Raw genomic sequence first — 43,122 nt, forward strand, 5'->3', positions numbered from 1 at the left:
ACCTGCGGGTGCCGCGCGCCCTGGCCCCGGCCTCTACCCGCATACCCGCGCACCCTGTGCGCCCCGTGCACCTGTGCACCCGCGCCCGTATCCCGCGCACCCGCGCCCACATCCCGCGCACCCATCCCCATCCGCATCCCGCGTGGGGCGCCGGCAGTCCCGAAGCGGGACCCGGCCGTCGAAGCGCTGCCCTCTACCGGGGCTACCGCCCGCACTGCGGGCGCCGCTTCCTTTCGAGCTCGGTGGAGGGCGGCCGGCGGCCGCCGGGGGCCGCCCTCCACTGCTCATCGCCTTACAGCGTCAACGCTTGACCGGACCTCCCGCCGCGCGCTGGGACTTGGTGATCGTCTTCCACTTCTTCAGCCGGGCCGAGGCCAGCCGGGCGTCCGAGCGCGAGGCGATCCACTCGTTCTCGCGCTGGAGCTTGAGGTAGCTGTCCATCCGGCGCTGCGGCAGGGTGCCGTCCGCCAGCGCCGCCTGGACGGCGCAGCCGGGCTCGGTGTGGTGGCCGCAGTCGTGGAAGCGGCATTCCTCGGCCAGCTCGGCGATGTCGGCGAACGCCAGGTCGACGCCCTCGCCACCGTAGAGGCCGACCTCGCGCAGCCCGGGGGTGTCGATCAGCACGCCCCCGCCGGGCAGCGGTATCAGCTCCCGGGTGGTCGTGGTGTGGCGCCCCTTCTGGTCGACGGCGCGGGCCTCCTGGACGGCCATCGCCGCGGTGCCGGCCAGCGCGTTGGTCAGCGTGGACTTGCCGACACCGGATTGGCCGATGAGGGCCGTGGTGCCCGGCAGGCAGGCCTGCAGGACGTCGATGCCCTCGCCGGTCTCGGCGCTGACCACGAGCACGGTGACCCCGGGGGCGACCGCTTCGACGTCGGCGCGGATGAAGTCGGCGTCGTCGACCAGGTCGGCCTTGGTGAGGACGACCAGCGGTTCGGCGCCGGACTCCCAGGCCAGGGCGAGGAAGCGCTCGATCCGGCCGAGGTCGGGGTCGGCCGCGAGGGAGGAGGCGATCAGGACGGTGTCGACGTTGGCCGCCAGCACCTGGCCGTCCGAGCGCTTGCCGGCCACCTTGCGGATGATCGCGGTGGAGCGCGGCAGCAGCGCGGAGACGGCGGCCATCGGCTGGGCGTACAGGTCGACGGCTGCCCAGTCGCCCGTGCACGGGCAGTTGATCATGTCGGCGTCGCCCACCGGCCGGGTGTCGAGCCGGACGGTGCGCACCTCGCCGGTCTCCGGGTCGGCGATCACGGCGTCGCACTGGCCGCGGTCGACCCGGACGATCCGGCCCGGGACCAGACCGGCCTCGGCGAGCGGCTCGAACGCCTCGGCGAGCTCGGACGTCCAGCCGTAGCCGGACAGCGGGGAGTCACCGGAGAGGTCGCCGGAGACGAAGGAGAAGGAGGAAGCGGAAGGAGAGGAGAACGACGGAACGGAGGCAGCGTTGAACAACGCAGTGTGCCCTTCGGGAGGAGTGACCCCGGCGGGCTACGGCTGGCGCGAACGCGAAGCGGTCAGCCGGCGGCCGGGAAAAGGAGGTGAACGCGAGTGCTGCCCTGGGCAGCTATCGGGGCGACGACGGCCATGGGGCCCACCTCCTGCTCTCTACTCCTCGGGCTGCCCAACGGCGCCCGAAACTCCTTGCGGGGCCGGCTGGCCCCGAAGCGAACGCGTCACACGCTAGCGGACGGCCCGCGCGCGGCCAACCTATTTTTGACCTGCGGAAACGCGCCGGTGAAGGCCGGGAGCGGCCGGCGGAGAGCCCGCAGGGGAGCACAATTGGCCCTGCTCCGCGCCGCCCGCCCGCCCCGCCCGCACCGCCCGCACCGCCCGCCCCGCACCCGGGGCAGAAGTGCCGCTACCCGCCGTACCGGTGCTTGAGGTTCGGGTCGTCCAGCCACCAGGGCCGCATCCCGGCCTCCTCCTCCACCGGCCGCCCCTCCTCCCGGGCCTGCGCCGCCGCCTCCTCGAAGCGGGCGTCCAGCTCGGCGTCCACCGCCTTGATCTCCTCCCGCCCCTGCACCACCATCCGCCGCACCAGCGCGGCCAGGAACGGCAGCCCGACCAGGTCCCCCAGCACCCAGAAGGCGTTGCCGCCCCAGGTCTGGTCCTGCGCCAGGCTCGGCCCCCAGGGCCGCCCGAGCGCCAGGTAGTAGTGCTCGGCGACGAGGTGCCCGCCGTAGATCAGCACGATCCCCAGCCCCGCGTCGAAGATCACCTCGGCGAAGGTGATGAACAGCCCGACGAGGTGCGGGTACTCGTGCCCGACCGGGTCGAGCTGCAGCCGCGGCCAGAAGTAGGCGAGGCCCAGCAGCACCAGCGCCAGGTGCAGCACCACGTTCCCCGGCCCGCTGGAGACCGACCACTCGTACCAGGGCGTGAAGTAGAGCAGCCACGGCGGCGCCATCAGCAGCGCCGTCGAGACGGCCGGGAACATCAGCACCTTCGAGGGCCGGCTGCGCAGCGCCCGCAGGATGCGCTCGCGCCGCCGCTGCGGCGAGGCGGCGACCAGCAGCGAGACGGGCGCGCCGAGCGCGAGCAGCAGCGGGACGACCATGAGCAGCAGCACGACCTGCACGGCCCGGTCGGTGAAGAGGATCCGCTCGTAGACGCCGAGGCCGGAGCAGGTGCACCAGATCCACAGCAGCAGTCCGCCGAGGAAGGCGGCGGTGCGGGTGGGCTGCCAGCGCTCGCCGCCGGCGCGCCGGACGGTGCGCACGGCGGCCAGGTACCAGGCGCCGGCCAGCACCGAGAGGGCGAGGACGAGCGGTTCGAAGGTCCAGGAGGTGGCCAGGTCGGACCACTGCCAGGCGGGCGGTCCACTGTAGGCGAGCATCCGGGCCGGGCCGTCCACCGCGCCGTTCATCCGTCCGCTCACCTCATCCGCGCCCGCGGCCCGCCGGGGCGAGGCGGGTCCGGCGCCGGGCGGGGCCGCGGCGCCCGGCCATCATCGCCCCCGGCAGCTGGCCGGCGGCGCGCGGGGCCCGCCTCTATACCGCGAGCTGACCAAGGCTTTACCCAACCCCAACAAAGCTTTACCAAGGCAAAGTTCGGCCCTCTCCGACCCCCGGGCCGCAACCGGCGGGCGGCCCGCTTCGTCTGGCAGGATGCACCGGTCGGCGATATCGGCCACGTGGGTGATGACAAGGGGACGACAAGAGGTGCGAAGCACTGAGCGCGGCGAGGGCCGCCGGCTGGCCGCGCGCCACCGCAACATCGAGCTGGGCCTGCTGGCGCTCGCGGTGGCCGTCTGCCTGGCGGGGAACATCACCGCCCACCTGGCACTGACCGACAAGATGCCGTCCGGGCTGCTGGTGAACGCTCTGGCGCTCGGGGGCCTGGCCGGGGTGGCGCACCTGACGGTGCGGCGGTTCGCGCCGTACGCGGACCCGCTGATCCTGCCGCTCGGCGTGTTCCTGACCGGCTTCGGCCTGATGCTGCTGGACCGGCTGGACGTCAGCTACGCGGCCGCCTTCCGGGACTACCAGAAGGTCCCGGCCGCGCCCTCGCAGCTGATGTGGACGTTCATCTCGGTGCTGGTGGCGCTCGCCCTGATCGTCTTCGTCAAGCACCACCGCTTCTTCCAGCGGTACGTCTACCTGCTGATGGCGGGCGCGCTGATCCTGCTGGCGGCCCCGGTGTTCTCCCCGAGCGACAGCTTCGGCGCGAAGCGCTGGATCCGGCTGGCCGGCCTGTCCTTCGAGCCGGACGAGTTCGTGAAGGTCGCGATCACGATCTTCTTCGCCGGCTACCTGATGGCCTCCCGGGACGCCCTGGCGCTGGCCGGCCGGAAGGTCTGGGGGATGACCCTGCCGCGCGGCCGGCACGCCGGGCCGGTGCTGGCGATCTGGGTGGTCAGCCTGCTGGTGCTGGTCTTCGAACGCGACCTGGGCACCTCGCTGATCTTCTTCGGCATCTTCGTCGTCATGCTGTACGTGGCGACCGAGCGCACCAGCTGGGTGGTCCTGGGCCTGCTGATGGCGGTCGGCGGCGCGGGCGTGGTCGGCACGGTGGAGCCGCACGTGCACGGGCGCGTCGAGGCCTGGCTGCACCCGCTCGACATCTACAACGAGCACCACGACAAGGCGATCATCTCCGACCAGCCCGCCGAGGCGCTGTTCAGCCTGGGCACCGGGCACCTGACCGGGACGGGCCTGGGCTCGGGCCGCCCGTGGTTGATCGGCTTCGCCGGGCGCAGCGACTTCGTGTTCACCACGATCGGCGAGGAGCTCGGCCTGGCCGGGGTGACGGCGGTGCTGCTGGTCTACGTGCTGCTGATCCAGCGCGGGCTGCGCACCGCGGTCGGCCTGACCGATCCGTTCGGCAAGCTGCTGGCGACGGGGCTGTCGGCGGCGCTGGCCCTGCAGGTGTTCGTGGTCGTGGGCGGGGTCAGCGGGCTGGTCCCGCTGACGGGCAAGGCGCTGCCGTTCCTGGCGGCGGGTGGTTCGTCGCTGTTGGCGAACTGGCTGATGATCGCCCTGCTGGTGAAGCTGAGCGACTCCTCCGGGCGCACCGCGCTGGATCCGGCCGAGGTGAGCCCGGAGCCGCTTCCGGCGCAGCCCCGCCCGGCGGCGGCGGCCGTGTCGCCGTCCGCGGGCTCGGCGCAGCCCGCCCCCACGGCCGGCGCGGCACCGGCGGACCCGGCAGGTGCGGGCCCGGCGCCGGCGGGCCCGGCACCGGCGGGCCCCGGGGCCGACCCGGGGGCGCCGACCGAGCTGCGCCCCGCGTACGGCGCCGCCGGCGGCGGCCACACCCCCACCGGCCAGCCCTCGTACGGCTACCCGCCCGCCCCCGAGCCCGGCGCCCAGCCGGCCGGCGGGCAGGAGTACGGCGCCCCGGGCCACGGCGCCCCCGGCGACGGCGGCCAGAGCTACGGCGGCCAAAGCCTCGGCGGCCAGAGCTACGGTGGCCAGAACCTCGGCGGCCAGAGCTACGGTGGCCAAAGCCTCGGCGGCCAGGGCTTCGGCGGCCCCGGCTACGGCAACGCCCACGACTCCGCGGGCCACCCCGCCCGGGGCTACGGCAACCCGGGCCACAACGGCCGGACCCCGCCCGGCCCGGCGACCGCCTGACGGGCGGACAGCCCGCCCGGCGGCCACCCGACGAACGCACCAGGGCCTCCCCCGCACCCGCGGGGGAGGCCCTGTCCGTACGGCTGTCCGCACCCTTCCAACGCCCCCGGCAGCGCCGCTACCGCTGCTCCCACGGCGGCCGGGGCGGCCGCGGCGGGTAGCCCGGCACCTGTTGCCCCGGCGGCGGCCCCGGTGGCGGCCCGGTGGGCCGGTCGCTGTCGGGCGGCGGCGGGGCGGGCCGGTGGTGCGGTCCGCCGCGGGCGGTGAGGCGGCCGCGGAGGTTGTCGGCGGCGAGGACGTCGGCCCAGCGCTCGGGGTATTCGGAGGGCGCGTCGACGTCGTCGTTCTCGTCCTCGCCCCACTCCTCCTCGTGGCCTTCGGCGAGGCCGAGTTCGCGGGCGCGGCGGGCGCGTTCGACGGCCCGGCGGGCGGCGACCTCGCGGACGACGGCGGCCGCGGCCTCCTCGTGGGCGCGTTCGTTCTCGGCGCGGGCGTCGGCGGTTTCGAGGGTCGGCCAGCGGCGGTCTATGGCGGCGTTCATGGCGGCGCCGATGAGGACGGCGAGGGCGACCACGAAGATCCACAGCAGGACGGCGACGGGCGCGGCGAGCGAGCCGTACGCCGAGGGGACCTCGACGGAGCTGACCAGGTAGAGGCGCAGGCCGACGCTGCAGAAGACGAGGACGACGAGGGCGACGAGCGCGCCGGGGATGTCCTCGCGCCAGGGCGTGGAGACGGGGACGGCCAGGTGGTAGAGGGTGGTGAGGGAGACGATCAGCAGCAGGATGGCGACGGGCCAGTAGGTGGCGCCGACGAGTCCGGCGATGCCGGGGACGGCGTTCTCGATGAGGCCGGGCCCGGCCATCAGCAGGGGCAGGACGAACGCGCCGATGACCAGGGCGCCGAGGTAGAGGCCGAGGGACATCAGCCGGGTCTTGACGATGCCGCGCTTGCCGTCGAGGCCGTACATGACGGTGATGGTGTCGATGAAGATGTAGAGCGCCCGGGAGCCGGACCACAGCGACAGCAGGAAGCCGATCGAGATGAGGTCGGGCCGGGTGTGGCCGAAGACCTGGTCGAGCAGCGGTTCGACGACGTCCTTGACGGAGGACTGCGACAGGACCGTCCCGGAGGCGGTGATGATGTCGTGCTTGAGCCGGTCGATGGTGCCCGCGCCGAGGAAGGAGTCGAGGTAGCCGAGGGTGGCGGCGACGCCGAGCAGCAGCGGTGGGATGGACAGCAGGGTGAAGAAGGCGGCCTCGGCGGCGAGGCCGGTGACCCGGTACTCGACGCAGGTGTTGGTGGTGTCCTTGACCAGGTCCCACGTGGTGCGGCGCCAGGTGACCGGCTTGGCCGCGCGCCGGGAGCCCTTGCCGCGGCGCCGGGTGGGGCGCTCGGGGGTCGGTCTGCTCGTTTCGCCTGCTGCTTGCACAGGGGTAACGGTATCGGGCCGGGGCGCCGCGGTTGATCTCCCCGGGGTCCCGGGGCGTGGCCGGGCGGCGGGGCGGGGAGCGGCGGGAACCGTCGAGCGTCCCGCATTTCGGAACCATGGAGTCCAGCATTCGGATGTTAGTGGACCGCGAGTCCCGCGCCGTGCGAATCTCTTGCCATGCCTAGCGCCGGAACCACCCTGGTCGGTCGACTCCACGTCGACCTGCTTCGCGTGTCCAGCGCCATCTGTCCGGTGACCTGAGCCCACCCCCGCCGCACCACCGCACCCGGCGCCACCCACCATCGCCATCCCCGCAGCAGCGGATGCGCAGGCGCCCGCCCGGCCCCGGTCACTGCTCTCCCTTTCCAGGGAACGTTCCTGAGGAATCCGCAGGTCACAGCAGCACCGTACGGCCGTGCACGCCCCGCGACCCATCCGGCACCAGCGCCACCTGCCCCCGAAGGACTTCATCATGGCCACGTCCCCCGAGACCGCCGAGCCCACGGCCGAAAGCCCGGCCCCGCGCCGCCCCGCCGCGGCTCGCAAGGTGACCCGTCACCGCGGCGAGGGCCAGTGGGGCATGGGGCACTTCACCCCGCTGAACGCCAACGAGCAGTTCAAGAAGGACGACGACGGTCTCAATGTGCGGACACGTATTGAGACGATCTACGCGCAGCGGGGCTTCGACTCGATCGACCCGGCCGACCTGCGCGGCCGGATGCGCTGGTGGGGGCTCTACACCCAGCGCAAGGAGGGCATCGACGGCGGCAAGACCGCGATCCTGGACCCGCACGAGCTGGACGCCGAGTACTTCATGCTCCGGGTGCGGATCGACGGCGGCCGGCTGACGGTCGCCCAGCTGAAGGCGATCGCCGAGGTCTCCGAGGAGTACGCGCGCGGCACCGCCGACCTGACCGACCGCCAGAACATCCAGTACCACTGGATCCGGATCGAGGACGTCCCGGCGATCTGGCGCAAGCTGGAGGCGGTGGGCCTGTCCACCACCGAGGCCTGCGGCGACACCCCGCGCGTCGTCCTCGGCTCCCCGGTGGCCGGCGTCGCCGAGGACGAGATCATCGACGGCACCCCGGCGATCGACGAGATCCAGCGCCGCTTCATCGGCAACAAGGACTTCTCCAACCTGCCGCGCAAGTTCAAGGCCGCGGTCTCCGGCTCCCCGCGGCTGGACGTCGCGCACGAGATCAACGACGTCGCCTTCGTCGGCGTCGTCCACCCGGAGCACGGGCCCGGCTTCGACCTGTGGGTCGGCGGCGGCCTGTCCACCAACCCCAAGCTGGGCGTGCGCCTGGGCGCCTGGGTGCCGCTGGAGCAGGTGCCGGACGTCTTCGGCGGGGTGATCGGCATCTTCCGCGACTACGGCTACCGCCGGCTGCGCAACCGCGCCCGGCTGAAGTTCCTGGTCGCCGACTGGGGCGCGGAGAAGTTCCGTCAGGTGCTGGAGGACGAGTACCTGAAGGACAAGCTCCTCGACGGGCCGGCACCGGTCGAGCCCGCCGCCCGCTGGCGCGACCACGTCGGCGTCCACCGGCAGAAGGACGGCCGGTACTTCATCGGCTTCGCGCCGCGGGTCGGCCGGGTCGACGGCAAGCTGCTCGGCGAGGTCGCCGACCTGGCCGCCGCGCACGGCAGCGACCGGGTCCGCACCACCACCGAGCAGAAGATGCTCATCCTCGACGTCGCCGAGGAGCACGTCGACGCGGTGGTGGCCGGACTGGAGGCGCTCGACCTGCGGGTCACCCCGTCGCCGTTCCGCCGCGGCACCATGGCCTGCACCGGCATCGAGTACTGCAAGCTCGCCATCGTCGAGACCAAGCAGCGCGGCCGCACGCTCATCGACGAGCTGGAGAAGCGCCTGCCGGACTTCGACGAGCCGCTGACCATCAACATCAACGGCTGCCCGAACGCCTGCGCCCGCATCCAGGTCGCCGACTTCGGCCTCAAGGGCCAGCTCGTCACCGACGAGAACGGCGAGCAGGTCGAGGGCTACCAGGTGCACCTGGGCGGCGCGCTCGGCCTGGAGGCCGGCTTCGGCCGCAAGGTCCGCGGCCTCAAGGTCACCAGCGCCGCCCTGCCGGACTACATCGAGCGCGTCCTGACCCGCTACCGGGCCGACCGCGCCGAGGGCGAGCGCTTCGCCCAGTGGGCGGCCCGGGCCAGTGAGGAGCAGCTGTCGTGAGCGAAAGAGCCGCACCGTTCTTCTGCCCCTACTGCGGCGAGGAGGACCTGCGCCCGTCCGAGGCCGGGCACGGCGCCTGGGAGTGCCACGGCTGCCGCCGGGCCTTCCAGCTGAAGTTCCTCGGCCTGCTGTCACCGACCAACGGGGGTACGTCACATGAGCAGCACCGCGACTGACCACGCGGCGCTCGCGGAGCGGGCCGGCCGCGAGCTGGAGGAGGCCACGCCGCAGGAGATCCTGCGCTGGGCCGCCGACACCTTCGGCGGGCGGTTCTGCGTCACCTCGTCGATGGAGGACGCGGTGGTCGCCCACCTGGCCTCCTCGGTGTTCCCGGGCGTGGACGTGGTGTTCCTGGACACCGGCTACCACTTCCCGGAGACCATCGGGACCCGCGACGCGGTGGCCGCGACGATGCCGGTCAACGTCATCACGCTGAAGCCGCTGAGGACCGTGGCCGAGCAGGACGCCGAGCACGGGCCGAACCTGCACGACCGCGACCCGGACCTGTGCTGCGCGCTGCGCAAGGTCGAGCCGCTGAACCGGGGCCTCGGCGGCTACGACGCCTGGGCGACGGGGCTGCGCCGCGACGAGTCGCCGACCCGGGCGAACACCCCGGTGGTGGCCTGGGACGCCAGGCGCCGCAAGGTCAAGATCGCCCCGATCGCCCGGTGGACGCAGCAGGACGTGGACGCCTACGTCGCCGCCCACGGGGTCCTGCTCAACCCGCTGCTGTGGGAGGGCTACACCTCGATCGGCTGCTCACCGCTGTCCTGCACCCGCAAGCCGGGTGAGGGTGAGGACGCCCGGGCCGGGCGCTGGTCGGGCTCCGGCAAGACCGAGTGCGGCATCCACCTCTGAAGCGAGCCCCGTGATCCCCCGTCTCCACTCGTGTAAGGAAAGACGTCGTGACAGCTGACACTTTGGCCGCCGCCGGAGCCGCAGAGGCGGCCCCCCAGGCCGCCCCCTGCGAGCGCGGCGCCACCGTGTGGCTGACCGGGCTGCCGAGCGCGGGCAAGACCACGCTGGCGTTCGCGCTGGCCGAGCGGCTGCGCGCCGGCGGCCACAAGGTCGAGGTCCTGGACGGCGACGAGATCCGCGAGTTCCTGTCCAAGGGCCTCGGCTTCTCCCGCGAGGACCGGCACACCAACGTGACCCGGATCGGCTTCGTCGCCGAGAAGCTGGCCGCCAACGGCGTGAAGGTGCTCGCCCCGGTGATCGCCCCGTTCGCGGACTCGCGGGCCGCCGTGCGCGAGCGGCACGCCGCGAACGGCACCGCGTTCCTGGAGGTCCACGTCGCCACCCCGGTCGAGCTGTGCGCCGAGCGGGACGTCAAGGGCCTGTACGCGAAGCAGGCCGCCGGCGAGATCTCCGGCCTGACCGGTGTGGACGACCCGTACGAGGCGCCCGAGGCGCCGGAGCTGCGCCTGCAGACGCAGGGCAGGGCGGTCGCCGAGTCCGCCGCCGAGCTGCACGCCTTCCTGACCGAGAGGGGCCTCGCATGACCACCGCGACCGACAGCCCGGTCCGCACCGACGACACCCCGTTCGCGCTGTCCCACCTGGACGCGCTGGAGGCCGAGTCGGTGCACATCTTCCGCGAGGTCGCGGGGGAGTTCGAGCGCCCGGTGATCCTGTTCTCCGGCGGCAAGGACTCCATCGTCATGCTGCACCTGGCGCTGAAGGCCTTCGCCCCGGCGCCCGTCCCGTTCGCGCTGCTGCACGTCGACACCGGCCACAACTTCCCCGAGGTGATCGCCTACCGGGACCGCGTGGCGGCCGAGCACAACCTGCGCCTGCACGTCGCCTCCGTCCAGGACTTCATCGACCGCGGCGTGCTGCGCGAGCGCCCGGACGGCACCCGCAACCCGCTGCAGACGGTGCCGCTGCTCGACGCGATCGAGAAGGGCCGCTTCGACGCCGTGTTCGGCGGCGGCCGCCGGGACGAGGAGAAGGCCCGCGCCAAGGAGCGCGTGTTCTCCCTGCGCGACGAGTTCGGCGCCTGGGACCCGCGCCGCCAGCGCCCCGAGCTGTGGTCGCTGTACAACGGCCGGCACGCGGTCGGCGAGCACGTGCGGGTCTTCCCGCTGTCCAACTGGACCGAGCTGGACGTCTGGCAGTACATCGAGCGCGAGGGCATCGAGCTGCCGGAGATCTACTACGCGCACGAGCGGGACGTCTTCGCCCGCAACGGCATGTGGCTGACCGCCGGCGAGTGGGGCGGCCCCAAGGACACCGAGCCCGTCGAGCGGCGGCTGATCCGCTACCGCACCGTGGGCGACATGTCCTGCACCGGCGCCGTCGACTCGGACGCCACCACCATCGAGGCCGTGATCGCCGAGATCGCCGCCAGCCGCCTCACCGAGCGCGGCGCCACCCGCGCCGACGACAAGCTGTCCGAGGCCGCGATGGAAGACCGCAAGCGCGAGGGGTACTTCTAGACATGAGCACTGCAACCGCCACGTCGCTGCTGCGCTTCGCCACCGCCGGGTCCGTCGACGACGGCAAGTCCACCCTGGTCGGCCGCCTCCTGCACGACTCCAAGTCCGTGCTCGCCGACCAGCTGGAGGCCGTCGAGCACGCCTCCCGCAGCCGCGGCCAGGACGCGCCCGACCTCGCGCTGCTCACCGACGGCCTGCGGGCCGAACGCGAGCAGGGCATCACCATCGACGTCGCCTACCGCTACTTCGCCACCCCCCGGCGCCGGTTCATCCTCGCCGACACCCCCGGGCACGTGCAGTACACCCGCAACATGGTGACCGGCGCCTCCACCGCCGAGCTCGCCGTCGTCCTGGTCGACGCCCGCAACGGCGTCGTCGAGCAGACCCGCCGGCACGCCGCCGTCGCCGCGCTGCTGCGGGTGCCGCACGTGGTGCTGGCCGTCAACAAGATGGACCTCGTCGGCTACGCCGAGCCCGTGTTCGCCGCCATCGCCGCCGAGTTCACCGCCTACGCCGCCTCGCTCGGCGTCACCGACGTGCTGGCCGTGCCGATCTCCGCCCTCGCCGGGGACAACGTCGTCGAACCGTCCGCGCACATGGACTGGTACGGCGGCCCGACCCTGCTGGAGCACCTGGAGACCGTCCCGGTCGGCAGCGACCCGAGCGCCGAGCCCGCCCGCTTCCCCGTCCAGTACGTGATCCGCCCGCAGACCGAGGAGCACCCCGACTACCGCGGCTACGCGGGCCAGTTGGCCTCCGGCGTGCTGCGGGTCGGCGACCCGGTCACCGTGCTGCCCTCCGGGCACACCACCACCGTCGCCGGGATCGACGCGCTCGGCCGCCGCACCGACATCGCCTGGGCCCCGCAGTCGGTCACCGTCCGCCTCGCCGACGACATCGACATCTCCCGCGGCGACCTCATCGCGGCCGGGGCGACTCCCGCGCCCACCAAGGACATCGAGGCCACCGTCAGCCACCTCAACGAGCGGCCGCTGCGCGCCGGGGACAAGGTGCTGCTCAAGCACACCACCCGCACCGTGCGGGCGCTGGTCAAGGAGATCTCCTACCGGATCGACATCGACAGCCTCGAACAGCGCTCCGGCGCCGAGGGGTTGAACGTCAACGACATCGGCCACGTGGTGCTGCGCACCGCCGAGCCGCTGGCCCTCGACGCCTACGCGGCCAACCGCCGCACCGGCTCGTTCCTGCTGATCGACCCGGCGGACGGCACCACCCTCACCGCCGGCATGGCGGGCGAGGCGTTCGACACCGTACGCGCCACGGACACCGCAGAGGAGGACTGGGTCTGATGCCCAGCGAGGCGTTCTCGGGCATGGACAAGGAAGGCGGCCGCATCGGCAGCGGCGTCCTCGGCAGCGGCCAGGGCGGCCTGACCCGATGTGCGGGCCGACAGGGCTGACCCGCCCTGTCACCGGGCTGTCTCCCCCACGGCCGCCCGGCCTGCCCCCGGCACACCGCTGCCGCGCGCACCACCTTCCCAACCGTCCGCCCGGGACCGCCTCCTGACGGTCCGTCCGTGAACAGGACCCACCATGGCACCGAACCAGGCACCTGCGCATACCCACGCCCGCCCGAACGCCGGCCGGATCAGACGCGGCGCCGCGGCCGCCGTCGCCGCCCTGTCCGCCGCCGCCCTGCTGTCCGCCTGCGGCTACGGCTCCAAGGCCGACGACAAGGCCGACGACAAGGCGAACACCGCCGCCACCGCGGCCGGTACGGGCTCCGCCTCCGGCGCGAAGCTGTCCGCGGACAGCGTGAAGATCGGCTACTTCGCCAACCTCACCCACGGCACCCCGCTGGTCGGCCTCCAGGAAGGCATATTCCAGAAGGAGTTGGGCGCCACCCAGATCAAGACCCAGGTGTTCAACGCCGGCCCCGCCGAGATCGAGGCGCTCAACGCCGGCTCCATCGACATCGGCTGGATCGGCCCCTCCCCCGCCATCAACGGCTACACCAAGTCGGACGGCAAGTCGCTGCGGATCATCGGCGGTTCGGCCTCCGGCGGCGTCAAGCTCGTCGTCAACCCCGACAAGGTCGCCTCGCTGGACGACCTCAAGGGCAAGAAGATCGCCACCCCGCAGCTCGGCAACACCCAGGACGTGGCACTGCTCAACTACCTCGCCGGCAAGGGCTTCAAGGTCGACGCTGCCTCCGGCGCCGGCGACGTGTCGGTGGTGCGCACCGACAACAAGGTCACCCCCGACGCCTACCGCCAGGGCTCCATCGACGGCGCCTGGGTGCCCGAGCCGACCGCCTCCAAGCTGGTCACCCTCGGCGCGAAGGTCCTGCTCGACGAGAAGGACGTGTGGCCGGACAAGAAGTTCGTGATCACCAACATCATCGTCTCGCAGAAGTTCCTCAAGGAGCACCCGGACGTGGTGGAGGCCGTGCTGCGCGGCTCGGTGAACGCCAACGCCTTCATCAAGGCCAACCCGGACAAGGCCAAGGCCGACGCCAACGAGGCCATCAAGAAGGACGCCGGCAACGCCCTGGAGCCGGCCGTCCTCGACCCGGCCTGGGCCGGCATCGAGTTCCTGGACGACCCGCTGGCGGGCACCCTGCAGTCCGAGGCCGACCACGCCGTCACCGCCGGGCTCCTCAAGAAGCCCAACCTGAACGGCATCTACGACCTCACCCTGCTGAACAAGGTCCTCGCGGCCAAGAGCCTGCCCGCCGTGGCGGACGCCGGACTCGGCACCAAGTGACTCCGCGGTCCGGCCCCGCCCGCCCGGTCGATCCCCGATCGATGCCCACCGGCGCGGGCGGGGCCCGGACCCCGGCTCCGACCCGCCAGCCCTCTCCCGTGCAGGAGGCCCCCATGCCCGCAGTGACCACCGAGGCCGACACCTCCGCCGTCGACGCCCCGGCCGGCGCGCCCGCCGTCCGCATCGCGCACGTCCACAAGTCCTTCGGCCGCCCCGGCGCCCGCACCCACGTCCTCGACGACATCACCCTCGACGTCGCCCCCGGCGAGTTCGTCACCCTGCTCGGCGCCTCCGGCTGCGGCAAGTCCACCCTGCTCAACCTCGTCGCCGGCCTCGACCGGCCCTCCGCCGGCACCATCGAGGTGGCCGGCGGCCGCCCGGCGCTGATGTTCCAGGAGCACGCGCTGTTCCCCTGGCTCACCGCCGGCAGGAACATCGAACTCGCCCTCAGGCTCGCCGGCGTGCCGCGCCCCGAACGCCGCGCCGAGGCCGAGCGCCTGCTCGAACTCGTGCGCCTCGGCGGCTCGTACGGCAAGCGGGTGCACGAGCTGTCCGGCGGCATGCGCCAGCGCGTCGCGATGGCCCGGGCGCTCGCCCAGGGCAGCAAGGTGCTGCTGATGGACGAGCCGTTCGCCGCGCTCGACGCCATCACCCGCGACGTCCTGCACGACGAGATCACCCGGATCTGGGCCGAACGGCAGCTCAGCGTCCTGTTCGTCACCCACAACGTGCGCGAGGCGGTGCGCCTGGCCCAGCGCGTCGTGCTGCTCTCCTCCCGCCCCGGCCGGGTCGCCCGGCAGTGGCTGATCGACCTGCCGCAGCCGCGCCGCATCGAGTCCTCCGGCGTCGCCGACCTGTCCATCGAGATCACCGAAGAACTGCGTGGGGAGATCCGCCGCCATGTCCAGCACTGACACCGCCCCCGCCCGGACCGGAGGCGACAGCGCCGACGTCGGCGCCGGACTGGACGCCCTCGACGCGGTCTCCGCGCAGCGCAGTTCGCTCGGCGAGGTGCTGCGCACCAAGGCCCTGCCGCCGCTGATCGGCGTCGTCGTGGTCCTCGCCCTGTGGCAGGGCGCCTACAGCCTGCACCTCACCTCCTCCTACAAGCTGCCCAGCCCGCTGGACGTGTGGCACTCCCTGCAGGACCTCTGGTACCAGGGCACGCTGTTCTCCATCATCTGGACCAGCGTGTGGCGCGGCCTGTCCGGCTTCCTGCTCGCCGTCGCCATCGGCACCCCGATCGGCCTGGTCGTCGCCCGCGTCCGGCCGGTGCGCACCGCGATCGGGCCGGTCCTCCAGGGCCTGCAGTCGCTGCCCTCGGTCGCCTGGGTGCCCGCCGCGGTGATCTGGCTCGGCATCAACGACTCGATGATGTACGCGGTCATCCTGCTCGGCGCCGTCCCGTCCATCGCCAACGGCCTGGTCGCCGGCATCGACCAGGTGCCGCCGCTGTTCCTGCGTGCCGGACGCACCATCGGCGCCACCGGCCTGGCCGGCGCCCGGCACGTCCTCATCCCGGCCGCGCTGCCCGGCTACCTCGCCGGGCTCAAGCAGGGCTGGGCGTTCTCCTGGCGCTCGCTGATGGCCGCCGAGCTCGTCGCCTCCTCCCCCGACCTCGGGCGCGGCCTCGGCCGCTTCCTGGAGGACCAGCGCGAGTTCTCCGACATGTCCGGGGTGCTGCTCGGCATCATCCTCATCCTGTTCGTCGGCATCGCCATCGAGCTGCTGGTGTTCACCCCCATCGAGCGCCGGGTGCTGCGCAACCGCGGCCTGCTGGCCGCCACCAGGTGAGGCCCCGGCCGTGACGTCCACCCTGCTGCTCGTCGCCCACGGCAGCCGCGACCCGCGGCACGCCGCGACCGTGGCCGCCCTGGTCGCGCGGGTCCGGGCGGCCCGGCCCGGCCTGGAGGTCGCCACCGCCTACCTGGACCACTGCGCGCCGCGGATCCCCCAGGTGGTCGGCCGGCTGGACGACGCGGTCGCCGTGCCGCTGCTGCTGGGCCGGGCCTACCACGCCAAGCACGACATCCCCGCCGCGCTGCGCTCGGCCGGCTGTGCGCTGCCCGTCGCGGACGTCCTCGGGCCGTCCCCGCTGCTGCTCGCCGCCCTGGACCGCCGCCTCGCCGAGACCGACCCGGCCCTGCGCGGCGCCGCCGAGCGGGCCCGCACCGGCGTGGTCCTGGCGGCGGCCGGCTCCTCCGATCCGACCGCCGACGCCGCCACCCGGGCGGTCGCCGCCCAGTGGCGGCGCACCCGCGGCTGGGCGGCCGTCGAGGTCGCCTACGCCTCCGCGGCCGGGCCGCGGGTCCCCGAGGCCCTCGCCGCCCTGCGCGCCGCCGGCGCGGAGCGCACCGCCGTCTCCCCCTACCTGCTGGCCCCCGGCCGGCTGCCCGACCGCATCGCCGGGGCCGCCGCCGGAGCCGACCTGCTGGCCCCCGTCCTCGGCGCCGCCCCGGAACTCGCCGCCCTGCTCCTGCGCCGCTACGACGAGGCCCGCGCCACGGCCGGGGCGCTGGCGGCCTGAGGTTCGCTCATGCGCAGTCGAGGACGCTGTGCTCGCTGAGGTCGGGGGCGTGCCGTGCCACGGTGCGGTAGTCCGCGTCGTCGTGGAGGACCGTCAGCCCGTGGTGCGCGGCGGTCGCCGCGATCACGAGGTCGACCGCGGAGGCGCTGCGGTGCTGCCCGGCGAGCGCCATCCGCCGCTGCACGGTGTCGATCCAGCGCCCCGCTCCCTTCGGCACCGAGACGTCCGGGTAGAGGTCGGCGAACATCTCGGCGATCTCGTCGTACTCCCGGCCGTCGCGCGCGCTGTAGAGGAACTCGGCGCGCTGCGGATAGCACGACGCGATCGACCCCGCGTCGATCGCGTCGTACCAGGCCTCCTGGAGCTTCGGGTCGCGCAGCAGCCGGAAGAGCGCGGAGGTGTCGAGGAGGTAGATCACCGACCGTCCTTCTCCGCCCGGTGCAGCCGCTCGGCCTGCTCGACCGCTCCCCAGTGCGCGGCCCGCTCGAAGTGCCTGCTGATGCGGGCCGCGCGTTCCTGCCGCTCCGCGTAGTAGCGCAGTGCGAGGTTGACGGCTTCCTTCTTCGTCCGCACGCCGGCGAGCGCCATCGCGCGCTCCAGCGCGTCCTCATCGATGTCGATCTGTGTCACGGACATCCGGCACCTCCTCGATCGATGGTGGTGATGTACATAAAACTGTACCTCGCCAACATCGCCGGGGGGCGGCGCGTGTCGAACCGTGGGGCGCGAAACGCCGCGGCCGCGCCGGGGCTGGGCCCCGGCGCGGCCGGTGGGGGTGCGGGTGCGGGTTCCGCTAGTCGAGGGTGCGGCGCTGGCGGCCGGTGCCGTAGTTGGAGCCGGACTTGGAGCCGCTGCCGGGCTTGGCGCGGCCGGCGGAGCGGCCGATGAAGCCGGCGGCCTGCGGGCGTCCGGTGCCGCCGCCCTGGGCGGTCTTGGGGCGGGGGCGGCGCGGGTTGCCGTTCATGTCGACGTCGGCGGGCAGCGCGGAGCGCTTGCCGGGCCGGCGGCGCGGGGTGGCGGGCTTGTCGGACTTGGCCGCGGCGGCGGGCTCGACGACGGGCACGGGCACCACGATGCTGACCGGGACGCCGCTGGGGGTGCGGGCGCCGGTGATCCGGGTGAGGTCGGCGTCGCCGGGGCGGACCTTGGTGACGGTGGGGCGGATGCCGGCGACGGTCATCAGCCGGTTGACCTCGCGGCGCTGCTCGGGCAGCACCAGGGTGACGACGGTGCCGGACTCGCCGGCCCGGGCGGTGCGGCCGCCGCGGTGCAGGTAGTCCTTGTGGTCGATGGGCGGGTCGACGTTGACGACGAGGTCGAGGCCGTCGATGTGGATGCCGCGGGCGGCGACGTTGGTGGCGATCAGCGCGGTGACGAGGCCGTCGCGGAACTGGTCGAGGACGCGGTTGCGCTGCGGCTGGGACTTGCCGCCGTGCAGGGCCGCGGCCTTGACGCCGTTGGCGAGCAGCTGCTTGGCGAGCCGGTCGGCGCCGTGCTTGGTGTGCACGAACATGATCACCCGGCCGTCGCGGGAGGCGATGTGCGCGGTGGTGGAGGCCTTGTCGGCCGGGTCGAGCTGCAGGACGTGGTGGTCCATGGTGGTGACGGCGCCGGCCGAGGGGTCGACCGAGTGGGTCACCGGGTCGGTGAGGAAGCGCTTGACCAGGCGGTCGACGTTGCGGTCCAGGGTGGCGGAGAACAGCATCCGCTGCCCGCCCTCGGCGACCTGCTCCAGCAGCTTGCTGACCTGCGGCAGGAAGCCCATGTCGGCCATCTGGTCGGCCTCGTCGAGGACGGTGATCGCGACGTCGGAGAGGATGACGTCGCCGCGCCCGATCAGGTCGTCGAGGCGGCCCGGGGTGGCGACCAGCACCTCGGTGCCGCGGCGCACCGCGTTGGACTGCCGGTTGATCGACATGCCGCCGACGACGGTGGTGATCCGCAGGTTGACGGCGGTGGCGTAGGGGGTGAGCGCCTCGGTGACCTGCTGGGCGAGCTCGCGGGTGGGCACCAGGACGAGGGCCAGCGGGTAGCGGCCGGTGGCGCGGCGCCCGGCGGTGCGGGCGAGCAGCGGCAGGCCGAAGGCGAGGGTCTTGCCGGAGCCGGTGCGGCCGCGGCCGAGCACGTCGCGGCCGGCGATGGAGTCCGGCAGGGTGGCGCCCTGGATCGGGAACGGCTCGGTGACGCCCTCGCGGGTGAGCGCGCTGAGGATCGCCTTGGGCAGGTCGAGCTCGGCGAAGGTGGCCGCCGGCGGGCGGGCCGGGGTGCCCTCGACGACGGTGAAGTCGGCGGCCTCGGGCGCGGCGGCGCGGCGGGCGCCCTTGGGGGCGCCGGTCTGCTGGGGGGCGCCGGTGCGGCCGCGCGGCTTGCGCGGGCGCTCGGCGGCGCGGTCCGTACGGGCGGTGCGCTCGGTGTTCGCGCCGCGGCGGCCCTGGTCGCCGCGGGCCTCGCCGCGGGCGTTGGTACGGGCGGTGGCGGCGCGGTCGCGCGGCGGGCGGGCAGGGGTGGTCACGGGGTCTCCGTTCGTCGGTCGTCAGCCCGTGTGCGGGGCTGGTTCGGCCGTCGTCAGGGAGTGCGCCGCCCCGGCCGTTCGGCGGCATGAACGGGGGCCCGCACCGGTGTCCGGTGCGGGCCCCCGCTTCACGGGATCACGAGATCGCGCGTCAGCGTGGAGGCTGACGTCAGCCGATGACGGTGATCTTCTCGGCCTGCGGGCCCTTCTGGCCCTGGGTCACGTCGAACTCGACGCGCTGGCCCTCGAGCAGCTCGCGGAAGCCCTGGGCGGCGATGTTCGAGTAGTGGGCGAAGACGTCCGGGCCGCCGCCGTCCTGCTCGATGAAGCCGAAGCCCTTTTCGCTGTTGAACCACTTCACGGTGCCGGTAGCCATAACCGTCTCCTCATACTGGGGCATCAGGGATTCACACCTCGTGAATCCCGAAGTAGCCGCGATCCCCATCCGGAGACTGAAACACCGGACAAAACAAATGCGCCTGTTGGTTGGGACCAGCAGGCGCACACAAGCGTTCATGGGAACCAAAACTGCAACTGCTTCGACTGTAGCACGGTGGCACCCCGATTGACCGGGGATTTCGGGGCCCGGGAGATCACGTTTGCGGGCCCGGGAAACGGGGCAGGCGGCGCCCCGCCGGAGCGGGGCGCCGCCTGTCGCGGCTGGGTCCGGTCAGCGCCGGCCGGCCGGCTCCGGCACGCCGTGGCTGCCGGCGAGCGGGGCCTGGCCCGCGCCGTGGCCGCCGGTGTCGGCGTGGCCGGGCCACCAGGCGCGCTGCCCGAGCAGGGCGGTGAGCGCCGGGGTGAAGAACATCGCCATCACGAAGGCCGCGATGAGGATGCCCATGGCGATCGAGAAGCCCATCTCGCTGGACAGGGTGTTGCCGGCCAGCAGCATCGTCGCGAAGGTGCCCGCGAGGATGAAGCCGGCGGCGGCGACGGTCGGGCCGCCGTGGCGGATGGCCATGCTGGCCGCCTCGCGCGGGTCGCGGCCCTCGCGGGCCTCCTCCCGCAGTCGGGCGATCATCAGGATGTTGTAGTCGGTGCCGAGCGCGACCACGAACAGGTAGATCAGGATCGGCAGCATGAACATCAGGCCGGGCTCGCCCTTGAAGTCCTGGAAGACCAGGGTGGTGGCGCCGAGGGTGGCGCCGAAGCCGAGGCCGACCGAGGCCATCAGGTACCAGGGCGCGACGACGCTGCGCAGCAGCAGGCCCAGGATGATCATGATCAGTACGGCGGCGATCGGGAAGACCAGGCTGTAGTCGTGCGCCATCGCCGTGTTGATGTCCTTGTACACGGAGGCGGTGCCGGCCACCAGCGCCTTGGTGCCCTCGGGCGCCTTGTCGTGCGCGGCCTTGCGGACGTCGCCGATGGTGTCGATGGCCTTGTTGCTGGCCGAGTCGTCCGCGAGGACCAGGGTGATGTCGACGGTCTGGCCGTCCGGGCTGACGCTGTGCTCGGAGTCCATGGCGGCCTGGGAGACGCCCGGGACCTTGCCCAGGTCCGAGACGTAGCCCTGGAGGGAGGCCGGGTCGAGCTTGCTGCCGTTCTGGCTGGTCAGGTAGACGTGCGCGGGGTCGCCGGCGCCGGCCGAGAAGGCCTTGGCCATGGTGTCCTGGACGACCATCGACTCCTTGCTCTTCGGCATGGAGCTGCCGGCCATGTCGAAGGTGCCCTTGTAGCCGAGCGCGGCGACCGCGAGGCCGACCATCACCAGGCCGGAGAGCACGGCGGTGGCGGCGGGGCGGCGGCCGACGGTGCGGCCGATCGCGGCGAAGCGGGCGTTGGACGGCTCGCGCTGCCAGGCCTTGGAGGGCCAGAACAGGACCTTCTCCGGAATGCGGGAGATGATCGCGGGCACCAGGGTGACCGAGGCGACCGCGGTGACCGCGACGGCGATGGCCAGCGCGGGGCCGAGCGCCTTGAACATGCCGAGGCTGGACAGGACGAGCACGGCGAAGGCGACCACGACGGCGCCGGCGGCGGAGGTGATGGCCTCGCCGACCCGGCCGACCGCGTTGGCCACGGCCGTCCTGCGGTCGTCCCCGGCCCGCAGCCGTTCGCGGTAGCGGAACATCAGGAACAGGAAGTAGTCGGTGCCGACGCCGTAGAGGACGACCGTGAGGATCATCTCCATGGAGTTGTCGGCCTTGAGCCCGAACCAGTCGGCGGCGAAGCCGATCAGGCCGGTGGCGACCATCGAGTAGACGATGACGGTGACGACGGGCAGCAGCGCGATGATCGGGCTGCGGAAGATGATGCCGAGCGTGAGCAGGATGATCACGATCGTGCCGAGGCCGATCAGCATCTGCGCGGTGGAGCCGGCGTCCTTCTGGTCGAGGTTGGACGCGGCCGCGCCGCCGACCTGGACCTTGACGCTGGTGCCGGAGGTGAGGGCGGTGCCCTCCTCGCGGAGCTTCTTGGCGGCCTCGGGGAACTTGTCGTCCGCGAACTTGGACTTGTCGATGGAGACCATCGACATCGCGAACTTCTTGTCCGCGGAGTAGCCCTGCTCGTTGACCGGCAGGACCTGGTCGACCAGCTCGATGTGCTTGTCCGCCAGGCCCTGGATGACCTTGGCCATGGTGGCCTTGTCACCCTCGTCCAGCGCGCCGCCGTCGTTGCGCTGGAAGAGCAGCAGCGCCCCGGGGGAGATGTTGGACGGGAAGGCCTTCTGCTGCAGGTCCGACGCCTGGATGGACTCGTAGTGCTTGGGCAGGAACGCCGATTCGTCGGAGTTGGACTTCAGCTGCGGTGCGCCCGCGATGATCGCGAAGGCCGCGACGACCCATGCGGCGATCACCCACCACGCACGGCGTACGACGAATTGTCCTAGTCGGTGGAACATGCTCGTGATGCCTCCTGGGCATGGTTCACCGCAGCCCCGTGGAACGGGCCGCCGGGCAGCGGCAGGACCGGCCGGAGGCGCGCGGAGGCAGCCCCTTACCGGTCGGCAGGTAAGTAGGTTCGGGCGCCATCCTACGAGTACTTGCTTGCCGCCCGGCAAGGAGCCCCCGTGTTCCAACCCCCGTAAGGGACCGACCCTCAAAGGCCCCTGACCCAGTGTCACCCGCCCGCACCCCCGTTGACCTCGTGCTCGGGGTGGAGACTTCTCCCCCTCAGGGTGGAGCCGCAGCCCACCCCGGGGGAGGAGAACTCCGGGTCCGAGGGTGGGGAAAACCCCACCCCGACCCCGATGCTGCCCCCAGGAGCCACTCACCCGCCAGCCGGTTTACCGCCCAAGTCCCCACTCCCTACTGTTGGTTGCGACGCCGGAAGCGCAGCCGGCGACCACCGCGACGGCGTCCGGGCCGACACCGGCCCGCCCGGCGACGACCGCCGCTCTACCTGGGGGAACCCCGTGAAAACCAGACTCGGCCCGGCCGCCGCGATGGGCGCCTGGAGCGCCCGCCACCGCAAGACGGCCGTCTTCGGCTGGCTGCTCTTCGTCGTCCTGGCCGCCGTGCTCGGCGGCATGCACGGCAGCACCACCGTGACCGAGGCCGAGTCCATGCCCGGACAGGTCTCCCGCGCCGCACGGATCCTCGACCGGGCCGGCCTGCAGAGCCCGGCCGGCGAGACCGTGCTGGTCCAGAGCGCCACCCGCGGCGCCGACGACCCGGCCTTCCGCGCCGCCGTCGCCCAGGTCGTCGACGCCGCGACCGGCACCGGCCGCACCACCGCGGTCCGCTCCCCCTACGACACCAAGGCCGTCTCCGCGGACGGCCACTCCGCCCTCGTCCTGCTCACCCTCCGGGGCGACCACGACGAGGCCGTCAAGAACGTCCAGGACGTGGTGGCCGCGGTGGCCGGCGTGCAGCGGGCCCACCCCGACCTCACCGTCGTCGAACTCGGCGACGCCAGCTCCGGCAAGTGGATCCAGGACCAGTTCAACCACGACTTCGCCCGCGCCGAGTGGACCGCCGTGCCGCTCGCCCTCGGCATCCTGCTGATCGCCTTCGGCGCCCTCGTCGCCGCCGTCCTGCCGGTCGTGCTCGCCCTCACCGCCTTCGTCGCCGCCAGCGGGCTGGTCACGCTCGGCAGCGGCCTGCTGCACACCAGCAACGACGCCAGCTCGGTGATGCTGCTCGTCGGCCTCGCCGTGGGCGTCGACTACTGCCTCTTCTACCTGCGCCGCGAACGCGAGGAGCGCGCCGCCGGGCGCGACGCCGCCACCGCGCTGAGCATCGCCGCCGCCACCAGCGGCCGCGCCGTCCTGGTCTCCGGCGTCACCGTCGTCGTCGCCATGGCCGGCATGTTCCTCACCGGGATCGCCGACTTCCGCGCCATGGCCTTCGCCACCATCGTGGTCGTCGTCACCGCCGTCCTCGGCTCCCTCACCGTGCTGCCCGCCCTGCTGTCCCTGCTCGGCGACCGCGTCGAGAAGGGCCGGGTCCCGCTCCTCGGCAGGCTGCGCCGCCCGGACGCCCTGCAGAACGGCGGACGGTTCTGGAACGCCGTGCTCACCCCCGTGCTGCGCCGCCCGCTCGCCGCCACCGTCCTCGCCGGCGGCCTGCTGCTCGGCCTGGCCGCGCCGCTGCTCACCATGCACACCGCCAACCTGACCTTCCAGCAGCAACTGCCCGAGGGCAACGCCCTGGTGGCCGCCTCGCAGAAGATCGAGGCCGCCTTCCCCGGCAGCCCCGCGCCGGCCACCGTGGTGATCAGGTCCACCGACATCTCCTCCCCCGCCATGACCTCCGCGATCGCCGACCTCAAGGCCCGGGCCCTGGCCAGCGGCCGGATGCACGGACCGATCGACGTCACCGTGCACGCCGAACAGAACGTCGCCACCGTCGACATCCCGCTCGACGGCACCGGCAACGACTCCGTCAGCAACGCCGCCCTGAAGGCCCTGCGCGAGGACCTGGTGCCCGCGACCGTCCTCACCGTGCCCGGCACCGAGGCCCCGGTCACCGGACGCACCGCCGGCTCGTACGACTTCAACGCCAAGATGACCGGCTCGATGCCGCTGGTCTTCGGCTTCGTCGTCGCCTTCGCCTTCCTGCTGATGCTCACCTCGTTCCGCTCGCTGACCATCGCCGCGACCGCCGTGGTGCTCAACCTGCTGTCGGTGGGCGCCGCGTACGGGGTGCTGACGCTCGTCTTCCAGCACGGCGTGGGCGCCTCGCTGCTCGGCACCGCCGGGGTCGGCGCCGTCGAGTCCTGGGTGCCGCTGTTCCTCTTCGTGATCCTCTTCGGGCTCTCGATGGACTACCACGTCTTCGTGGTCTCCCGGATCAAGGAGAGCCGCGACCGCGGGCTGGCCACCCGGGCCGCGATCGCCCACGGCATCCGCTCCACGGCCGGGGTGGTCACCAGCGCCGCGGTGATCATGGTGGCGGTGTTCGCGGTCTTCGGCACCCTGTCCATGCAGGCGATGAAGCAGATGGGCGTCGGCCTGGCCGTCGCGGTGCTGATCGACGCGACGGTGATCCGCGCGGTGCTGCTGCCCGCCGTGATGAGCCTGCTCGGCGAGCGCAACTGGTACCTGCCGCGCTGGCTCGGCTGGCTGCCCGACCTCTCGCACGGCGAGCCCGCCACCGCGGCGTCCCCCGCCCCGGCCACCGTCACCAAGCCGAGGGCCGGACGGCGCCGCCTGGTCCGCGACTAGGGACCGCCTCCCGGCGCCGGGCCCCGCGTGCTGCGGGCCCGGCGCCGCTGCGTGCCCGGCGCCGCTGCGTGCCCGCGGCCGCTTTGGGATGATGATCACCGTCCGGGATCCACCGGACGGACGCCGGCGGGAACGGAGCCCAGCCATGATCCCCTTCGACGAGGGCCGCGCCCGGCTGCTGCTCGCCCACGCCTGCGAGTCCGCCGGCCTGCCCGGGCCCGGCGACGCCCGGCTGATCGCGCTCGGCGAGAACGCCGTCTTCGACCTCGGCGACCCGGCCGTGGTCGCCAAGGTCGCCCGCGGCCCCGAACTGTACGACCGGGCGCACCGCGAGCTGACCGTCGCCCACTGGCTGGCCGGGCAGGGCGTGCCGGTGGTCCGCCCGTACGAGGCGCTCGCCGCCGAGCCGCAGCTCTCGCACGGACACCCGGTCACCTTCTGGCACCGGCTCGCCCCCGCCGTCCGCCCCGCCCGGCCGGTGGACCTCGCCCCGCTGCTGCGCGCCCTGCACCGGCTGCCGCTGCCGCCCGTCCCGCTCGGGCGGCGCGACCTGCTGGCCCCGGTCGAGCGCTGGCTCGCCTCCGCCGAGGGGCAGGTCGACCCGGCGGACGTCGCCTTCCTGCGCCACCGCCGGGACGCCTTCGCGGCCGCCCTGGAGGACCTCGTCCCGCGGCTGCACCCCGGGGTGGTCCACGGCGACGCGCTGCCGCGCAACGTCCACGTCGGGCCGGACGGGCCGGTGCTGCTCGACCTCGAGTTCGTCGCCGACGACCTGCGGGAGCACGACCTGGTGGTCCTCGCGCTCAGCCAGGACCGGTACGGGGTGCCCGCCGAGGAGTACCGCGCGTTCACCGAGGCCTACGGCTGGGACGTGCGGGAGTGGCCCGGCTTCACGGTGCTGCGCGGCGCCCGGGAGACGGCCAGCGCCTCCTGGGTGGCGCAACAGGCCGCGAGCAGCCCGGCCGCGCTCGCGGAGTTCCGGCGCCGGGTCGCCTCGCTGCGGGACGGGGACACGGGGGTGCGCTGGTACCCGTTCTGACGGGGATGTGGCGAGCCGGGCGGGTGTGAGAAGGCTCCTACGCGGGTTCGGTCCGGTCCGCAACCGGGGCACGTACGATCGGCGTCCTATCGGACAGTCATCCTGACCGAGGAATCGGCACCCGTCTCGTACCTCAGGAGCCGCCGCCATGCACCGGACCGACGACCGCCGCCCCTTCGCCCCCTCGCGCGTCTCCCGGGCCCGTCGTCGGCTGGTCGGGGGCTGCGTCGCGGTGGCGGCCGCACTGGGCCTGGCCGCGTGCGGCACCGCCAGCGGGGCACTGCAGCCGTCCGCCGCCGGCACCACGGGCGCCGGGCAGTCCCCGATCACCCTGTCGCCGACCGCCCCGACCGCCCCGAGCGCCCCGGCCGGCGGGCCCGCCACCGCCATCGCGCCGACGCCCGGCTCGGACGGCGCTCCCGCCTCCGCCGCGCCGCCCGTGGCCGCGAAGCCGCGCACGCCCACCGCCCCGGGCACGTCCACCGCCCCGGGCACGCCGTCCGGCACCCCGTCCGGCACCCCGGCTCCGCCGCCCGGGCACGCGGGCGGCGGCAAGGTGATCGGCTCCACCGCCTCCGGCGGCCGTACCGTCGCCCTCACCTTCGACGACGGCCCGGGCCCCGCGACCGGCCCGATCCTCGACCTGCTCGCCCAGTACGGCGTCAAGGCCACCTTCTGCGAGATCGGGCAGAACGCCGCCGCCAACCCGGCCCTGGTCAAGCGCGTCCTGGCCGAGGGGCACCGGCTGTGCGACCACAGCGTGCACCACCCGCAGCCGTTCGCGAAGCTGCCGCACGACAAGGCCGCGTACGAGATCACCGCCGCCCGCGACATGATCGTCCGGGCGGGCGGGCCCGGCACCGCGGTCGGCTGGTTCCGCGCCCCGGGCGGCGGCTTCAACGCCGACAACGAGCAGATCACCGCGGGCCTGGGGATGTCCTCGCTCGGCTGGTCCGTCGACCCGCGCGACTGGTCCCGTCCGGGCGTGCCCGCGATCGTCTCCGCCGTGCAGAGCCAGCTCAGGCCCGGCGGGGTGGTCCTGATGCACGACGGCGGCGGCGACCGCGGCCAGACGGTGGCCGCGCTCAAGCAGCTGCTGCCGTGGCTCGTCGCCCAGGGCTACACCTTCGACTTCCCGGCGGCGTAGCGGGCCCGTCAGGCGAGGGCGGGGAAGCCGGGCAGGTCGGTGGGGCGGGCGGGGCGGTGGCGCTACCTCGACGGCCAGCGCGGGTCGACCTCGGCCTGCGGGTCCTTGCCGCGGCGCAGCCAGGCCTGCAGGCTCTCGGCCCAGTCCCGGTACCAGCCGATCTGCTGCCGGTGCAGGTCCTCGGGGGTGGGGGTGCCGACCTCGGCGGGGTAGCGCTCGGCGAGGGCGACGGCGACGCGGACGGCGGCGAGCGCGTCGCTGCCGGCCTCGTGGGCGTCCGTCAGCTCGACGCCGTACAGCTCGCAGACCCGCTGGAGGGTGCGGGAGCCCTTGCGGTACTTGTCGACGGCGCGGTCGATGACGAGTGCGTCGAGGACGGGGCGGACGGGCCCGCCGAGGCGTTCGGCGAGGGTGGCGAGGCCGTGGCGGCGCAGTTCGGCGTCGAGCAGGGAGAGGTCGAAGGGCGCGTTGAAGGCGACGACGGGCCGTCCGGCGGCGAGCCGTTCGCAGAGGGCGGCGGCTATCTCCTCGACGGCTTCCTTGGCCGGTCTGCCCTTGCGGCGGGCGAGGTCGTCGCCGATGCCGTGGATCGCCTCGGCCTCGGCGGGGATCGGCACGCCCGGGTCGAGCAGCCAGTGCGCGGCGCCCACCCGGGCGGCTCCGACGGTGTCCACGAGGGCGGCCGTGACGATGCGGTCCACGGCCGGGTCGGTGCCCGTGGTCTCCAGGTCGAAGCCGACCAGTGGCTGCTGCCACCAGCTCATGGGGGTGTGTCCTTCCGTCCGGCTGCGCGAAACAGCCCCTATCATCACCTGCCCCACCGACAACCCGGCCCGGGGGCGGCCCGGGGGCCGGTCAGCGGGCGGCGGCGGGGCGGGTGAGGGCGAGTCGGCTGGGGAGCAGGGCCGCGGTGGTGGCGAGGGCGAGGCAGACGGCGGCGGCGACGGCCAGGGCGGGCCAGGGCAGGTGGAGCGGGACGGTGGTCTGGCCGGCGAGGATGCGGTGGTTGATCAGCGCCGTGGTGCCGTACTGGGTGAGGGCGGTGACGGCGAGGGCGAGCACGGCGGCGGTGGCGACGACGAGGACGGCTTCGAGGGCGACGGTCCCCAGCACCTGGCGGCGCACGGATCCGGCGAGGCGCAGCACGTCGAAGTCGCGGCGGCGGTCGGCGGTGCTCATGACCATGGTGTTGACGATGGCGATGAGGGCGTAGAGCAGGGCGGGGCCGAGGATGGTGGTGGTGGCGATCCAGGCGTAGTGGGCGCCGGGGTCGGGGCCGGGGTCGCGGGAGTCGGTGAGGGTGGCGCCGAGGCGGTCGGCGGGTTCGGCGTCGAGGTGGACGGCGGTGGGCCGGGCGCCGGGGAGGTGGGGGGTGGCGGCGTCGCCGCTGAGCAGGATCTCGTCGAGGCCGAGTTGGGTGCGGTAGACGAGGGCGAGGCGCAGGGTGGTGACGGTGCCGTCGGCGAGGCGCAGGTTGACGTGGTCGCCGAGGTGCACGCCGTGGCCGCGGGCCTGGTCGGTGGAGAGGGCGAGGGTGGCGCCGTGCAGGTCGGCGGGGTTGCCCTGGACGGCGGGGAGGGTCCAGGCGGTGGCGAGGTCGCCGTCGACGACGGTGGCGGCGGAGGGCACGCTGGCGGGCGAGTCCTCGCCGTGGTCGTCGAAGGCGGCGGTGTCGGCGCCGAGGCCGGTGACGACGGTGGGGGTGGTGGCGGTGGCGTGCAGGCCGGGCCGGCCGGCGGTGAGCCGGCGCAGGGTGTCGGCGGGCAGTGGCTGGGTGCCGGGGCGCAGCACGTAGCGGGCGGCGGTGGTGGCGCGGTTCTGGGCGGTCATGGCGTCGGCGAAGGCGGCGGTGGAGCCGACGACGGTGCCGGTGAGCGCGATGGCGAGGAAGGCGGGGGTGGCGGTGGAGACGGTGCGGCGGACGGCGGTGAGCGCGTTCTGCCGGGCGAGCAGCGGGGCGGCGGCGGTGGCGCGGGCGAGCGGGGCGGTGAGCAGCCGGACGAGCGGCGGGACGAGGACGGGGGCGAGGAGGGCGATGGAGGTGATGACGGCCAGGTCGGCGCCGAGGACCCACTGGGAGGCGAGTTGCGGGTCGCCGGCCTGGTCGCCGGGGGTGGGGGGCATGGTGGGGGCGGCGAGGTAGTAGCCGGCGGCGCCGAACAGGGTGAGCAGGCCGGTGAGGGCGGCGGCCCAGCGCAGCGGGGTCATGACCTTGCGGTCGACGGCGGCGTCGGCGAGGGCTTCGGCGGCGCGGACCCGGCCGGCGCGGACGGCGGCGGTGACGGCGCCGAGGAGGGCGACGGCGAGGCCGGTGGCGGCGGCGAGCAGCATGGGGCCGGCGGCGGGGTGGGCGGTGAAGCCTTCGGGGGCGGCGCCGCGGTCGACGAGCCAGGCGGCGAGGGCGGGGGCGCCGGGCAGGGCGAGGAGGCAGCCGCTGAGGGCGGCGGCGAGGGCGACGACGGCGGCTTCGCCGGTGATCAGCCAGACGATCTGGCGGGGGGTGGCGCCGACCGCGCGGAGCATGGCGATCTCCTGCCGGCGCTGGGCGACGGCGAAGGCGAAGGTGCCGGCGACGACGAAGACGGCGACGAAGGCGGCCATGGCGGCGGTGAACAGCAGCACCTTGTGCAGGGAGGGTGCGCCGAGCGGGGAGTCGTCGCCGGCGGTCTGGTGGAGCAGGCTGCCGGTGGTGGCGACGAGGGTGACGCCGAGGGTGAGGGCGAGATAGGAGCCGGCGAAGGCGGTCTTGCGGCGGCGCAGGCCGGCGGCGGCGACGGGCAGCAGGGTGGTGAGGGAGCCGCCGTGGTCGGTCCGCTCGGTTCGCGTGCTCATGCGGCGGTCTCCAGGGCGGTCATCCGCTCGGCGACCTGGCGGGCGGTGGGGCGTTCGAGGTCGTCCACGACGCGGCCGTCGGCGAGGAAGAGGACGCGGTCGGCGTAGGAGGCGGCGACGGGGTCGTGGGTGACCATGACGGTGCTCTGGCCCTCGCGGTCGACGAGGTCGCGCAGCAGGGCGAGGACGTCGCGGCTGCTGCTGCTGTCGAGGGCGCCGGTGGGTTCGTCGGCGAACAGCATGCGGGGGCGGGTGATGAGGGCGCGGGCGATGGCGACGCGCTGCTGCTGGCCGCCGGAGAGCTGGGAGGGCAGGTGGGCGGTGCGTTCGCCGAGGCCGACCTGGGCGAGGGCGCGGTGGACTTCGGCGCGGTCGGGGCGGCGGCCGGCCAGGCGCAGCGGCAGGCCGACGTTCTGTTCGGCGGTGAGCGAGCCGACCAGGTTGAAGGCCTGGAAGACGAAGCCGAGCTTCTGCCGGCGCAGGACGGTGAGCTGGGTCTCGGTGAGGCCGGCGAGGTCGGTGCCGTCGAGGGTGATGCGGCCGTGGTCGGGCCGGTCGAGGCCGGCGGCGCACTGGAGCAGGGTGCTCTTGCCGGAGCCGGAGGGGCCCATGACGGCGGTGAAGGTGCCGCGGTCGAAGGCGACGTGCACCCCCCTGAGTGCGCGGACGGCCTCCGGGCCGGTGCCGTAGGCGCGGTGTACATCGTCCAGGCGCAGAACCGCGCCGTCATCCCCCGTGATCGTCACGGGGGTCATGACTACCACGTGGACAACGGCCCTGGCCAGCCGGTTCGTGGGGATCGCCGGGTGTCAGGGGGTGGGCGCGGAGGGTGCCGGGCGGTGCATGAAGACGTCGATCGGGTCCTCGCGCTCGGCGGTGAAGCCGTGCCGTTCGTAGAGCCGGCGGGAGGCGCTGCCCTGCAGGGCCTGGAGGCGTACGGGTTCGCCGGCCGCGTCGGCTTCGGCGAGGACGTGGCGCAGGACGGCGGTGCCGAGGCCGCGGCCCTGGTGCTGCGGCCGGAGGTAGAAGTACTCGAGGTAGCGTCCGCCCCGCTCGTCGGGGCGGACGGTGACGCACCCGGCGAGCGCGTGGTCGACCAGGACGACCGTGGTGTGCCGGGGCGAGAAGTTGTCGCGCAGCCGCTGGCGGACGCGGTGGTCGTCGTAGCGGCCGAGCCGTTCGAGGTCGGCGCGCATGACCTGGGCCCGGAGCTCGGCGAGGGGTTCGACGTCGGCGGCGGTGGCGGGGCGCAGGCTCCAGCCGGGATCACTGTTCACGGCCCGCAGTCTGGCAGCGCGCGCCCGGCCGTGACCAGGGGGTTTCCCAGGATCCGGACGGCGGGTCAGGAGACGGGCCGGGAGTCGCCCCAGGCGCCTTCGAACTCCTCACGGTAGACGTCCAGCAGGCCGGGTTCGGTGCCGCCGGGCTGCTGGCCGGCGCCGCCGCGCAGGACGAGGGCGGGCGATTCCATGCCGCGGGCGCGGCGCAGGTAGGGCTGGACGACGCCGAGGTCGCGGCTGCGGCCGCGGCCGCCGGCCTGGCCGGGGGTGCGGGGGCCTTCGACGAGGTAGGCGGTGAAGCGCGGGGTCTCGTCGAAGACCCGGATCTCGAAGCCGCCCTGGTCGCGCAGCCGGGCCCGGACCCGCCGCACGTGCATGATGTTCATCTCGATGGAGCGCGCCAGTTCGCCTCGTCCGAGGCCGAGTTCGCGTTCGCGGCGGCGCACGGCGCTGCTGGCCGGGTTGAGGAAGAGCAGCCGGACGCGGCAGCCCTCGCCGGCGAGGCGGACGAGGCGCTTGCCGGTGTAGTTCTGGCAGAGCATGCCGAGGCCGATGCCGAGCGCGTCGAGCCGCCGGGCGCCGTCGAGCAGGTCCTCGACGGGCAGGTCGCGCTGCAGCCGGACCCGGTCGGCGTGGACGGCGACGACGTCGGCGTAGCGGCCGGCGACGAGGGATTCGACGACGTCGGCGGGCACCCCGCCGGCGCCGCCGTCGAGGACGGCGAGCAGCCGGGCGGCGGCGCGTTCGGTCTGGGCGAGGACGGTGCCGGTGAGGACGCGGTTGCGGGAGACGACGTGCCGGGCGACTTCGAGTTCGTCGAGGGCGAGTTCGATCTCGCGCCGGTCGGCGAGGTAGGGCTCGAAGCAGGGCCAGTGCTGGACCATGAGTTCGCGCAGCTGGGGCAGGGTGAGGAAGACCAGCGGGTCGTCGTCGGCCGGGTCGAGGAGGTAGCCCTTGCGGCGGCTGACCTCGCGGACGGCGCCGGCCCGGTGGGCCCACTCCTCGCCGGCGGGGCCGGCGGCGGCGGTGACCCAGTCCTCGCCGTGGGCGGGCGCGTAGATGGGGTGCAGCACCTCGTCGACGAGGGAGCGCAGCCGCTGCTCGACGAGGTTGAGCCAGACGTAGGCGCGGCCGGAGAGCCGGACCCGCTGGTAGGCGTCCTCCCATTCGGCGCCGGACCAGGCGAGGGCGGGGACCTCGACCGGGCCGCTCTGGGCGGGCACCAGGGTGCGGCCGGTCAGGGTGGGGCGCATGACCACGGTGGGTGCCTCGCTGCGGACACCGCCCCGGTCGGGGCCGCCCGGCCCGGAGCCGCGGCCGCCGGCGGGGAACACCATGCGCCACCTCATCTGCTTGCTGCTTCGCTCTGGCCGGCCGCTTCGCCCCGGCCCTCGGCCGCGACCGGCGGTTCGGCGGGTCGGCGGTTCGGCGGGTCGGCCGCTGACGGATCGCCACCGGCCGGGGGCGGCCGGACGATCAAGGGTACTGCCCGGCGCGAGCGGCCCGCAGCCGGATGGCGCAGGGGGCCGCGCCGGCGGGCGCGGGCGGGGCCGGTGGACTCTTCACAGGAATGGGCGGGCGGACACCCGTTCGGGCGAACCGGGGCCGCGTGTCCCGGCTGCCGGGGGAAGGCTCGGGGAGTATGCCGACTGTGCCGTACGTCACGGCGCGCGAGCGCCGCACATGCCCGGCCGCCCGGCCGGGAAGGCCCCGACCGGGTCCGGGCAGGCAGCTCGTCCGACCAAGCATCAGTTTCCGTCGCAGTCAAGGAAGTTGAGGACTCATGCAGGTCTGGCCCGGACAGCCCTACCCCCTCGGCGCCACCTACGACGGGGCCGGCACCAACTTCGCGGTGTTCTCCGAGAGCGCCGACCGGATCGAGCTGTGCCTGATCGAGGAGGACGGCTCCGAGACCGCCGTCGAACTGCGCGAGACGGACGCCTTCGTCCGGCACGCCTACCTCCCCGGCGTCCAGCCCGGCCGGCGCTACGGCTTCCGCGTGCACGGTCCGTACAACCCGGGCCTGGGCCAGCGGCACAACGCGGCCAAGCTGCTGCTGGACCCGTACGCCAAGGCGATGAGCGGGCACATCGACTGGGACGAGTCCGTCTACGGCTACCACTTCGGTGCCCCCGAACGCCGCAACGACCTCGACTCCGCCCCGCACACCATGCACTCGGTGGTCGTCAACCCGTACTTCGACTGGGGCACCGACCGGCCGCCGCGCACCGACTACCACCGCACCGTCATCTACGAGGCCCACGTCAAGGGCCTCACCCGGCTGCACCCCGGCATCCCCGAGGAGATCCGCGGCACCTACGCGGGCCTCGCCCACCCGGCGGTGATCGAGCACCTCGCCAAACTCGGCGTCACCGCCATCGAACTGATGCCGGTGCACCAGTTCGTCCGCGACCACCGGCTGCGCGACCTGGGCCTGGCCAACTACTGGGGCTACAACACCATCGGCTTCTTCGCCCCGCACTCCTCCTACTCCTCCACCGGCGACCGCGGCCAGCAGGTCCAGGAGTTCAAGTCGATGGTCAAGGCGCTGCACGCGGCCGGCATCGAGGTGATCCTCGACGTCGTCTACAACCACACCGCCGAGGGCAACCACCTCGGCCCGACCCTGTCGCTGCGCGGCCTCGACAACGTCTCCTACTACCGCCTCGCCCAGGACCAGCGCTTCTACGAGGACACCACCGGCACTGGCAACAGCCTGCTGATGCGCAGCCCGCACGTGCTCCAGCTGATCATGGACTCGCTGCGCTACTGGGTCACCGAGATGCACGTCGACGGCTTCCGCTTCGACCTCGCCGCCACCCTCGCCCGGCAGTTCCACGAGGTCGACCGGCTCTCCTCCTTCTTCGACCTCGTCCAGCAGGACCCGGTCGTCTCCCAGGCCAAGCTCATCGCCGAACCCTGGGACCTCGGCGAGGGCGGCTACCAGGTCGGCAACTTCCCGCCGCTGTGGACCGAGTGGAACGGCATGTACCGGGACACCGTGCGCGACCTGTGGCGCGGCGAGAACGCCGCCCTCGCCGAGTTCGGCTCCCGGCTCACCGGCTCCTCCGACCTCTACCAGGACGACGGCCGGCGCCCCATCGCCTCGATCAACTTCGTGACCTGCCACGACGGCTTCACCCTGCGCGACCTGGTCTCGTACAACGACAAGCACAACCACGCCAACGGCGAGGACAACCGGGACGGCGAGTCCTTCAACCGCTCCTGGAACTGCGGCGTCGAGGGCCCCAGCGACGACCCGGCCGTCGAGGAGCTGCGGGCGCGCCAGCAGCGCAACCTGATCGCCACCCTGATGCTCTCCCAGGGCGTGCCGATGCTCTCCCACGGCGACGAACTCGGCCGCACCCAGCTCGGCAACAACAACGCCTACTGCCAGGACAACGAACTCACCTGGGTGCACTGGCCGGACGGCTCGGACGCCGACGGCCCGCGGGCCCGGCTGCTGGAGTTCACCCAGGGCATGATCTGGCTGCGCCGCGACCACCCGGTGTTCCGGCGGCGGCGGTTCTTCCACGGCCGGCCGGTGTCCGCCTCCGGCGCGTACGACGACCTCACCGACATCGCCTGGTTCACCCCCACCGGGGAGGAGATGACCAAGCGCAACTGGGGCGTCGGCTACGCCAAGTCGCTCACCGTCTTCCTCAACGGCTACGCCATCTCCGAGCCGGACCGGCGCGGCGGGCGGATCGTCGACGACTCCTTCCTGCTGATGTTCAACGCCCACTTCGAACCGCTGGAGTTCACCGTGCCCGCCGACCACGGGCAGCAGTGGCGGGTCGTCGTCGACACCGCGCAGCCCCGGCTGCCCGCCCCCGGCGCCGGGGCGACCGTCAAGGCCGGGGACACGCTGTGGCTCACCGACCGCTCGCTGATGGTGCTCCAGCGGCCGGCCTGAGCGGCCCGCCCGAGCGGGCCGCGTGACGGGCGGCCGAGCGGGTGGCGCGACCGGGCCGGGCGCCGGGCCGGGCTCACCTGTTCGGGCCAGCAGCGGGTCTTGGCGGCGGGCCGGGCCGGGTACCTATGGACCTATGACCTCCGCCGCCGAGCCCCCGCAGGCCCGCCCGGCCGCCCCCGCCCCGTCCTCCTCCTACCGGCTCCAGCTGCAGCCCGGCTTCACCCTGCACCACGCCACCGCCGCCGTCCCCTACCTGGCCGCCCTCGGCGTCTCCCACCTGCACCTGTCCCCGCTGCTGGAGGCCGCCCCCGGCTCCACCCACGGCTACGACACCGTCGACCACACCCGGATCAGCGAACAACTCGGCGGCGAGAGCGCCCTGCGCGCCCTCGCCGCCGAGGCCCGCCGGCACCGGCTGCGGCTGATCGCCGACGTGGTGCCCAACCACATGGCCGTGCCCGTCCCCGAACACCTCAACCGGCCGCTGTGGCACGTGCTGCGCGACGGGCCCGACTCGCCGTACGCCCACTGGTTCGACATCGACTGGACCGCGCAGACCGGCCCCGCCGACGCCCCCGGGCGCGGACGGGTGCTGCTGCCGCTGCTCGGCGACCGGCTCGGCGCCGTCCTCGACCAGCTGGCCGTCGACGGCGACGTGCTGCGCTACCACCGGCACGAGCTGCCGCTGCGGCCCGGCACCGAGCGGCTGCCGCTCCCGGAGCTGCTGGCCCGGCAGTGGTACCGGCTCGCCTGGTGGCGCCTGGCCCGCACCGAGCTCAACTACCGGCGGTTCTTCACCGTCAACGAGCTGATCGCCCTGCGGGTCGAGGAACCGGAGGTGTTCGACGCCACCCACGCCGTGCTGCTACGGCTGTACCGCGAGGGCGTCCTGGACGGCTTCCGGATCGACCACCCGGACGGGCTCGCCGACCCGCGCGGCTACCTGCGGCGGCTGGCGGCGGCCACCGGCGGGACGGCGGGCGGCGGGGCCTACGTGGTGGTCGAGAAGATCCTCACCGGCGAGGAGCGGCTGCCCGCCGACTGGCCGGTCGCCGGCACCACCGGCTACGACGCGCTGCGCCGCATCGACGGCGTGCTCACCGACCCGGCGGGGGCCCGGCGCGCGGCCGAGGCGTACCGGGCGTTCCTGGGCGGCGGGCCGGAACCCGCGCGCGGGGAGCCGAACCCGGCGGTGGCCGCCGCCCGGCGCGGGCGCGCCGAGATGACCGGGCCGGTCGGCGAGCTGGCCGCCGAGGTCGAGCGGCTGGTGCGGATCGCGCTGCGGATCGGCGCCGCCGAGCCCGCCTACGCCGACCACGCGCCCTGGCAGCTGCGGGCCGCGCTGCGCCGGCTGCTCACCGACTACCCGGTGTACCGGCCGTACGCGCGGCCCGGCGAGGCGCCGCCGCCCGAGGAGTTCCTGCGCACCGTGCGGGAGGGCTCCGACGACCCGACCGAGCACCTGGTCGCCGCGCTCGCCCTGGGCGAGCTGGGGCGCGACCCCGACCGGGACGAGTTCTGCGTGCGCTTCGGGCAGACCGCCGCGGCCGTCGCCGCCAAGGGCGTCGAGGACACCGCCTTCTACCGGTGGAACGCGCTGCCCGGGCACAACGAGGTCGGCGGCGAGCCGGCCCGGCCCTGGGTCACCCCGGCCGAGTTCCACGACTGGTGCCGGTACCTGGAGCAGCAGTGGCCGCACAGCATGACGGCGCTGTCCACGCACGACACCAAGCGCAGCGCCGACGCGCGCGCCCGGCTCGCCGTCCTCGCCGAGCAGCCCGAGGCGTGGGCCGCCGAGGCCGCCGCCTGGTCCGCCGCGCTCGGGCCCGGCCCCGACCGGGACGCCGACTGGATGCTGTGGCACACCCTGGTCGCCGCCTGGCCGATCACCCCCGAGCGGCTGGTCGCCGCCCTGCTCAAGGCCGCCCGCGAGGCCAAGCTGCACACCTCCTGGACGGCCCCCGACACACCGTACGAGCGGGCGCTCGAACAGCGGGCCCGCGCCGTGTACGCCGACCCCGGGCTGCTCGCCCGGATCGAGGAGCGGGTGCGCGCCCTAGCCCCGCACGCCCGGGCCAACACCCTGGCCGCCGCCCTGCTGCACCTCACCGTCCCCGGCGTCCCGGACCTGTACCAGGGCAGCGAGGAGCCGCTGTACACCCTGGTCGACCCGGACAACCGGGGCGTGGTCGACCTCGACGCCCTCGCCGTGCGGCTCACCGACGCCGCCGCCCCGCGCCCCGGAGACCTCGCCCGCGAGAAGCTGCACCTGACCGCCACCGCCCTGCACCTGCGCCGCGACCGCCCGCTCGGCGCCTACCGCCCGCTGGCCGCCGTCGACCTGTCCGGCGAACACCTGCTGGCCTTCGCCCGCGGCGAGGACGTGGTCACCGCCGTCACCCGGCTCCCGTACGGGCTGGAGCGGGCCGGCGGCTGGCGCGACGCCGTGCTGGAGCTGCCCCCGGGCGGCGCCTGGACGGACCAGCTGACCGAGCACCGCTACCCGGCCGGACAGCCGGTGCCGGTCGCGGACCTGCTGGCGACGTATCCGGTGGCACTGCTGACGAGGAGGGGCTGAGCATGGCGGTCTACGAGGTGTGGGCGCCGCACGCGGCCTCCCGCGTCACGGTCGAAGTCTCCGGCGGCTCCCATGAGTTGGCGCGCCTGGCCGGCCGCGACGGCTGGTGGGGCGGCGTCGCACCGGCCGGCGACTACGCCTTCCGGCTGGACGGCGGCCCGCCGCTGCCCGACCCGCGCTCGGCCCGGCAGCCGCACGGCCCGGACGGCCCGAGCCGGCCCGTCGACCACGCCGCGTTCCCCTGGACGGCGACCGGCTGGCGCGGCCGCCCGCTGCCCGGCTCGGTGGTGTACGAGCTGCACGTCGGCACCTTCACCACCCGCGGCACCTTCGACGCCGCCGCCGAACGCCTCGACCACCTCGTCGAGTTGGGCGTCGACTTCGTCGAGCTCATGCCGGTCTGCCCGTTCCCCGGCCGGCACGGCTGGGGCTACGACGGCGTCTCGCCGTGGGCCGTCCACGAGCCCTACGGCGGGCCGGACGGGCTCAAGCGCTTCGTCGACGCCGCGCACGGCCGGGGCCTCGGGGTGATCCTCGACGTGGTGCACAACCACCTCGGCCCCTCCGGCAACCACCTCCCGCGGTACGGCCCGTACTTCACCGACCGGCACCACACCCCCTGGGGCGCCGCCGTCAACCTCGACGCCCCCGGCTCCGACGAAGTCCGCGCCTACCTGATCGGCAGCGCCCTCGCCTGGCTGCGCGACTACCGGATCGACGGGCTGCGGCTCGACGCCGTGCACGCCCTGATCGACCACCGGGCCGTCCACTTCCTGGAGGAACTCAGCGGCGAGGTCGACAAGTTGGCGGTCGCGACCAACCGGCCGCTGTTCCTCGTCGCCGAATCCGACCTCAACACCCCGCGCACCACCACCCCGCGCGAAGCCGGCGGCCAGGGGATCGACGCCCAGTGGAGCGACGACTTCCACCACGCCCTGCACTGCGCGCTCACCGGCGAATCCCACGGCTACTACGGCGACTTCGCGCGCGCACCGCTCGCCGCCCTCGCCAAGTCGCTGCGGCACGGCTACTTCCACGACGGCACCTGGTCCACCTTCCGGGGCCGCCGGCACGGCCGGCCGTTCACCCCGACCGGCGCCGGCCACCGGCTGCTCGGCTACCTGCAGACCCACGACCAGATCGGCAACCGGGCGCTCGGCGACCGGATCTCCACCACCCTGCCCACCGGCCGGCTCGCCTGCGGCGCCGCCCTCGTGCTCACCTCGCCGTTCACCCCGATGCTGTTCATGGGCGAGGAATGGGGCGCGGCCACCCCCTGGCAGTACTTCACCGACCACACCGACCCCGGCCTCGCCGAAGCCGTCCGGCAGGGCCGGCGGCGGGAGTTCACCGACCACGGCTGGGCCGCCGAAGCCGTCCCCGACCCGCAGGAACCCGCCACGCTGCTGCGCTCCGTCCTCGACTGGACCGAGCCGCACCGCGCTCCGCACGCCGAACTGCTGGACTGGTACCGGCAGTTGCTCCGGCTTCGGCGGGAGCTGCCGGAGCTCGGCGACCCGGACCTCGGGGCGGTGCGGGTCGAGTTCGACGAGGCCGCCGGGTGGCTGGTGGTCCACCGGGGGCCGTACCGGGTCGCGGTCAACCTGGGGGCCGGCGAGGCCACCGTGCCGCTGGGCGGCCCGGGGCGGGAGCTCGTCGCGGCGTTCGGGGCGGCCCTGGTGTCGGGCGACCGGGTGCGGCTCGGGGGCGACTCGGTGGCCCTCGTCGCGGTGTGACCCGCCCCGGGGCCGCTCACCAGAGGAAGGTGCCGATCCGCTCGCGCAGGCCGGCCGCGTCCAGGCCGTAGGCGGCCAGGTGCTCGGCCATCGAGCCGTAGTGCCGGTGCTCCGCGCGCGGCACGCCCAGCGCCAGCAGCCGGTGCGGGCGGTCGGCCAGCGCCTCGTGCACCGCGTGCGCGGAGGTGCCCGCGAGGTACGGCTCCACCAGCACCACGTCGCCCCGACCGCCGTGGGCGTCCAGCGCCGCGCGCAGGCCGGCCCGGTCGAAGGGGCGCACCGTCGCCGCGTACAGGACCGTCGCGTCCAGGCCCTCGGTGGCCGCCAGCACCGCGTCCAGCACCGGCCCCACCGCGACCACCACGCCGCCCCGGCCCGTACGGACGGCCGTCAGGCGGCCCGGCTCGATCGCGACCGGGGTCTCGTTCTGCTGCGCCGAGAGGCGGACGTAGACGTTGCGGTCGCCGTCCGCGTAGGCGTGGCGCAGCAGCCGCTCGGCCTCCTCGGGGTGGCCGGGGACGTGCACCGTCCAGTCCGGCAGGGTGTCCAGCAGGGCGACGTCGCCCGGGGCCATGTGGGTGCGGCCCGCCGCCGGGTTGTCGTACGAGCCGCCCGCGCTCACCAGCACCGCGCCGACGCCCTGGTGGGACAGGCTCAGCTTCACCTGCTCGAAGGGGCGTTCCACCAGGAAGCTGGCGAAGGTGTGGGCGATCGGGCGCATCCCGGTCAGGGCCAGGCCGCCGGCCGCGCCGATCAGCAGCTGCTCGCGGATGCCGACGTTGACCACCCGGTCGGGGTGGCGCTCGTGGGCGGGGTCGAAGGAGGCGGCGGTGATGTCGGCGAGCACCAGGGCAAGCCGGGGGTCCTCGTCCAGCAGACGGGTGGTGACGTCGACGAAGCGCTCGCGCATGGTGTCCATCGGGGGCTTGCCTTCCGTGGGGGGCTCGGGGGGAGTGGTTCTTCAGGAGTCCTTGGGCTCGACCGTGGCGACCACCACGTGCGGGCGCCCCGGGTGCTCGGCGGTGTAGGCGCGGTGCAGCGCCTCGTGGTCGCGGCCGTCCACCGTCGCCGTCGACCAGCCGGCGGCCGCGAAGCGCTGCGCGATCCCGCCCTGCCAGCCGTGCGTGGCGGAGGAGTTGTCGATCACCACCGCGTGCAGCCGGTCCAGGCCGTACGCGCCGGCGAAGGCCACCGCCTCGTGGTTGGAGCCCTCGTCGAACTCGGCGTCGCCGAGCAGCACCCACACCGCCGGGCCGTTCAGGCCCTGCGCCCGCAGGCCCAGCGCCGTGCCGACGCCCAGCGGCAGGCCCTGGCCGAGCGAGCCGGAGGAGATCTCCACGCCGGGGAGCAGCATCCGGTCCGGGTGGTAGCCGAGCGGCGAGTCGTAGCCGCCGAAGCTCGGCAGCACCGCCGGGTCGATGAAGCCCTTGGCCGCCAGCACGGCGTAGTAGGCCATCGGGCCGTGGCCCTTGGACAGCAGCATCCGGTCGCGGTCCTGCGCGTCGGCCGTGGCCGGGGTGACGCGCAGCACCCGGTCGTAGAGCACCCAGAGGGCGTCCAGGGTGGAGGTGGCGGCGGGGTTGTGCTTCTCGTCGCCGGTCATCAGGGACATCAGGGCCGGGAGGTCCTCGAAGCGGCCGCGGGCCCGGGCTTCCGTCGTGCTCGTCGTCGTGCTCGTCGTCATGCCCCCGATCGTGCAACTTCAAGCGAACTTGAGGTCAAGCGACTACAGTGGGTGCCCATGAACGCGACCCCGGACAGCGACCGCGCCCCCGGCCCGCGCCACAGCGACCTGCTCACCATCGGGCAGCTCGGCAAGCGCAGCGGCCTCGCCGCCTCCGCCCTGCGCTACTACGAGAGCCTCGGGCTGATCCACGCCACCCGCACCGCCGGCGGGCAGCGCCGCTACACCCGCGGCACGCTGCGCCGGATCGCCTTCGTCCGGGCCGCCCAGCGGGTCGGCCTCTCCCTCGACGAGGCGCGCGTCGCCCTCGACCGGCTGCCCTCGCGGCCGGCGCCCAGCGGCGACGAGTGGGACCAGGTCGCCGCGTCCTGGCAGACCCGGATCGACGAGCAGATCGCCGAACTCGAACGGCTCAAGGCCAAGCTCACCGGCTGCATCGGCTGCGGGTGCCTGTCGCTGACCCGCTGCGCGCTCTACAACCTCGGCGACCGCGCCGGCGAGGCCGGGCCGGGCGCCCGCTACCTGCTCACCCGCGACCCGGCCACCGGGCCGGAGCCGGCCTCGCCGGACGTCGGCAACTGCGGGGCCCGCTGACCCGGCCCGCCGGGTGGGCGAAACCCCGTTGCCGGGCGGGCGTCGCCCTGCCTACCGTGCGCCCATGCTGCCTGTGGTGGAGACGGACGAACAGTGGGACGCGGTCGTGCCGGACGAGACCGTGGTACGGCCGGGCGCCGAGGCGCTGTGCGCGCGCCTGGGCGTCGGCGGGCTGCCGCTGGAGCGCTTCGCGGAGGGCTCCGTCCCGGTGTACGCGGTGGGCGGGGCGCACGTGCTCAAGCTGTTCCCGGCGCTCAGCGCGCGGGACGGCGTCACCGAGGAGCGCGTCCTCACCCACCTGCGGGGCGCGCTGCCGATCCCGACGCCGGAGGTGCGCGCGGCCGGCGAGTACGTCAACGGCTGGCGCTACGTGCTGATGTCCCGGCTGCCGGGCGAGGGCCTGGCGCCCGCCTGGCCGGGCATCCCGCAGGGCGCGCGGGTGCGGATCGCCCGGGACTGCGGGGAGGCGCTGGCCGCCCTGCACGCGCTCGACCCGGATCCGCTCGCGGACGTGCTCGGCCCCGGCGACTGGTCCGCCTTCCTCGCCCGCCAGCGGGCCGGCGCGGTGGCGCGCCAGCGCGAACGCGGGCTGCCCGAGGCCTGGTCAGAGCAGATCCCGGACTTCCTCGCGGCCGCCCCGCTCCCCCGGGCGCCGCAACGCGCCCTGCTGCACACCGAGTTCATGCGCGAGCACCTGCTGACCGACCCGGCCGCCGGGTGGCGGCTCACCGGGCTGTTCGACTTCGAGCCCGCCATGATCGGTGATCCTGCGTACGACCTGGTCGCGGTCGGCCTGTTCACCACCCGCGCCGATCCCGTCCTGCTCGGCCATCTGCTCGCCGCCTACGGCCGCGCCGTCGACCCGCGCCTGCTGATGGCGTACACGCTGCTGCACGTGTACAGCCACCTGCCGTGGTACCTGCGCGAGTTGGAGCCCGCGTCGCGGACGCTGGACGACCTGGCCGAGGAGTGGTTCGGCACCGCCCGGGCCTCCTACTGAGCGGTTTGGCCCGCCGCATCGCCGCGCTGGACGGTCGGCTGACGGTGGACAGCCCGCCGGGCGGCCCGACCCGGGTGGTCGCGGAGCTGCCATGCGGTTGATGATCGCCGAGGACTCCGCGCTGCTGCGCGAGGGCCTGGTCCGCCTGCTGGCCGACGAGGGGCACGAGGTGGCCGCCGCGGTGGGGGACGCGGACGCCCTGCTGGCCGCGGTGGCCGCCGATCCCCCGGACGTCACCGTCGTGGACGTCCGCATGCCGCCCACCCACACCGACGAGGGGCTGCGGGCCGCCCTGCGGATCCGGTCCGAGCACCCGCGGGTGGGGGTGCTGGTGCTGTCGCAGTACGTGGAGCAGCGGTACGCCGCCGAGCTGCTGGCGGCCGACACCCGGGGCGTGGGGTACCTGCTGAAGGACCGGGTCGGCCGGGTGGAGGAGTTCCTGTCCGCGCTGGACCGGGTGCACGGCGGCGGCACGGTGTTCGACCCGGAGGTGGTGCGCCGCCTCCTCGCCCGCACCCGCCGCACCGACGATCTCGACCTGCTGACGGAACGCGAGCGGACCGTGCTGACGCTCATGGCCCAGGGCTGCACCAACGCGGCCATCGCCCAGCAGCTGTTCGTCTCCAGGAGCGCGGTGGAGAAGCACGTCAACGCGGTGTTCGACAAGCTGCGGCTGCCGCGGGACGACGGCGCCAACCGCAGGGTCCTGGCCGTCCTGCGGTTCCTCGGGGGCTGACGTCCGGGCCCGCGCCCGCCCGCGCCCGCCGCGCCCGCCCGCGCCCGCCGCGCCCGCCGCGCC

36 protein-coding genes and 1 pseudogene are annotated in these 43,122 nt (G+C 74.2%); 22 read left to right on the plus strand and 15 right to left on the minus strand.

The genetic code is table 11. The features are described from left to right. Positions 1 to 300 precede the first annotated feature (300 nt). Both rsgA and VM95_RS27700 read right to left on the minus strand, forming a co-directional pair. Positions 301 to 1,452: a ribosome small subunit-dependent GTPase A gene (gene rsgA / locus VM95_RS27695; protein ID WP_045701649.1), complete on the minus strand. Its 1,152-nt coding sequence runs from the start codon at positions 1,450 to 1,452 to the stop codon at positions 301 to 303. A gap of 406 nt (positions 1,453 to 1,858) precedes the next feature. Next, a complete protein-coding gene (locus VM95_RS27700; RefSeq protein WP_078860630.1) occupies positions 1,859 to 2,866 on the minus strand; it encodes a cytochrome c oxidase assembly protein in 1,008 nt (335 codons plus the stop codon). A gap of 295 nt (positions 2,867 to 3,161) precedes the next feature. Here VM95_RS27700 and VM95_RS27705 point away from each other — a divergent pair, with 295 nt between their 5' ends. After that, positions 3,162 to 5,072 carry an FtsW/RodA/SpoVE family cell cycle protein gene (locus tag VM95_RS27705; RefSeq protein ID WP_063773574.1) on the plus strand — a complete coding sequence of 637 codons (1,911 nt, stop codon included), beginning with the start codon at positions 3,162 to 3,164 and terminating at the stop codon, positions 5,070 to 5,072. Positions 5,073 to 5,190: 118 nt separating this feature from the next. Here VM95_RS27705 and VM95_RS27710 read toward each other — a convergent pair whose 3' ends face one another. Next, positions 5,191 to 6,504: a YihY/virulence factor BrkB family protein gene (locus VM95_RS27710; RefSeq protein ID WP_078860634.1), complete on the minus strand. Its 1,314-nt coding sequence runs from the start codon at positions 6,502 to 6,504 to the stop codon at positions 5,191 to 5,193. 177 nt (positions 6,505 to 6,681) lie between these two features. On the opposite strand from VM95_RS27710, the gene VM95_RS45540 reads away from it, so the two are divergent. The 11 genes from VM95_RS45540 to VM95_RS27765 all read left to right on the plus strand — a co-directional run bounded on the left by VM95_RS45540 (position 6,682) and on the right by VM95_RS27765 (position 16,391). After that, on the plus strand, positions 6,682 to 6,765 hold the full coding sequence (locus VM95_RS45540; protein ID WP_310593185.1) for a putative leader peptide: 84 nt from the start codon (positions 6,682 to 6,684) through the stop codon (positions 6,763 to 6,765). Between the two features lie 211 nt (positions 6,766 to 6,976). Beyond that, positions 6,977 to 8,701 carry a nitrite/sulfite reductase gene (locus VM95_RS27715; protein ID WP_045701721.1) on the plus strand — a complete coding sequence of 575 codons (1,725 nt, stop codon included), beginning with the start codon at positions 6,977 to 6,979 and terminating at the stop codon, positions 8,699 to 8,701. After that, entirely contained in the window at positions 8,698 to 8,877 is a 180-nt protein-coding gene (locus VM95_RS27720) for an eL43 family ribosomal protein (RefSeq protein ID WP_045701651.1), read from the plus strand. The genes VM95_RS27715 and VM95_RS27720 overlap by 4 nt, the downstream gene beginning before the upstream one ends. Further along, positions 8,858 to 9,559: a phosphoadenylyl-sulfate reductase gene (locus tag VM95_RS27725; protein WP_045701653.1), complete on the plus strand. Its 702-nt coding sequence runs from the start codon at positions 8,858 to 8,860 to the stop codon at positions 9,557 to 9,559. The genes VM95_RS27720 and VM95_RS27725 overlap by 20 nt, the downstream gene beginning before the upstream one ends. A 62-nt stretch (positions 9,560 to 9,621) precedes the next feature. Next, the gene (gene cysC, locus VM95_RS27730; RefSeq protein ID WP_045701655.1) at positions 9,622 to 10,203 is read left to right on the plus strand and encodes an adenylyl-sulfate kinase; all 582 of its coding nucleotides are present in this window, start codon (positions 9,622 to 9,624) and stop codon (positions 10,201 to 10,203) included. Then, positions 10,200 to 11,138 (plus strand): sulfate adenylyltransferase subunit CysD, encoded by a 939-nt coding sequence (gene cysD, locus VM95_RS27735; RefSeq protein ID WP_045701657.1) that lies wholly within the window; start codon positions 10,200 to 10,202, stop codon positions 11,136 to 11,138. Before cysC ends, cysD begins: the two co-directional genes overlap by 4 nt. A gap of 2 nt (positions 11,139 to 11,140) precedes the next feature. Then, positions 11,141 to 12,448 (plus strand): sulfate adenylyltransferase subunit 1, encoded by a 1,308-nt coding sequence (locus tag VM95_RS27740; protein ID WP_045701659.1) that lies wholly within the window; start codon positions 11,141 to 11,143, stop codon positions 12,446 to 12,448. A gap of 243 nt (positions 12,449 to 12,691) precedes the next feature. Further along, complete coding sequence (locus VM95_RS27750) at positions 12,692 to 13,864, plus strand: aliphatic sulfonate ABC transporter substrate-binding protein (RefSeq protein ID WP_045701662.1); 1,173 nt, start codon at positions 12,692 to 12,694, stop codon at positions 13,862 to 13,864. A gap of 113 nt (positions 13,865 to 13,977) precedes the next feature. Beyond that, on the plus strand, positions 13,978 to 14,778 hold the full coding sequence (locus VM95_RS27755; protein WP_045701664.1) for an ABC transporter ATP-binding protein: 801 nt from the start codon (positions 13,978 to 13,980) through the stop codon (positions 14,776 to 14,778). After that, positions 14,765 to 15,658 (plus strand): ABC transporter permease, encoded by an 894-nt coding sequence (locus tag VM95_RS27760; RefSeq protein ID WP_045701667.1) that lies wholly within the window; start codon positions 14,765 to 14,767, stop codon positions 15,656 to 15,658. Before VM95_RS27755 ends, VM95_RS27760 begins: the two co-directional genes overlap by 14 nt. Positions 15,659 to 15,668: 10 nt before the next feature. After that, positions 15,669 to 16,391, plus strand: coding sequence for a sirohydrochlorin chelatase (locus VM95_RS27765; RefSeq protein ID WP_045701669.1), 723 nt, complete (start codon positions 15,669 to 15,671; stop codon positions 16,389 to 16,391). A gap of 7 nt (positions 16,392 to 16,398) precedes the next feature. Here VM95_RS27765 and VM95_RS27770 read toward each other — a convergent pair whose 3' ends face one another. The 5 genes from VM95_RS27770 to VM95_RS27790 all read right to left on the minus strand — a co-directional run bounded on the left by VM95_RS27770 (position 16,399) and on the right by VM95_RS27790 (position 21,751). After that, positions 16,399 to 16,809, minus strand: coding sequence for a PIN domain-containing protein (locus VM95_RS27770; protein WP_045701671.1), 411 nt, complete (start codon positions 16,807 to 16,809; stop codon positions 16,399 to 16,401). After that, entirely contained in the window at positions 16,806 to 17,027 is a 222-nt protein-coding gene (locus VM95_RS27775; RefSeq protein WP_045701723.1) for a type II toxin-antitoxin system VapB family antitoxin, read from the minus strand. The genes VM95_RS27770 and VM95_RS27775 overlap by 4 nt, the downstream gene beginning before the upstream one ends. A 157-nt stretch (positions 17,028 to 17,184) precedes the next feature. Continuing rightward, positions 17,185 to 18,903 carry a DEAD/DEAH box helicase gene (locus tag VM95_RS27780; protein ID WP_052707619.1) on the minus strand — a complete coding sequence of 573 codons (1,719 nt, stop codon included), beginning with the start codon at positions 18,901 to 18,903 and terminating at the stop codon, positions 17,185 to 17,187. A 169-nt stretch (positions 18,904 to 19,072) separates the two neighbouring features. Beyond that, complete coding sequence (locus VM95_RS27785; protein ID WP_045701674.1) at positions 19,073 to 19,279, minus strand: cold-shock protein; 207 nt, start codon at positions 19,277 to 19,279, stop codon at positions 19,073 to 19,075. Between the two features lie 294 nt (positions 19,280 to 19,573). Then, entirely contained in the window at positions 19,574 to 21,751 is a 2,178-nt protein-coding gene (locus VM95_RS27790) for an MMPL family transporter (RefSeq protein ID WP_045701676.1), read from the minus strand. 543 nt (positions 21,752 to 22,294) lie between these two features. On the opposite strand from VM95_RS27790, the gene VM95_RS27795 reads away from it, so the two are divergent. The 3 genes from VM95_RS27795 to VM95_RS44700 all read left to right on the plus strand — a co-directional run bounded on the left by VM95_RS27795 (position 22,295) and on the right by VM95_RS44700 (position 26,703). Further along, positions 22,295 to 24,517: an MMPL family transporter gene (locus tag VM95_RS27795; RefSeq protein ID WP_045701680.1), complete on the plus strand. Its 2,223-nt coding sequence runs from the start codon at positions 22,295 to 22,297 to the stop codon at positions 24,515 to 24,517. A 145-nt stretch (positions 24,518 to 24,662) separates the two neighbouring features. Continuing rightward, the gene (locus VM95_RS27800) at positions 24,663 to 25,556 is read left to right on the plus strand and encodes a phosphotransferase enzyme family protein (protein WP_045701682.1); all 894 of its coding nucleotides are present in this window, start codon (positions 24,663 to 24,665) and stop codon (positions 25,554 to 25,556) included. 148 nt (positions 25,557 to 25,704) lie between these two features. After that, the gene (locus tag VM95_RS44700) at positions 25,705 to 26,703 is read left to right on the plus strand and encodes a polysaccharide deacetylase family protein (protein ID WP_244178967.1); all 999 of its coding nucleotides are present in this window, start codon (positions 25,705 to 25,707) and stop codon (positions 26,701 to 26,703) included. A 62-nt stretch (positions 26,704 to 26,765) separates the two neighbouring features. On the opposite strand, the gene VM95_RS27810 is transcribed toward VM95_RS44700, so the two are convergent. The 5 genes from VM95_RS27810 to VM95_RS27830 all read right to left on the minus strand — a co-directional run bounded on the left by VM95_RS27810 (position 26,766) and on the right by VM95_RS27830 (position 32,152). Continuing rightward, entirely contained in the window at positions 26,766 to 27,467 is a 702-nt protein-coding gene (locus tag VM95_RS27810) for an exonuclease domain-containing protein (protein WP_045701684.1), read from the minus strand. A gap of 91 nt (positions 27,468 to 27,558) precedes the next feature. Next, the gene (locus tag VM95_RS45305; RefSeq protein ID WP_045701685.1) at positions 27,559 to 29,535 is read right to left on the minus strand and encodes an FtsX-like permease family protein; all 1,977 of its coding nucleotides are present in this window, start codon (positions 29,533 to 29,535) and stop codon (positions 27,559 to 27,561) included. Then, entirely contained in the window at positions 29,532 to 30,290 is a 759-nt protein-coding gene (locus VM95_RS27820; protein ID WP_045701686.1) for an ABC transporter ATP-binding protein, read from the minus strand. Before VM95_RS27820 ends, VM95_RS45305 begins: the two co-directional genes overlap by 4 nt. A gap of 54 nt (positions 30,291 to 30,344) precedes the next feature. Then, a complete protein-coding gene (locus VM95_RS27825; RefSeq protein WP_244178968.1) occupies positions 30,345 to 30,812 on the minus strand; it encodes a GNAT family N-acetyltransferase in 468 nt (155 codons plus the stop codon). A gap of 65 nt (positions 30,813 to 30,877) precedes the next feature. Next, positions 30,878 to 32,152 carry an SAV2148 family HEPN domain-containing protein gene (locus tag VM95_RS27830; RefSeq protein WP_107073117.1) on the minus strand — a complete coding sequence of 425 codons (1,275 nt, stop codon included), beginning with the start codon at positions 32,150 to 32,152 and terminating at the stop codon, positions 30,878 to 30,880. 446 nt (positions 32,153 to 32,598) lie between these two features. Here VM95_RS27830 and glgX point away from each other — a divergent pair, with 446 nt between their 5' ends. From glgX to treZ, 3 genes are all read left to right on the plus strand, one after another. Continuing rightward, on the plus strand, positions 32,599 to 34,731 hold the full coding sequence (glgX, locus tag VM95_RS27835; RefSeq protein WP_045701690.1) for a glycogen debranching protein GlgX: 2,133 nt from the start codon (positions 32,599 to 32,601) through the stop codon (positions 34,729 to 34,731). 133 nt (positions 34,732 to 34,864) lie between these two features. Then, on the plus strand, positions 34,865 to 37,309 hold the full coding sequence (gene treY / locus VM95_RS27840; protein WP_045701692.1) for a malto-oligosyltrehalose synthase: 2,445 nt from the start codon (positions 34,865 to 34,867) through the stop codon (positions 37,307 to 37,309). A gap of 2 nt (positions 37,310 to 37,311) precedes the next feature. After that, a complete protein-coding gene (gene treZ, locus VM95_RS27845) occupies positions 37,312 to 39,045 on the plus strand; it encodes a malto-oligosyltrehalose trehalohydrolase (protein ID WP_045701694.1) in 1,734 nt (577 codons plus the stop codon). A 16-nt stretch (positions 39,046 to 39,061) separates the two neighbouring features. Here the strand turns inward: treZ and VM95_RS27850 are convergent, their stop codons facing one another. Both VM95_RS27850 and VM95_RS27855 read right to left on the minus strand, forming a co-directional pair. Then, complete coding sequence (locus VM95_RS27850; protein ID WP_045701696.1) at positions 39,062 to 39,964, minus strand: transketolase family protein; 903 nt, start codon at positions 39,962 to 39,964, stop codon at positions 39,062 to 39,064. Positions 39,965 to 40,006: 42 nt separating this feature from the next. Beyond that, complete coding sequence (locus VM95_RS27855; protein ID WP_045701699.1) at positions 40,007 to 40,729, minus strand: thiamine pyrophosphate-dependent enzyme; 723 nt, start codon at positions 40,727 to 40,729, stop codon at positions 40,007 to 40,009. Positions 40,730 to 40,786: 57 nt separating this feature from the next. Here VM95_RS27855 and soxR point away from each other — a divergent pair, with 57 nt between their 5' ends. The 4 genes and pseudogenes from soxR (at position 40,787) to VM95_RS27870 (ending at position 43,059) form a co-directional block, all read left to right on the plus strand. Continuing rightward, a complete protein-coding gene (soxR, locus tag VM95_RS27860; RefSeq protein WP_045701701.1) occupies positions 40,787 to 41,323 on the plus strand; it encodes a redox-sensitive transcriptional activator SoxR in 537 nt (178 codons plus the stop codon). A gap of 64 nt (positions 41,324 to 41,387) precedes the next feature. Next, positions 41,388 to 42,323 (plus strand): phosphotransferase family protein, encoded by a 936-nt coding sequence (locus VM95_RS27865; protein ID WP_045701703.1) that lies wholly within the window; start codon positions 41,388 to 41,390, stop codon positions 42,321 to 42,323. Next, positions 42,320 to 42,424 (plus strand): annotated as a pseudogene (locus VM95_RS44715) (sensor histidine kinase); the annotation flags it as partial. The gene VM95_RS27865 and the pseudogene VM95_RS44715, both read left to right, overlap by 4 nt. Next, positions 42,415 to 43,059, plus strand: coding sequence for a response regulator transcription factor (locus tag VM95_RS27870; protein WP_045701706.1), 645 nt, complete (start codon positions 42,415 to 42,417; stop codon positions 43,057 to 43,059). The pseudogene VM95_RS44715 and the gene VM95_RS27870, both read left to right, overlap by 10 nt. The last annotated feature ends 63 nt before the right edge of the window (positions 43,060 to 43,122 follow it).

It is taken from the genome of Streptomyces rubellomurinus (assembly GCF_000961885.1).
In the GTDB taxonomy this organism is placed as follows: domain Bacteria; phylum Actinomycetota; class Actinomycetes; order Streptomycetales; family Streptomycetaceae; genus Kitasatospora; species Kitasatospora rubellomurina.

Bases quoted from the DNA above. Each gene is read 5' to 3' on its own strand.
- VM95_RS27700 (WP_078860630.1), bottom strand. From the start codon at position 2,866: ATGAACGGCGCGGTGGACGGCCCGGCCCGGATGCTCGCCTACAGTGGA.
- VM95_RS45540 (WP_310593185.1), top strand. From the start codon at position 6,682: ATGCCTAGCGCCGGAACCACCCTGGTCGGTCGACTCCACGTCGACCTG.
- VM95_RS27715 (WP_045701721.1), top strand. From the start codon at position 6,977: ATGGCCACGTCCCCCGAGACCGCCGAGCCCACGGCCGAAAGCCCGGCC.
- VM95_RS27725 (WP_045701653.1), top strand. From the start codon at position 8,858: ATGAGCAGCACCGCGACTGACCACGCGGCGCTCGCGGAGCGGGCCGGC.
- cysD (WP_045701657.1), top strand. From the start codon at position 10,200: ATGACCACCGCGACCGACAGCCCGGTCCGCACCGACGACACCCCGTTC.
- VM95_RS27740 (WP_045701659.1), top strand. From the start codon at position 11,141: ATGAGCACTGCAACCGCCACGTCGCTGCTGCGCTTCGCCACCGCCGGG.
- VM95_RS27750 (WP_045701662.1), top strand. From the start codon at position 12,692: ATGGCACCGAACCAGGCACCTGCGCATACCCACGCCCGCCCGAACGCC.
- VM95_RS27755 (WP_045701664.1), top strand. From the start codon at position 13,978: ATGCCCGCAGTGACCACCGAGGCCGACACCTCCGCCGTCGACGCCCCG.
- VM95_RS27760 (WP_045701667.1), top strand. From the start codon at position 14,765: ATGTCCAGCACTGACACCGCCCCCGCCCGGACCGGAGGCGACAGCGCC.
- VM95_RS27775 (WP_045701723.1), bottom strand. From the start codon at position 17,027: ATGTCCGTGACACAGATCGACATCGATGAGGACGCGCTGGAGCGCGCG.
- VM95_RS27785 (WP_045701674.1), bottom strand. From the start codon at position 19,279: ATGGCTACCGGCACCGTGAAGTGGTTCAACAGCGAAAAGGGCTTCGGC.
- VM95_RS27790 (WP_045701676.1), bottom strand. From the start codon at position 21,751: ATGTTCCACCGACTAGGACAATTCGTCGTACGCCGTGCGTGGTGGGTG.
- VM95_RS27795 (WP_045701680.1), top strand. From the start codon at position 22,295: ATGGGCGCCTGGAGCGCCCGCCACCGCAAGACGGCCGTCTTCGGCTGG.
- VM95_RS27800 (WP_045701682.1), top strand. From the start codon at position 24,663: ATGATCCCCTTCGACGAGGGCCGCGCCCGGCTGCTGCTCGCCCACGCC.
- VM95_RS44700 (WP_244178967.1), top strand. From the start codon at position 25,705: ATGCACCGGACCGACGACCGCCGCCCCTTCGCCCCCTCGCGCGTCTCC.
- VM95_RS27810 (WP_045701684.1), bottom strand. From the start codon at position 27,467: ATGAGCTGGTGGCAGCAGCCACTGGTCGGCTTCGACCTGGAGACCACG.
- VM95_RS45305 (WP_045701685.1), bottom strand. From the start codon at position 29,535: ATGAGCACGCGAACCGAGCGGACCGACCACGGCGGCTCCCTCACCACC.
- VM95_RS27820 (WP_045701686.1), bottom strand. From the start codon at position 30,290: ATGACCCCCGTGACGATCACGGGGGATGACGGCGCGGTTCTGCGCCTG.
- VM95_RS27830 (WP_107073117.1), bottom strand. From the start codon at position 32,152: ATGGTGTTCCCCGCCGGCGGCCGCGGCTCCGGGCCGGGCGGCCCCGAC.
- glgX (WP_045701690.1), top strand. From the start codon at position 32,599: ATGCAGGTCTGGCCCGGACAGCCCTACCCCCTCGGCGCCACCTACGAC.
- treY (WP_045701692.1), top strand. From the start codon at position 34,865: ATGACCTCCGCCGCCGAGCCCCCGCAGGCCCGCCCGGCCGCCCCCGCC.
- treZ (WP_045701694.1), top strand. From the start codon at position 37,312: ATGGCGGTCTACGAGGTGTGGGCGCCGCACGCGGCCTCCCGCGTCACG.
- VM95_RS27850 (WP_045701696.1), bottom strand. From the start codon at position 39,964: ATGGACACCATGCGCGAGCGCTTCGTCGACGTCACCACCCGTCTGCTG.
- VM95_RS27855 (WP_045701699.1), bottom strand. From the start codon at position 40,729: ATGACGACGAGCACGACGACGAGCACGACGGAAGCCCGGGCCCGCGGC.
- soxR (WP_045701701.1), top strand. From the start codon at position 40,787: ATGAACGCGACCCCGGACAGCGACCGCGCCCCCGGCCCGCGCCACAGC.
- VM95_RS27865 (WP_045701703.1), top strand. From the start codon at position 41,388: ATGCTGCCTGTGGTGGAGACGGACGAACAGTGGGACGCGGTCGTGCCG.
- VM95_RS27870 (WP_045701706.1), top strand. From the start codon at position 42,415: ATGCGGTTGATGATCGCCGAGGACTCCGCGCTGCTGCGCGAGGGCCTG.